Genomic DNA, 55,686 nt, shown 5'->3' on the forward strand with positions numbered 1-55,686 from the left:
CCTGATGGCCGAGCAGTACCACAGCGAGCTCGACCGGGACGGCTGACCGGGCACAGGGGACGACCGGCGGCCGACCGGGCTGACCCGAAAGGCGGGACCCTAGGACTGGGGGCGGCCGGTGGCGAGCGCGTAGAAGGCGACCGCGGCCGCCGCGCCCACGTTGAGGGAGTCGACGCCGTGAGCCATGGGGATGCGGACCCATTCGTCCGCGGCGACCAGCGCCCGGGTGGACAGTCCGTCGCCCTCCGCGCCGAGCATCAGCGCGACCCGGTCCAGCTTGTGGGGAGCCGTCTCGTCGAGGGTCTTGCCCTTCTCGTCGGGGGTGAGCGCGAGGAGCGTGAAGCCGGCCTCGCGGACCGACTCCAGGCCCCTCGGCCAGGTGTCGAGGCGTGCGTACGGCACCGAGAAGACCGCGCCCATGGACACCTTCACGCTGCGCCGGTACAGCGGGTCGGCGCAGTCGGGTGACAGCAGGACCGCGTCCATGCCGAGGGCGGCGGCGGAGCGGAAGATCGCGCCGATGTTGGTGTGGTCGTTCACGGATTCCATGATCACGACCCGGCGGGCGGAGGCGAGGAGTTCGTCCGCCGTCGGCAGCGGCTTGCGCTGCATGGAGGCGAGCGCGCCGCGGTGCACGTGGTAGCCGGTGACCTGTTCGGCCAGTTCCGGGCTGACCGCGTACACCGGGGCCGGGAGCTCGTCGACGACGTCCCGCATGACGTCGACCCACTTCGAGGACAGCAGCATGGAACGCATCTCGTAGCCGGCCGCCTTGGCCCGTCTGATGACCTTCTCGCCCTCGGCGATGAACAGTCCCTCGGCGGGTTCGCGCTTGCGGCGCAGCTCCACGTCGGTCAGACCCGTGTAGTCGGTGAGGCGCGGGTCGTCGGGGTCCTCAACGGTGATGAGATCGGCCACAGAGTGATACTGCCTTGTCCAAGGAGCGGTGCCAACGGCTGGAACGGGACGTGTTACCCCCGGTTACTCGACCGGCCGCGGCCCCACCGTCACGACCTCGCCGATGACGATGACCGCCGGCGGCTTCACGTCCTTCTCCCGGACGGTCTCCGCGACCGTCGCCAGCGTCGCGTCGACCCGGCGCTGGGCGGCCGTCGTGCCCTCCTGGACCAGGGCGACGGGGGTGTCGGGCGCCTTGCCGTGGGCGACGAGCGTCTCGGCGATCTTCCCGATCTTGTCGACACCCATGAGGATCACGAGCGTGCCCGTCAGCCGCGCCAGGGACGGCCAGTCGACCAGAGAACGCTCGTCGTCAGGGGCGACATGCCCGCTGACCACCGTGAACTCGTGTGCGACACCGCGGTGGGTGACGGGGATGCCGGCCGCGCCCGGCACGGAGATCGAGCTGGAGACGCCCGGGACGACCGTGCACGGGATGCCCGCCTCGGCGAGCGCCTGCACCTCCTCCATGCCGCGGCCGAAGACGTACGGGTCGCCGCCCTTGAGGCGAACGACCGACTTGCCCTGCTTGGCGTGCTCGATCAGCGCGTTGTTGATGGCCTCCTGGGCCATGAAACGGCCGTACGGGATCTTCGCCGCGTCGATCACCTGCACGTGCGACGGGAGTTCGGCGAGCAGGTTGCGGGGACCGAGACGGTCGGCGATGACCACGTCCGCCTCGGCGAGCAGCCGCCGCCCGCGGACGGTGATCAGGTCCGGGTCGCCGGGGCCGCCGCCGACGAGCGCCACACCGGGGGTGCGGGTGCGGTGGTGCGGGGCGACCAGCGTGCCGTCGCGCAGGCCCTCCACCACGGCGTCACGGATGGCGGCGGTGTGCCGGGGGTCGCGGCCCCTGGCCTCGGTGGTGAGCACGGCGACCGTGACGCCCTCGCTGTGGCCCGTCGCGGGGGTCCACGCGGTGGCCGCGTCGGCGTCGTCGGAGCGGACGCACCACACCCGGTTGGCCTCTGCCTCCGCCGAGGCCCGGGAGTTCGCCTCGGGGTCGCTGGTGGCGATCAGGGCGTACCAGGCGTCCACGAGGTCGCCGTCCTCGTACGGGCGCTGCTCCCAGGTGATCTCGCCCGCGTCCGCCATGGCTTCGACCGAGGGGGTCGCTTCCGGGGAGACGAGGACGATGTCCGCGCCTGCCGCGATGAGCGCCGGAAGGCGGCGCTGGGCGACCTGGCCGCCGCCGAGGACGACGACGCGGCGTCCGGTCAGGCGGAGCCCTACGGGGTACGGGGGGTGTTCGGCCATGGAGGTGCGGCTCCTCGTGCGGCGGTGGGGACGGCGGCCTCTGCGGCTTTGGAGGGGCCTGACGTGCGGATTCTATGGTGCGGACGTCAGGGCGGCTCACCTGGTCGAAGGCTGAGCCGCCCCTGCACGCGGACGTGAAGTGGTGCTATTTCTCAGTGACGCCTGCCGAGTCGAACGTCGCCACCTCGTGCATCGCCCTCGCCGCGCTCTGGACCAGCGGCAGGGCCAGCAGGGCGCCCGTGCCCTCGCCCAGGCGGAGGTCCAGGTCGACCAGGGGGCGAAGGCCCAGTTTGTTCAGGGCGGCCACATGGCCCGGCTCCGCGCTGCGGTGGCCTGCGATGCACGCCGCGAGGACCTCGGGGGCGATGGCGCGCGCCACCAGGGCGGCAGCGCCTGCGCTGACGCCGTCCAGGATGACCGGCGTGCGCAGGGACGCGCCGCCGAGCAGCAGGCCCACCATCGCCGCGTGCTCCAGGCCGCCGAACGCCGCCAGGACGCCGATCGGGTCGGCCGGGTCCGGCTGGTGGAGTTCGATGGCGCGGCGCACGACCTCGGTCTTGCGGGCCAGCGTCTCATCGTTGATGCCGGTGCCGCGGCCCGTCACCTCGGACGGGTCGGTGTCCGTGAAGACGGCGATCAGGGCGGCCGAGGCCGTCGTGTTCGCGATGCCCATCTCACCGGTGAGCAGAGCCCGGTTGCCGGCCGCCACCAGGTCGCGGGCCGTCTCGATGCCGACCTCGATCGCCTGCTTGACCTCCTCGCGGGTGAGCGCGGGGCCGGTCGTCATGTCGGCCGTGCCGGCGCGGACCTTGCGCGGCAGCAGGCCGGGGGTGGCGGGCAGGTCGGCGGCCACGCCCACGTCGATGACACAGACCTCGGCACCGACCTGGCCCGCGAAGGCGTTGCAGACCGCTCCCCCGCCGAGGAAGTTGGCGACCATCTGGCCCGTCACCTCCTGGGGCCACGGGGTCACGCCCTGGGCGTGCACGCCGTGGTCGCCCGCGAAGATGGCGACGGCCGCGGGCTCCGGGATCGGCGGCGGGCACTGCCGGGACAGGCCGGACAGCTGCGCGGAGATGATCTCCAGCATGCCGAGGGCACCCGCGGGCTTGGTCATCCGCTTCTGCCGCTCCCAGGCCTCGCCGAGCGCCTTGGCGTCCAGCGGGCGGATGCCGGCGACGGTCTCGGCGAGCAGGTCGTGCGGCTCCTCGCCGGGCAGCGCGCGACGGCCGTACGTCTCCTCGTGCACGACCCAGGACAGCGGGCGGCGCTTGGACCAGCCCGCCTGCATCAGTTCGGGCTCCTCCGGGAACTCGTCGACGTACCCGACGCACAGGTACGCCACGACCTCCAGGTGCTCGGGCAGCCCGAGGGCCCGGACCATCTCGCGCTCGTCGAAGAAGCTGACCCAGCCGACGCCGAGGCCCTCGGCGCGGGCCGCGAGCCACAGGTTCTCGACGGCGAGCGCGGAGGAGTACGGCGCCATCTGCGGCTGGGTGTGCCGGCCGAGGGTGTGGCGACCGCCCCGGGTGGGGTCGGCGGTGACCACGATGTTCACCGGTGTGTCGAGGATGGCCTCGATCTTCAGTTCCTTGAACTGCTTCGCCCGGCCCTTGGGCAGCGACTTGGCGTACGCCTCGCGCTGGCGCATGGCCAGTTCGTGCATCGTGCGGCGCGTCTCGGCGGAGCGGATGACGACGAAGTCCCAGGGCTGGGAGTGGCCCACGGAGGGTGCCGTGTGGGCGGCCTCCAGGACGCGCAGCAGCACGTCGTGCGGGATCGGGTCGCTGCGGAAGCCGTTGCGGATGTCGCGGCGCTCGCGCATCACGCGCAGGACGGCTTCGCGCTCGGCGTCGTCGTATCCGGGCGCCGCCGGGCCGGTGGACTGTCGTGCTTCTTCCACGGCGGCCGTGCTCTCTTCCTGGTCGGCGGCCCGGGTGTCGAGGTCGTCCGCCTGCTGTGCGACTACCGGCTCCTGGTCCTCGGCATCCGGCTCCGGGACGGGCCCCTCACCCTCGCGGGGGCCGGGAACCATCGCGAAGGGCTCCTGCACCGCCGGTTCCTCCTGCTGGGCGACGGCCGGAGCGGATTCTTCGGCGGGCGGCTGCTCCTGGACGGGCAGGGGCGGCACGGTCAGCGCGTGCGGCGGAGTGGGGGCCAGGTGCGGGGTGGTCGGCACGGTGCCCTCGACGGGCACGAACCGGCCGAACGACTGGTCCGCCTGGGGCTCCACGGGCGCGTCGGCCTGCACACCGGTGGCATCGGCCGGGACGCCGGGGGCATCGGCGGGCACACCGGGTCCGGCGGCCGGCTCGCCGCCCGCCCCCTGCTCGCCGTGCGCCTGGGTGGGTCCGCCCACCGGCACCGCCTGCGCGGGCTCGGCGACCGCGGGCTGCGCCTCCTCGGGGGCCTGCTGCGGCGCGGGCTCCGCGAACAGTGCCGGGGCGTCAGGAGTCTGGGCCTCGGCGTCCGTCAGGGGCGCGTGCTGGTCCGCTGCCGGTGCCGTGACCGGGGTCCCGCCGGTGTCGTGGACCTGCTCGGCCGGGGTCAGGCTGGTGTCGTGGACCTGCACGGCCGAGGCCTGGCCCGGATCGTGGACCTCCTGCTCGGCCGGGGCGTCGGCAATGTGTTGGTGGTCCTGGGCGGGAGCCCCAGGGTGCGCGGCAGGCGCCGGAACGTGGACCTCCGCGGCCTGCGGGGCCGGCCCCGCTTCGGCCGCGGGCGCGGGCACGCCGATGTGCGGCTCGCCGTCCACTGCCGGTACTGCCCCGAAGTCCGGGGCGGCATCCGCCACGGGCACGGCGTCCGGGACCTGCGGGGCGAGCCCGGCGGGGGTCGCGTCCTGTGCCGGTGCGGCATCCGGCGCCGGTACGGCTCCGGGATGCTGCGAGCCGTCGTGCTGCCAGGCAGCGCCCTGCGAGCCGTCGTTCAGCGTCCCGTCCGGCAGGACGTGTCCGGAGTCGTCGGCCACCTCGGCCTGGCCTTGCTCGGGCATGCCGAGCGCGCCCTCCGGGGCCGGCACGCCGTGCGCGGCCTGCGGGGCCTCCGGCGTCGGCTGCGGCATCTGCTGCGGCTCCGAGTCGACCAGCGGGCCGGAGCCCTGCGGGGCGTCGGGCGCGGCCTCGGCGGTCACGGGCGCGGCCTCCGGGGCGACGGGCGCGGCGGTCGGCTGAACCGTCGGCGCGGGCTCGGGCGCCGGTGCCGGAACGACCGTTTCTGCGGCCGTCCCCTCCGTGCTCACCGGCGGCACGGTGTGCTGCTGCGGCGGCGGCCCCCAGGGCACCGCTCCCTGCGGGGAGTTCTCCGCCGGCTGGGGCACGTCCAGGTACTCGGGGCCGGTCGTGGGCGGCCCGGAGGGGCGCATCGGGGCGTCCGCCGGACCGCGGTCGGAGAGCGTGCGCACCGGGCTCGCGGAGGTGTCCGGGATGGGCGGGCCGAGGTGCAGCGGGCGGCGCGGCGTCGGCTGCGGCGCGGGCGCCGGAGGCGGCGTACGGACCGCGCCGACGTCGATGGAGCCGCTGTCCCGGCCGGCCGCCTCGTGCGGACCGGGCTCGTGGGGATACGGCGCCGGAGCCGGGACGTGCTGCGGCATCTCGGTGCCCCACGCGCCCTGCTGGCCCGGCATCAGGAGCAGGTCGTCGTCCTCGGGAGCGCTGTCGGAAGGGTCGAGGTAGGTGTACGCGCCCGGCGCGAGGACGCCCGGCTGCTCCACCATGCCTGCGTTCTCCGGCAGCCCCTCGCCCGGGACCTGGCCGGTGTCGGTCATGCGTACCCCTCGCCCATCGGTTAGTGCTTCTACGACCAGCTGGCCCGGAACGGCACACCGACCGCCCGCAGTGAAGAACGAGCGTGCGTGCCCAGCGGCACGAACGACCCGCCCACAATGACGACAAAGCCATTGAACGGCATTGTCCCGGTCGTCCCGCCGTCGCGACAGGGTGATCCGCGACGGCCCGCTGTGGACTGCGCCACGTTGCGCGCCCTCCGGTCCGGCCGTACCGCCCCCACCCCAAAAGGGGTGCGCTTTCCGGACATTGGCTGACGAATGCCGGATCACCCGAGTACGGTACGACGGTCGGCCAGCCTACCGCGCCGGTACGACAACCGGATCACGGGGAGCGTTCGGCCAATCGGCCGCTGAGCAGGAACGCAACGCTCCGCTCCTTCTCCGTCCAGGCCCGCGTGTCGAGTTCGACGGACTGCAGCAGGGCGCACTCGACGTCGTAGCCGTGTTCCGTGAGGTCCCTGCCGACGAGTTCGGCCGCGTCGCGGGTCGCGGCGTGGGTGACGATGCGCTGCGGGCGGCGGTCGGCGACGGCGGAGACGACCGCCGCTCCCCCGCCGCCGACGCGGACGACGTCCGGTTCGGGCAGGTTCTCCAGGATGTGCGGGGCGGTGCCGTGCACGACCTGGAGCTGGACGCCGAAGTGGCGTGCGGCGGCCGTGGTACGGCCGCATGCGTCGAGGTCCTGGTCGACGGCGATGACGGCGGCCCCGCAGCGGGCGGCCTCCACGGCCAACGCGCCGCTGCCGCTGCCGATGTCCCACACCAGGTCGCCCACCCTGGGTCCGAGACGGGCGAGTTGGCTGACCCGCAGCAGATCCGTCTCCCCTTCGCCGAGTCCCCCGCCGTACGCCTCGGCGGGCAGGGCCCAGCCGCGCGGTCCCGCGCCCGGGTCGCGTCCGGCGATCCAGCCGCCGTCGGCGGCGGTGACCGGTCCTCCGATGACGATGACGACGTTGGGGTCGCGCCAGGTGTGGTCGGCGGCCTTGTCCGAGGTGACGACGGTGACCTGTTCGCGCTCGGTGCCCAGCTCCTCGCAGATGACGAACGTGCGGTGGACACCGTCGAGGAGCAGTCCGAGCTCGGCGGGTCCGGCGCCCGGTGAGGTGAGGACCGCGACCTTGGTGTGGGCGCGGCATACGTTGACCGCGCGTCGCAGGGTGCGGCGGTGTGCGACGACCACCTGTGCGTCGTCCCAGGGCATCCCGGCGCGCGCGAAGGCGGCGGCCACGGAGGAGACGGCGGGGACGACTTCGACCTCCAGGCCGTACTCGGGGACGCGCAGCGTGCGTACGACACCGAAGAAGCCGGGGTCGCCGTCGGCGAGGACGACGGCGGTGCCGCGGTGGGCGGCGATACGGCGGGCGGCGAGGGCGACACTGCCGAGGCGGATGCGCTCGGCGGCCGGAGGCACTTCGGGGAGGGCGAGGTGGTGGGCCGCGCCGGCGACGAGCGTGGCGGCCCCGAGGGCGGAGCGCGCGGCGGCGGTCAGCGGCGAGCCGTCCCAGCCGATCACCGTGACCCGGTCGGCCATCGTCGTCAGTCTCCAGGTTTTTCGCGCAGGTCGTCAGGGGGCAGCCCGTACGGCGGGCTCCGTGAGGGTATCCCGTTCGGCTGGGTGCACTCGCCCCGGGCTCGTCCCGTGGGAGCGGTCCCTCGCTGTCAGTTCCAGTTCGGGAACGACGTGAAACCCCGCGTGTCGGCCAGCTCGTCGCTGACCCCGTCGAGGTCCTCCGGCAGCAGGCTCCACACGATGAAGTCGGTCCGTACGTCCGTCCAGGTGCCGTCCTTCGCACGGACGTGCGCTATGCAGGCGTTGCGCAGGACGCCCTCGCTGATGCAGCCGATCTTCTGGGCGACCTGCTGGGAGGCGGTGTTGTCGGCCGCGGTGCGCAGTTCGATCCGCTCGAAGCCCTGGTCGCCGAAGAGCCATTGGGCGGTCGCGAGCGCGGCTTCGGAGGCGTAGCCCTCGCCGCGTGCCCAAGGCGCGATGACGTACGACAGCTCGGTGGACCGCACATGCCAGTTGGTCTTGGTGAGCTGGATGACGCCCACCAGGCGCTGGGTGAGGAACTCGGTGACGGCGAGGTCGAGGCCGCGGCCCGCGGCGCGTTCGGCGGGCGCGTACTCGGTGATCCAGGTGCGGGCGCCCTCCTCGGTGAACGGCTGGGGCACGTCGGTCCAGGCGCCGACCAGCTCGTCGTTCATCATCTCGGCCAGCGCGGGGACGTCGTCCTCGTCGAGAGGGCGCAGGACCAAACGCTCCGTGCTGATGGAGACGTTGGGGAAGGTGCTCGTCATTGCGCCGCTCCGTAACCTTCGAAAAACCGTCAGGGCCTGCTGAACTGCCCAGCATGCAGCATGGAGGCGGCGAAACGCACCACGGGGTCCACACCCGGTGGGGGAGCGGACCCCGTGCGTGGCGATACGCGGTGTACGCGGTGCCGACGGCAGTCGATCAGCGGGATCAGAAGGACGCGATGACCGATCCCTGGTACTTGTCCTCGATGAACTTCTTGACCTCGGGCGAGACGAGGAGCTTGGCCAGCTTCTTGACCCGCGGGTCGTTCTCGTTGCCCTTCTTGACCGCGAGGAAGTTGCCGTAGGGGTTGTTCTTCGCGGACTCCAGGACGAGGGCGTCCTTGGCGGGCTTGAGGCCGGAGGAGATGGCGTAGTTGCCGTTGATCACCGCGGCGTCCACGTCGTCCAGGGAGCGCGGGGTCTGGGCCGCCTCCAGCTCCTTGAACTTGAGGTTCTTCGGGTTCTTGGCGATGTCCCGCGGGGTCGCCTCGTTGCCCACGCCGCTCTTGAGCGTGATGAGACCGTTCGCGTCGAGCAGCTTGAGCGCACGCGCCTCGTTGACCGTGTCGTTCGGGATGGCGACGGTCGCACCGCTCTTCAGCTCGTCGGCCTTCCTGATCTTGTGGGAGTACAGGCCGAGCGGCTCCAGGTGCACCGTGACGACGGGCGCGATGTGGGTGCCGTTCTTCTTGTTGAAGTCGTCGAGGTACGGCTGGTTCTGGAAGTAGTTGGCACCGACCGACCCGTCCTCGGTCGCCGTGTTCGGCGTGACGTAGTCGGTGAACTCCTTGACCTGAAGGTCGAGGCCCGCCTTCTTCGCCAGGTTGTCCTTGACGAAGTTGAGGATCTCGGCGTGCGGCGTGGGGCTCGCGGCGACGATGAGCGGGCCGCCCGAGCCGGAGGAGGCGGAGCTGCTCTTGCCGGAGCCGCAGGCGCTGAGCCCGAAGGTGAGGGCTCCCGCGGCGAGGACGGCGGTGGTGATCTTGGCGGTGTTACGCACGAAAAGTGCCTTTCCTTATGGGTGGTGCCACCCCGTCATGGTTCACGGGGAGTTCAGGGGACACGCGGGGGCGGCGTGGCTCAGGCGACCTTGCTCACATCGGCCGTCGCGGGCTCCTTCGCCTTCAGCAGCCGCAGCTTCGGCGCCGGTCCGGAGCGGCCGCCGCGGCGGTGCAGGGCGCGGGCCGCGAAGTCGCCGGCGATCTGGATGAGCGAGATGACGACGGCCAGGACCGCCACGGTGATCCACATCAGCTGGGTGTCGAAGCGCTGGTAGCCGTAGCGGATGGCGATGTCGCCGAGGCCGCCGGCGCCGACCGTGCCGGCCATCGCGGAGTAGCCGATGAGGGCGACGACGGTGGTGGTCGCGGAGGAGATCAGGGAGGGCAGGGCCTCCGGTACGAGGACCTTGCGCACGACGGTCCAGGTGTTGCCGCCCATCGCCTGCACGGCCTCGACGAGGCCGCCGTCCACTTCGCGGACAGCCGTCTCGACGAGGCGCGCGAAGAACGGGATGGCGCCGATGGCGAGCGGCACGATGGCGGCCTCGCGGCCGATCGTCGTCCCCGTGACCCAGCGTGTGAAGCTCATCAGCGCGACCATCAGGATGATGAACGGCATCGAGCGGGCGATGTTCACGACCTGCCCGAGGATCTTGTTGGCCAGGATGTTCTGGAGCAGTCCGCCGCGGTCGGTCAGCACCAGCAGCACGCCGAGCGGCAGTCCGCCGACGACGGCGATGAGGGTGGACCAGCCGACCATGTAGAGGGTGTCCCAGGAGGCCTGGGACAGCAGCGGCTGCATCGCCGAGAAATCAGTCCAGGTCACTTGGCACCTTCCTTCACCAGCGGGGCCGCCTGGCGGCCCACCACGTCGATCTGCAGTCCCTGCTCGCGCAGGAAGCCGATCGGCACGACGTTGTCCTCGTAGCGGCCGGGCAGTTCGATGCGCATCCGGCCGACCTGGAGGCCGCCGACGGTGTCGATGGCGGCGCCCAGGATCGAGATGTCGATGTTGTAGGTGCGGGACAGCTGGGAGATGACGGGCTGGGTGGCGGCCTCGCCCTGGAAGGTGACGTCGACGACGGTCCGGTCGTCGCCGGATGCCTGGCCGCCGACCGGGAAGAGGGCGGAGGCCAGGTGGGAGCCGGGGGTGGCGAGCAGTTCGCCGACCGTGCCGGACTCGACGATGCGGCCCTTCTCCATGAGGGCGGCCGAGTCGCAGACGCTCTTGACGACGTCCATCTCGTGCGTGATGAGCAGGACGGTCAGGCCGAGCTGCCGGTTGAGGTCGCGCAGCAGCTGGAGGATGGAACGGGTGGTCTCCGGGTCGAGGGCGCTGGTCGCCTCGTCGGAGAGCAGCACTTTGGGGTCGCCGGCGAGGGCGCGGGCGATGCCGACGCGCTGCTTCTGGCCGCCGGAGAGCTGGGCCGGGTAGGCCTTGGCCTTGTCGGCGAGACCGACGAGGTCGAGGAGCTCGAGGGCCTTGCGGGAACGTTCCTTCCCGGACTTGCCGAGGATCTCCAGGGGCAGCTCGACGTTGTCCTGGACGGTGCGCGAGGACAGCAGGTTGAAGTGCTGGAAGACCATGCCGATCCGGCTGCGTGCCGAGCGGAGTTCCTTGCCGGCGCGTGGTCCGCGGCCGGCGAGCGCGGTCAGGTCCTGGCCGGCCACGGTGACCGTGCCGGAGGTGGGGCGCTCCAGGAGGTTGACGCAGCGGATGAGCGAGGACTTGCCGGCGCCGGACTGGCCGATGACGCCGAACACCTCGCCCTCGCGTACGTGCAGGTCGACGCCGTCGAGGGCGGTGATCTCGCGGCCGCGCGAACGGTAGACCTTGGTCAGGCCCGATGTGGTGATCACTGGGTTTCCGTCACTGTCGAGTGCAGGGCGTGGATGTGCGCCGGGCACGGGTGCGTGCATGGCAACGCGGCACGGTTCTCGCAAGGGCGATGGAACCGGGGAGAACCTGTGCGCGGGAGGTCAGTCGCATACGACGCGTGCGTACGGACGTTCCACGGCGGTCTCGCTTCGGGGCGCGAGGCTCTGGGTGGTGCGGGGGCCCTCTAGCAGGCGCACATTCGACACATACAACGAGCACCGGGCGTCATGGTCGCCTCGGTCGCAACAGTGCGGCAGCTCGTCGTGGTCATGGATGCAAGTAAAGCAGACGCCGGACCGGGACCTGACACGACTGTCCGAATAGCGGACGGATGGCGCCGGTTGTGGTCAACGCCACGGCCGGCGGGGCGGCGCCGCGGTCGGCCACGGGGGCGGGGACATCAGTGCTTTTGGCCCGTAATAGGGTCGCGGCATGCTTGATGCCCTGACGCTGGCGACCGGTGTCGCCGCGCTGCTGCTCGCCGCCTGGTGCGGCTGGGCCGCGTACCGTGATCAGCCCACGAAGGACTGGCACTTCATCGGCATGGCCGTGGTGACGCTGCTGGCCCTCATCCAGCTGGTCGTCGGCATCGTCCAGCTGGCGCGGGGCGAGAAGCCGGCGCAGGGCACGACGATCTTCGTGGCGTATCTGCTGGGCGCCTTCGCGTGCATCCCGGCGGCGGGCTTCATGTCGCTGGCCGAGCGCACACGGTGGGGTTCGGTGACGGTCGCGGCCGGCGGTGTGGTCCTCGCCGTGCTGGAGGTGCGGCTCTATGACATCTGGGGAGGCTGAGATGACGGCCACGCGGGAGAAGCCGGCCAGGACGCGGCTCATCGGCGGGCCCGGCATGCTGCTGGTGTGGCTGTACGGGGTGATGGTGGTCGGGGCGGTGTCGCGGTCGGTCGTGCAGATCTCGACGCAGTTCGACAAGGCTCCGCTCGCGTACTCCCTGTCCGCGGTCGCCGGCGTCGTCTACGGATTCATCACGTACTCGCTGGTGCGTGGCGGCGAGACGGCCCGCCGGGCGGCGTTGGTGTGCTGTGCGGCCGAGCTGGTCGGTGTGCTCACCGTGGGGACGTGGACCCTGGTCGAGCCGTCCGCGTTTCCCGACGCGACCGTGTGGTCGGACTACGGCATGGGGTACGTCTTCATTCCGGTGCTGCTGCCGCTGTCGGCCATGTACTGGTTGCGGAAGGGGGCCGCGCGTCAGGCCGAGGCGGCCTGAGCCCGGCGGGACGCGCCCCTTTCGGGGCGCTCTTCCCCTACGCCGTCGTGGCGTACGTACTCGCCGGCTTCTCCAGGACGATCATCGGTACGCCGTCCGCTCCCTGAGCCGTGCCCACCGTCTCGTAGCCGACCCGGCGGTACAGGCGCAGGTTGCCCTCGCTGCGGTGGCCGGCGCTGAGACGGAACTTCTTCGCGCCGTGCCGCTCCACCAGTGCCGCCTCGGCCGCGCGCAGCAGCCGGGCGCCGATGCCGTGGCCCTGCAGCCGCGGGTGGACGCAGAGCCTGCCGATCAAGGCGGCCCCGTCCTCCGTCAGGCGGCCGCGTACCGAGCCGACCACCTCCTCGCCCAGCCGGGCCACGAAAACGCAGTCCGAGGCGACCTCCTCGCGCACCGAGTCCAGGGTCTGGACGAGCGGGGCGATGCGGTAGTTGCCGTACAGCGCGGCTTCGCTCTGGAAGCACAGGTACTGCAGCCTGAAGATCTGCTCGGCGTCCTGCTCGGTCGCCACAGAGATGGTCACGCTCATGCCCATGTGCGCACGCCTCCCGCTCACCTGATCACCGGTCGTCCCTCACTCCTATCCCCGCGGTTCGAGCGCCGCAACCTCCGCCGCAAGCAATCGACGCAGACATCCCAGGCATTTGGAGCGTTCCGGACCAAGACTCCCTTGTGAGATACCCAACTCCCCTGCGATTTCCCGGTAGGTCGGGTCCTGCGGGGAGAGCAGCGCCGCCATGAGGCGGGGACAGCGGCCGGGCAGGCGGCGTACGGCGGCGTGCAGTGCCCGGCGGCGGGCCGCGAGGAGGGCCTGCTGCTCAGGGCCGGGTCGGGTGTCGTCGGCCGGGTCACCGCGGTACGGCAGTTCGAGGCGGGCGGCGCGTCGGCCGCGGCGTGCCTCCAGACGCACCGCGCGGCGCAGCCATTCCTGCGGGTCGAGGGGCGGCCGGTCGGCCTCGAGCCGCTCCAGGAGCCGTAGCCACACGGCCTGTTCCAGATCGCTCGGCTCCATCCCGGCCGCGTGCGCCTCCGCCGAGGCCTCGGCGGCGAGCAGCGGACGCAGGGTGCTGACCATCTCGTGCCTCATACGCGACGGGACGCGTCCGCCCCGGCGGCGGGTTGCCGGAGCGGACGCGAGTCACCCCGACGGGGTACTCGTGGCACGTGTCGACCGCTCAGCCGCGCAGGAAGTCCTCGCGGGCGAGCACGCCGGTGTCGGCGTTGTCGGTGAAGACGCCGTCGATGCCGGTCGCGAAGTAGGTCCGGAAGGCACCGAAGACATCGCCGTAGGCCGTCGGGTCTGTGCCCTTCTGGAAGTTCGTGGGCAGGAAGGTGTTCTCGTCGCGCATCGTGTACGGGTGCAGGATCAGGCCCGCGGCGTGCGCGTCGGCGACCAGAGTGGAGGGCTTGGTGAGGTTGCCCTTCGCGTCCTTAGGGACGACCAGGTCGAGGGTGGGGCCGACGCCCTGGGCGTAGGAGGCGATCTCCTTCAGGCCCTTCGGGGTGATGAGGTCGGCGACCGTGCGCGGGTCGCCCGACTCGACGAAGTCGAAGGGGCGGGTGTTCGCGGCGGACAGGAGCACCACGAGCGGGTTGTCGACGAGCTTGTTCAGGCGCTGGATGCTGCTCGGCTCGAAGGACTGGATGATGACCGGTGAGTTCTTCCGGTCCTTGCCGTGCTTGCGCAGGGCCCTGGAGAGCAACTGCTCCATGTCGAGGCCCTGCTTGCGGAAGTAGGTGGGGTGCTTGGTCTCGGGGTAGATCCACACCTGCTTGCCGCGCTTGCGGGTCTGCTCGTCCTGCCACTTCAGGACCTCTTCGAAGGTGGGGATCTCCCAGCGGCCGTTGTAGAGGGTGTTGTGCTGGCGGGTGGCGGGGATGCGCTCGATCGCGCGCAGCGTCTTCAGCTCGGCGAGCGTGAAGTCCTCGGTGAACCAGCCGGTGGTGGAGACACCGTCCAGGACCTTGGTCTTCCTGCGGTCGGCGAACTCGGGGTGGTCGGCGACGTCGGTGGTCCCGCCGATCTCCGGCTCGTGCCGGCACACCAGGTGGCCGTCCTTGGTGGGCACCAGGTCACCGGCCTCCACGATGTCGGCGCCCAGGTCGAGCGCCAGGTTGTAGGAGGCGAACGTGTGCTCGGGACGGTAGCCGCTGGCTCCGCGGTGACCGATGATCGTCGGCACGGGCAGGCCCTTCAGCCCGCCGGTGTGCCGCGCGTCCGCCCTCGCGACGCCGGGCAGTCCGAGGACCGCTCCGCCGGCGCCGAGCACCGCGGCCCCGAGCAGCGCTCGCCGACCCGTCCCCTGCCCCTGCCCCTGCCCCTGCCCCTGCCCCTGCCCCTGCCCCTGCCCCTGCCCGTAAGACTCCTGCGCGCCCATGTGTTCCTCTCGCCACACCTACTCGAAGGGCTCGATCGTAGGTGCGGACGGGTGACGGCCGGGAGACGTCTGCGGGAACGCGCGACGGACGGGGAACGTCCTCGTGGGTGCATGGCGACGGAGTTGGCGAATACCCGGACTGACGGCCCGTCAACCGTCGTCGCGGCGTTCGCCACACCCGTCCGGCGGATGACGAACGTGCAACAAAACCGCCATCGCAGGTAAACACTCGTCAATGACGCGTATCCACTCGGTGAACCCGGTGTGCGACACCCCGGGCATCACGAGTATCGTCCTCACCTGCACAGACTCATACCGCATCCCTTGACACCGGAGGGCCCGTTGTCCCGCTTCGTGCTCATCAAGGCAGTGCTCGGACCGATCATGCGCCTGATGTTCCGCCCACAGGTGGAGGGCGCGGAGCACATCCCGGCCGACGGTCCGGTCATCATGGCCGGCAACCACCTGACGTTCATCGACTCGGTCGTGCTGCCGCTGGTGACCAAGCGGCAGGTGTTCTTCATCGGCAAGGACGAGTACGTCACGGGCAAGGGCCTCAAGGGCCGGCTGATGGCCTGGTTCTTCACGGGCGTCGGCATGATCCCGGTCGACCGGGACGGCGCGAGCGGCGGTGTGGCCGCGCTGATGACCGGGCGCCGCGTGCTGGAGGAGGGCAAGGTCTTCGGCATCTACCCGGAGGGCACGCGCTCGCCCGACGGGCGGCTGTACCGGGGGCGCACCGGTATCGCGCGGCTGACGCTGATGACCGGCGCGCCGGTGGTGCCGTTCGCGATGATCGGCACGGACAAGTTGCAGCCCGGCGGACGGGGGATCCCCCGTCCGGGGCGGGTCACCGTGAGGTTCGGTGAGCCGATGGAGTTCTCTCGGTACGAGGGGATGGACCGGGATCGCTATGTGCTGCGGGCCGTCACCGATTCCGTGATGACGGAGGTCATGCGGCTCTCGGGGCAGGAGTACGTGGACATGTACGCCACGAAGGCGAAGGCGGCGTAGCCGGAACCAGGGGCGCCCACTCGCCATTGGGCTCCCCCGGAACCAGGGGCGCCCACTCGCCATTGGGCTCCCTGCTGTTCAGCAGGTGCGGGTGTTCTGTGGCTGGTCGCGCGGTTCCCCGCGCCCCTGAGGGGTCGCGTCCCCTCCCTCCAGTCTCTGGCCCCGCAGCAGGAACCACGCCGCCACCGCCGTCACCAGCAGAACCGCCGCGCCCGCTGCCATTGCCAGCCTGAGGCCCTCCACGAACGCGTCGCGGGCCGACGTGAGCAATGTCTCGGCGGTGGCCGGTGGGAGGTGAGCTGCCGTCTCCACCGCCCCGCCCAGTGATGCGTGGGCCGTGGCCGGGGTGCCCGGTGGCGCCGGGAAGTCCCGGTAGATCCCGGTCACGATCGAGCCGAGCAGGGCGATGCCCAGGGCCGCGCCGAGTTCGTACGCCGTCTCCGAGACCGCGGAGGCGGCGCCCGCCTGGTCCTTGGGCACGCCGGCGAGGATCACGTCCGCGGTGACGGTGAACGACAGGCCCGCGCCGACGCCCACGACCAGCAGCGCGGTCCCGATCAGCGAGTAGCCCGTGGTCCGGTCGAGCAGGGTGAGGGCGGCCAGCGCCAGGCCCACCGCGGCGAGGCCGCCCGAGACCACCGCCCGTACCGAGAAGCGCCGGGCCGCCGCGCCCGCGACCAGGCCCGCCGCCACCGCGCCGACTGCGGCGGGCAGTTCGGCGAGACCGGCCTCGAACGGACGCCTGCCCTGGACGAGTTGCAGGTATTGGGAGAGGAAGAAGACCAGTCCGGACATGCCGAGCACGGTCAGCAGGTCCGCGAGCACCGCACCGCTGAAGCCCCGACCCCGGAACAGCCGCATGTCCAGCAGCGGGACCGGCAGCGTCAGTTGACGGCGCACGAAGCCGAGGAGCGCGGCGGCACCGAGGAGTCCGGTGCCGAAGGCCGGCCAGGTGAATCCGTGGGCGGCCGCCTCCTTCACGGCGTACACCGCGCCGATCATGCCGACGAGCGACAAGGCGACGCTCGGCAGGTCCCAGGGGCCCGGGTCCGGGTCGTGGGACTCGGGCAGGGTCCTGATGCCGACCAGGACCAGGACCGCCGTCACCGGCAGGTTGATGAGGAAGACCGAGCCCCACCAGAAGTGCTCGAGCAGCAGACCGCCGACGACCGGGCCGACCGCCGTACCCGCCGAGGCGGTGGCGCCCCAGATGCCGACGGCGAGGCTGCGCTCGCGCGGGTCGTGGAAGATGTTGCGGATCAGGGCGAGCGTGGCGGGCATCAGGGTAGCGCCCGCGACACCGAGGAGCGCCCGGGCCAGGATCATGGTCTCCGGCGACTGGGCGTAGGCGTTCAGGACGGATATCGCGCCGAAGGCCGTGGCGCCGCCGAGCAGGATGCGCTTGCGGCCGACGCGGTCGCCGAGGCTGCCCATGGAGACGAGCAGACCGGCGATGACGAAGGAGTAGACGTCGCCGATCCACAGGAGCTGGGTGCCGGAGGGCTTCAGGTCCTCGCTGATGTAGGGGGTCGCGAGGCCGAGGACGGTCGCGTCCACGGCCACCAGCAGCACGGCGAGCACGAGGACGCAGAGCGCGAGCCACCGGCCCGGGCGCTTCTCCGCCTGCGGCGTCGTCTCCCCCGAGCTCTCGGCTGCGATCGAGCAGGGGGCACCCCCACGCTGCAGGGTGCTGGTCATGGTTCCTCTCTCCGTAGGGCGCCGCCGAGCAACAGCTCGGCGATCATGATGGGGAAGTCCCTGGCGGCCACACGGCCGTCCAGTACGGCCCAGGCGCACGAGGCGATCAGCCCGTAGAGCGCCTCGGTGAGCCAGGCCGGGGGGAGGTCGACGCGGAATTCGCCGCTGTGCCGACCGCGCAGGAAGACCGCGGTGATCCGGGTGTCGATCCGCAACCAGCCCTCGTTCTGGCCCTCGCCCTCCCACAGCTGGTTCTCGCCGTAGAGGAAGGCGAGCAGCCCGGCCGCGGGCTGGATCTCGCGCACGAGCCTGCGTACCGCGTCGGTCGCCGAGCCCTCGTCCAGCCGGGCCGCGTCCAGCGCCGCCTCGCACTCCTCGATACCGAGCACTTCCAGGGCCCGTACGAGCGCGTCGCGCCCGGCGAAGTGGCGGTGCAGCGTTGCCCGGCTGATCCCGGCCGCCTTGGCGACCTCGTCCATGGTCGCGGTGGATTTGCGGGTCAGCAGGGCGGCTGCGCTGCGCAGTACGTGGTCACGGTCGACGGCCATGAGACAACCATAGGCCATGTGAGACATTTTCGTCTCACACGGGGCATGTTCGTCTCACCAGGACAGACCTCGGCGTGATCTCAGTGCCAGGGCAGCTCCCCGCGCCGCTCCCAGTACGCGCGCGGGTCCTCGGCGAGCGTCTCGAGGCGGACCAGTTGGTCCTCGTCGAGGTCGACGGCGGCGGCGCGCAGGTTCGAGGCGAGCTGGCCTGTGGTGGCCGCGCCGGAGAGGACGACGCCCACCCACGGCCGCCGCAGGATCATGGCGAGGGCGACCGCGTCGCAGCCGAGGGACATCTCCACCGCCACGGCCTTCAAGGCGTCCGGCGCCTGCGGGTCCGCCAGCCGTCCGTTGGCCATGCCCTCCTTGACGATCACCGTGAGCCCGGCGTCGTGAGCCTCGGCGAGGGCGGGCCCGGCAGAGGTCTCCAGCAGGTTGTACGTGGACTGGACGGCACGGAAGAGGGGCTCGCCGTCGACCGTCACGGCGAGCGCGGCGCGGATCACGTCGGCCTGCGCCGGGCCGCTGGTGGAGAAGCCGATGGTGAGCCCCTGCGCGGCGGCCTCGGCCAGCCGGGCGTGCAGTTCCTTGTCGGTCAGGGCCGGACTGTCAGGGGTGACGGAGTGGATCTGGTAGAGGTCGAGCCGGTCGCCGAGTAGAGCGGCGGTCTCGGCGCGCTGCCGCTCGTAGGTGGCGACACTGTGGTCCTTGACCTCGTGCTGCTCGGCGTCGGTGCTCCACTGCGCGGTGTAGGTGTAGCCCCACTTGCTGCCGACCACCACGTCATCGATGCCGGGGCGGGCGGACAGCCAATCGGCGAGGAACTCCTCCGAACGGCCGTAGGAGCGGGCCACGTCGAAGTAGCGGACGCCCTGCGCGTAGGCGGCGTCCAAGAGTTCATGCGTGCGCTCGCGCAGGGCGTCGACCGTGCGGTCGGCGGGAAGGTCCCGGTCACGGCCGAGGTTGATGTAGCCCGGGCGGCCGACGGCGGCCAGTCCGAGTCCGATGTGCGCGGTGGCCGTGGTGGCGGCGGCCATAGGGGCATCCCCTGCTCGAGCGAAGCCGAGAGCTCGGGGAAGGCTGAACGGCATGGCGGGCTCCTTGCACTCTCGGCGGACCCGGGAACCCGCCCCAATCTACCGGCGCTAACTTCTTCCACTTGGTCCGCGCATGATGTCCCTTTCGTGCTCGGTACCGGCCGACCACCGTTCGACATTGCCGACCGCAACCGGAAACGACGAACTCAAGCGATGTCCGGGCCCTTCGGAGGGAGGTCCTGCTACGCCTGTTTGGCCGTGACCCACTTCCGCTGCCCGGCGAGGTCCGCCTTCACCTCGGCGAGCTGCACGGCGACCGCCTCGGGGGCCGTACCGCCGCGGCCGTTGCGGGAGGCGAGGGCGCCGGGGACGTTGAGGACGGAGCGCACCTCGGGGGTGAGGTGGGCGCTGATCTTCGCGAACTGCTCGTCCGTGAGTTCGTCCAGTTCCTTGCCCTCGGCCTCGGCGACCTTCACGCACTCACCGGCCACCTCGTGCGCCACCCGGAACGGCACGCCCTGCTTGACCAGCCACTCGGCGATGTCGGTGGCGAGCGAGAACCCGGCCGGGGCCAGCTCCTCCATGCGCTCGCGGTGCACGGTCAGCGTGGCCATCATGCCGGTGAATGCCGGGAGCAGGACCTCCAGCTGGTCGATGGAGTCGAAGACCGGCTCCTTGTCCTCCTGGAGATCGCGGTTGTACGCGAGCGGGAGGGCCTTGAGGGTCGCCAGCAGGCCCGTCAGGTTGCCGATCAGGCGGCCGGACTTGCCGCGGGCCAGCTCGGCGATGTCCGGGTTCTTCTTCTGCGGCATGATCGACGAGCCGGTGGAGAAGGCGTCGTGGAGCGTGACGAAGGAGAACTCCTTCGTGTTCCAGATGATGACCTCCTCGGCGATCCGGGAGAGGTTCACGCCGATCATCGCGGCGATGAAGGTGAACTCGGCGACGAAGTCACGGGAGGCCGTGCCGTCGATGGAGTTGGCCACACTGCCGTGCTCGAAGCCCAGGTCCTCGGCGACCGCCTCCGGGTCCAGGCCGAGGGAGGATCCGGCCAGGGCACCGGATCCGTACGGCGACACCGCCGTCCGCTCGTCCCACTGGCGCAGCCGTTCGGCGTCCCGGGACAGCGACTGGACGTGGGCGAGCACGTGGTGCGCGAAGAGCACCGGCTGGGCGTGCTGGAGGTGGGTGCGGCCGGGCATCGCCACGTCCGGGTGGGCTTCCGCCAGGCCGATCAGGGCGTCCTGGAGGTCGGCGATCAGACCGCCGATGATCCGGCCGTGGTCGCGCAGGTACATACGGAAGAGCGTGGCGACCTGGTCGTTGCGGGAGCGGCCCGCGCGCAGCTTGCCGCCCAGCTCGGGGCCGAGGCGCTCCAGCAGACCCCGCTCCAGGGCCGTGTGGACGTCCTCGTCGGCGATCGTGCCGGTGAAGGAGCCGTCGGCGACGTCCGCCTCGAGCCGGTCGAGCCCCGCCAGCATCCGCGTCAGCTCGTCGTCCGTGAGGAGCCCCGCCTTGTGCAGCACGCGCGCGTGGGCCCGGGAGCCGGCGATGTCGTACGGCGCCAGCCGCCAGTCGAAGTGGACGGACGCGGACAGCTTCGCCAGGGCCTCGGCGGGGCCGTCGGCGAAACGGCCGCCCCAGAGCCGTACGTCACCGGTGTTGCTGCTCACTTGGGTCGCTCCTAGAGAGGGTGTCGGTGTGCCACCGCCTCCCCACGGCCAGTGAGGAGGCGGTCGTCGGGCCAGTGGGCCGGTCGGGCCGGATCCGCGTCAGGCTTCGCCTCCAGGATCACGCCGTGCCGCGATCTTCGACGACAGGCTGTAGATGTCGATGAAGCCCTTGGCCGCGGACTGGTCGAACGTGTCGCCCGTGTCGTAGGTCGCGAGGTTGAAGTCGTACAGCGACTCCTGCGACCGGCGGCCGGTGACGACCGCGCGGCCGCCGTGCAGGGTCATCCGGATGTCGCCGGAGACATGCCGGCTGGCCTCGTCGATGAAGCCGTCCAGTGCGCGCTTGAGCGGGGAGAACCACTGGCCGTCGTAGACCAGTTCTCCCCAGCGCTGCTCGACCTGCCGCTTGTAGCGGGCGAGTTCACGCTCGACGGTGACGTTCTCCAGCTCCTGGTGGGCGGTGATGAGCGCGATCGCGCCCGGAGCCTCGTAGACCTCGCGGGACTTGATGCCCACGAGGCGGTCCTCGACCATGTCGATCCTGCCGATGCCCTGGGCGCCGGCGCGCTCGTTGAGTTGCTGGATGGCCTGCAGGACGGTGACGGGCTTGCCGTCGACGGCGACCGGGACACCCTCCTTGAAGGTGATGATCACCTCGTCGGCCTCACGCGGGGTGGCCGGGTTGGAGGTGTACTCGTAGATGTCCTCGATCGGGGCGTTCCAGATGTCCTCGAGGAAGCCCGTCTCGACGGCGCGGCCGAAGACGTTCTGGTCGATGGAGTACGGGGACTTCTTGGTGGTCGCGATGGGGAGGTTCTTCTCCTCGCAGAACGCGATGGCCTTGTCGCGGGTCATCGCGTAGTCCCGGACCGGGGCGATGCACTTCAGGTCCGGTGCGAGGGCGACGATGCCGGCCTCGAAGCGGACCTGGTCGTTGCCCTTGCCGGTGCAGCCGTGGGCGACCGTGGTGGCACCGTGCTTCTTGGCGGCGGCGACGAGGTGCTTGACGATCGTCGGCCGGGACAGCGCGGAGACCAGCGGGTAGCGGTCCATGTAGAGGGCGTTGGCCTTGATCGCCGGGAGGCAGTACTCCTCGGCGAACTCGTCCTTGGCGTCCGCGACCTCGGCCTCCACGGCACCGCAGGCGAGCGCGCGCTTGCGGATGACGTCCAGGTCCTCGCCGCCCTGGCCGACGTCCACCGCGACGGCGACGACCTCGGCGCCCGTCTCCTCGGCGATCCAGCCGATGGCGACGGAGGTGTCCAGACCGCCCGAGTAGGCGAGTACGACGCGCTCGGTCACGGGGTTCTCCTCACACTGCGCTCACTGACATGCATGAGTATGCAGAACTCTGCATGATTCGTCAATGCGACGCGCTCGCGACCTGCTGTGCGACCCGCTCTCTTTGCGAACCCGTTGAACGGGAGCAATCGTTTTCCCGTATCTCTCGCCGAACGAAGGCGCCGCGTTTTCACGGCAGTCACGCCCGTGACTGCCGTGTTCGTCACAGCAGTCACCCCACCCGAGTGAGGCGTCTTCATGTCCAGGGCTCTTCCGAAGTACGACAAGCGCCGCGTGGCGATCATCGGCGGCGCCGCGGCAGTGGTGCTCTCCGGCGCGGGTGGCGACGATCAACCGCATCGCGACGGCGATCGGCCGCACCGCCGCCAAGCCGCAGGGCCTGGACTCCCTGGCCGCCTGCACGCTCACCAAGTGACGTGACAGGCGTCGTGGCCGCCCCGCGCGCCAGCCGGGGCGGCCACGAGCGACCGAACACCGCCGTTCGAGGGCAATCCCCGGTCATTCCCCAGAATTCCTTAGACAGTCGAACGATATAGCCCGATACTCGGTGGACATGGGAAAGACCTATGAGCGCATAGACGGCAGACTGCGCACGTTCATCGAGGCACAACACCTGTTCTTCACCGCGACCGCTCCCCTGTCGGCCGACGGCACGGTCAACCTCTCCCCCAAGGGCCACAAGGGCTCGTTCGCCGTGCTCGACGAACGCACCGTGGCATATCTGGACTTCGCCGGAAGCAACGCCGAGACGATCGCGCACCTGCGCGAGAACGGCCGGATCACCCTCATGTGGTGCGCCTTCCAGGGCCCGCCGAACATCGTGCGCGTGCACGGCCGCGGTGAGCCGGTCTTCCGCGACGACCCCCGCTTCAAGGAGCTGCTCACGCGTTTCCCGGACATCGACCCCACCCTGCACGGTCTGCGCGCCGTCGTCGTCGTGACGGCCGAGCTCATCCGGGACACCTGTGGCTACGCGGTGCCCTTCATGGCCTATGAAGAGGACCGCGACCTGCACGCCAAGCGCTTCGCGCGCGAGGACGACGCCTCCCTCGATGAATACTTCCGGAGGAAAGAACACGTCCGAACGAGTCTGGACGGCCTGCCGGGACTGCCTTTGCCCCTGCCTCCGTCTACGTTCTGAGGCATGCGCCCCGGTGTCGTCGCCGCTCTCGCCTCCGCCTCCCTCCTCCTGCTCGGTGCCGCGCCGGACCCCGCCGAGGACGCCCCGCTGCCCGAGCGGATGGCGGACACCGGCGGCGGCACCCAGCTGATCACCGCGGAGGCCGCCACGACCGGCGCGACCTCGGGCACGGTCAGCTGGTGGGAGCGCACCGGCGGGCGGTGGGTGAAGGCGGGCTCGGCACCCGCGCGTTTTGGGGCGAAGGGGCTCGTGGAGGGCGGCTCACGCCGGCAGGGCACGAGCACGACACCGACGGGCCTGTACGACCTGCCGTTCGCGTTCGGCATCAAGGCCGCGCCCTCGGGTGCGAGGGCGCCCTACCGGCGGGTGCGTCAGGACACCTGGTGGTGCCAGGACAACGACTCGCTCTCCTACAACCGCTGGACGGAGCCCCTCCCGGCCGACTGCCGCGCCTCCGAGTCGGAACACCTGATCGCGTACGACCCGCAGTACGACTACGCCCTCGTCATCGGGTTCAACTACCGCCTGCCGGTGCGGGGCCGTGGCGCCGGCATCTTCCTGCACGTCAACGGCAAGGGGGCGACGGAGGGTTGTGTGTCGGTGCCGGAGGACGCGATGGAACGGATCCTGACGTGGGCGAATCCCGGGCGCCGGCCGCACATCGCGATCGGGACGCCGAGCGGGGAGACCGCGATCACTCGTTACTAGGGCGGCCGGGGCCGCCGACAGGCAGGCGTACCGTGAACGTCGTCGCCCCCGGGCGGCTCTCCAGGGCCACGCTCCCCCCGTGCGCCTCCGTCACCGCCGCCACGATGGACAGGCCCAGCCCCGCTCCGCTGCCCTGGTGCTCCGGGCGGCGGCGGTGTTCGGCCCGGGTGAAGCGTTCGAAGACCCCCGGCTGGATCTCGGCGGGGACTCCCGGTCCGTCGTCGTGGACCGTGAGGACGGCTGCCGTGCCGTCCGTCTCCAGGGACACGGTCACCCTGGTGCCCACAGGTGTGTGCAAACGCGCGTTGGCCAACAGGTTCGCCAGCACCTGATGGAGGCGGTACGCGTCCCCCGTCACCGTCACCGGCTCCTCCGGCAGCTCCATCGTCCAGCCGTGGCCGGGACCCGCGGCCCGCGCGTCCGTGACCGCGTCGAGGACCAGGCGGGTGAGGTCGACAGGACGCCGTTCCAGGGGGCGGCCCGCGTCCAGGCGGGCCAGCAGCAGCAGATCGTCGACCATCTCGCCCATGCGCCCCGACTCCGCGGCGATCCGCTCCAGGGCGCGGGTCACCTCCGGCGGCACCGGACCCGGATGCAGCAGCGCCAGCTCGGCGTGCCCCCGGACCGAGGCGACCGGCGTGCGCAGCTCGTGGCTGGCGTCGGCGGCGAAGCTGCGCAGCCGCTCCTCGCTGGCGTGCCGCTTGGTGAGCGCGTCCTCGACATGGCCGAGCATGCGGTTGAAGGCGCCGGCGACCCGGCCCACCTCGCTGCGCGGGTCGCTCTCGGGGGCGCGCGGTGGCAAGGCCACCTCGCCGCTGGCGAGGGGGAGTTCGCTGACCCGGGTGGCGGTCGCGGCGACCCGGCTGAGCGGAAGCAGGGACCATCGCACCCAGAGGGCGCCCGCGACGCCGGTGACCGCGAGGCCGGCCCCGAGGACGACCGCGGCGACCAGTTCCAGGCGGTGCACCGCGGCATCCACCGGCTCGAGCGGCAGTCCGGTGATCAGTACGTCACCGTCCATGCCGCTGCTCGCCACCAGGCGGTACTCGCCGAGGGAGGACAGGCAGACGCTGTGGCCCCTGCCGTCCACGGGCACCGCGGCGAGCCTACGCTTGTCCCCTGCGTTCAGCGGGGCGCTGAGATCGGTGCTGTCGCTGCCGGGGTGCACCAGCCCCACGTTGGTGACCCTGCCCCCGACCAGCCGGGCGCCGAAGGTCCCGGAGGACTGTTTGCGGGTGTCGGCGTGCTCGTCGCCGTCGTGGTCCGGCGGTTTGACGCCGTGCTCCAGGCTCGCCGCGAACCGCGGGCCGACGTCGTGCAGCTGCTGGTCCAGCCGGCCGGTGAGGAAGCCGTTCAGCTCGACCACGGCGGCCACCCCGACGGCGGCGCAGCTGAGCGCCAGCAGCAGGACGAGCCCGGCGGTGAGCCGGGCCCGCAGGGTGCGCGGCCGGGGCAGGCGCCGTACCGCTTCGCGCAGCCGGACCCTCACCGGGCCACCGGCTTCAGCACGTACCCGGCGCCGCGCACCGTGTGGATCATGGGCTCGCGGCCCACGTCCACCTTCTTGCGCAGGTAGGAGATGTACAGCTCGACGACATGGGCCTGGCCGCCGAAGTCGTAGGACCAGACCCGGTCGAGGATCTGGGCCTTGCTGAGGACGCGCCGCGGGTTGCGCATCAGGAAGCGCAGCAGCTCGAACTCGGTCGGTGACAGCTCGATCAGCTCGCCGGCCCGGGTGACCTCGCGGGCCTCCTCGTCCATGGCCAGGTCGCCGACGGTCAGCCGGGGCCCGTCCTCCAGCTGCCGGGCCATGCCGGCACGGCGCAGCAGGCCACGCAGTCGCGCGACGACCTCCTCCAGGCTGAACGGCTTGGTCACGTAGTCGTCGCCGCCCGCCGTGATGCCGGCGATGCGGTCCTCGACGGCGTCGCGGGCGGTGAGGAAGAGCACACAGACGTCCGGTTTCACGTGGTGCAGCTCGCGCAGTACGGCGAAGCCGTCGGTGTCGGGGAGCATCACGTCCAGGACGACGGCGTCGGGCATCAGGTCACGGGCCTCCGCGACGGCGTCGGCGCCGTCGCCGGCGGTGCGCACCTCCCAGCCCTCGTAGCGCAGGGCCCCGGACAGCACCTCGGCGAGGTCGGGGTCGTCGTCGACGACGAGGACGCGCAGGGGCGTGCCGTCTGGGCGGGCGAGGGCGGGGCGGCCGGAGCGGGGTGTGTTCATCGCGCTTACCAGGATCCACTCTGCCGGCGGCGGCCGAGGACGCGGGCCGCTCTGAGTTCCCTATGAGTGACGGGTCACGACCGCCAAGAGTTCCCTGACGAGGGCGCTTGTCCCCCGCAGCCCTCAGGACAGGCTCAGATTCCTCAGAGCCGCTTCAGAAGTTACGCCTGCACAGTTGCCGGGTCGATACGCCCGAAAGGAACAGATCATGACCACGGTCTACCAGCAGCAGGCGCCACCTTTGCCGCCGGTCGTCCGGCGCTCTCCGGCGGCCCCCCTGCTGGCCCTGCTGTGGGCCGGGGCCGCCGCCGTGGTCGCCCTGTGGTGGCAGAGCACCGGCTCGGTGGTGGGCACCGCGGGCTGGCTGACCGGGGCCGGGCGGATCGCGGGGCTGCTGTGCGGGTACTCCTGCGCGGTGCTCGTGGGCCTGATGGCCCGGGTGCCGCTTCTCGAGCGGCGGATCGGCTCGGACCGGGTGGCGCGCTGGCACGCCATGGCCGGGCGGTACACGGTCTGTCTGCTCGTCGCGCACATCGTGCTGATCCTGACCGGGTACGCCGCCCAGGACCGGGCCTCGCTCGTGCACGAGACGGTCACGGTGGTCCTGGACTACCCGGAGATGCTGAAGGCCACCATCGGCACGATCATCCTGTTCGCCGTCGGGATCACCTCGGCGCGGGCCGTGCGCCGCAAGGTCAGCCATGAGTTCTGGTACTACGTGCACCTGCTGACCTATGCGGCGGTGTTCCTCGCCTTCGGTCATCAGCTGGCGCTGGGCGCCGAATTCACCGGGAACTCGGTGGCGCAGGCCGCCTGGTACGCGCTCTACCTGGGCGTCGCGGCCCTGGTGGTCTGGTTCCGGCTCCTCACCCCGGTGCGGCTGAACCTGCGCCACCGGCTGCGCGTGGAGTCGGTGCACCAGGAGACGCCGGGTGTCTGGTCCGTCGTCATGCGCGGCCGGCGCCTGGACGAACTGAGCGCCGAGCCGGGGCAGTTCTTCCGCTGGCGGTTCCTCACGGACGGACTGCGCTGGACGTCCACGCCGTACTCGCTGTCGGCGCCGCCCCGCCGCACCCAGTTGCGCATCACCGTCAAGGCGCTCGGGGACCACAGCACCTCGGTGACCCTGCTGCGGCCGGGCACCCGGGTGTGGGCGGAGGGCCCGTACGGGTCGCTGACCGCCGACCGGCAGACCACCGGCAGGTCCCTGCTGATAGCGGGCGGCGTCGGTGTCACCCCGCTGCGCGCCCTGTTCGAGACGCTGCCGGGCGAGGTGACGCTCCTGTACCGGGCGCGTTCGGCGGAGGACCTGGCGCTCGGCGGTGAGCTGGAGTCCATAGCCAGGTGGCGCGGCGCCAAGGTGCTGTACGCCCTCAACGGCGCGGACGGCTCGCGGCCCCGCCTCACCCCCGGCGCGCTGCACGGCGCGGTGCCCGAGCTCGCCGACCACGACGTGTATCTGTGCGGTCCGCCCGGGTTCGCGGAGGAGATGTACGAGGCGCTGCGGGCGGCCGGGGTCCCCGACCGCCGTATCCACCACGAGTCGTTCGAGCTGTGAGGCCGTCATGCACGCGTTGAAGAGGAAGAGCCCGCTGCGCCGGATCGTGCTGGCGAGCGCCGCGACCGTCTCCGGGATGGTGCTGCTGCTGTCGATGAAGCCGCACTCGTCGCCCGGCATCACCGTGGCCGCGCCCGCGCCGTCGAGCAGTGCGGGCGTGTCGAGCGGGTCGAGCGGGTCCGGTGGCTCGACCGGTTCCAGTGGCTCGGGCAGCACGAGCGGATCCGCCGGGTCCACCGGCACCAAGACCGTCACGGGAGAAGAGGCCCAGACCCGCTACGGCCCCGTCCAGGTGCGTATCACGGTGAAGAACGGCAAGCTCACCGACGTCACCGCCGTGGAATACCCCCAGGACAACCCGAGGGACCAGGAGATCAACAGCTACGCCGTCCCGCAGCTGAACCGGGAGGCGCTGGCGGCGCAGAGCGCGAACATCGACGTGGTCTCCGGCGCCTCTTACACGAGCCAGGGTTACCAGCAGTCACTCCAGTCGGCGCTGGACTCCGTGAAGGGTTGAACGCACGGCGGCTCCACCACGTACCTCTGGGCCAAGGGGGCCACTGGCCTCACCCGTCCCATGGAGGAACACGGAGGAGACCGTGTCCACGATCGCCGGTGGCCGCGCCGCGCGGCGCCAGACGATGCGCGCCATCCGCCCACGCCGCTCCCCCGCCGTCCCGCTGCTGCTCGCCGTCTGGGCGGGCGCGGCGGGCGTCATCTGGCTGTGGTGGATGAACACGCCGTCCATCGCCGACAACAACAGCAGAATCCTCAACGCGGGGCGGATCACCGGCCTGCTCGCCGGCTATCTCATGGCCCTCGTGGTGCTGCAGATGGCCCGGGTGCCCGCGCTGGAGCGCCGGGTCGGCTCCGACCGGGTCGCCCGCTGGCACGCCATGACCGGCCGGTACACCGTCTGCCTGGTCCTCGCCCACCTGTTCCTGACCATGTGGGGCTACGCCCTGCAGAGCGGCAAGGGGCTCGGTGGGATCGTCCAGCAGACCATCGACTCGATCGACCAACTGCCGGACGTGGGCAAGGCCACCATCGGCACGGGCCTGCTGGTCCTCATCGGCCTGCTCTCGATCGGACCGGTCCGGCGCAGGATCTCCTACGACCTCTGGTACCACGTCCATCTGCTCACCTACGCGGCCACGTACCTGTCGTTCTGGCACCAGCTGTCGACGGGCAACGAGTTCGCCGTGCAGCCGGAGGCGAAGACCGCCTGGTACGCGCTGTACGGGTCGGTGACCGCGCTGGTGATCTGGTACCGGATCCTCACGCCGATCCGGCTCAACCTGCGGCACCGGCTGCGGGTGGAGGCGGTCGTCGAGGAGACGCCCGGGGTGGTGTCGGTGCTGATGACCGGGCGGAAACTGCACCGGATGGGTGCGGAGGCCGGGCAGTTCTTCCGCTGGCGGTTCCTCGCGCCCGGGATGCGGTTCAGCTCGCACCCGTACTCGCTGTCGGCGGCGCCCCGCCCGAACATGCTCCGGATCACGGTGAAGGCGATCGGTGACCACAGCTCCGCGCTGCGGGACCTCGAGCCCGGGACGCGGGTGTGGGCGGAGGGCCCGTACGGGGCGTTGACCGCCGACCGGCGCAGCCGGGGCAAGGTGCTGCTGGTGGCCGGCGGTGTCGGCATCACGCCGATGCGGGCCCTGTTCGAGACGCTGCCGGGCGCCCCCGGCGACATCACCCTCCTCTACCGCGCCAACACGACCCACGACCTGGCCCTGTGGGACGAGTTGGCGCAGATCGCCGAGGAGCGCGGCGCCCGGCTGATGTACGCGGTCAACAGTCCGGACGGGGAGCGCCCCGACATCTCGGCGGAGACCCTGAGCCGGAAGCTGCCGGACATCGACCGCCACGACGTCTTCATGTGCGGGCCGCCCGGCTTCGCGCAGCAGGTGTACGAAGCACTGCGCGGCGCGGGGGTCCCCGCCCGCCGCATCCATCACGAGTCGTTCGAGATGTGAGCGACGGGAAACCAGGAGCCTGGAAGAAGATGAGGAAGAGCCACCCCGTACGGCGTGTCGTGCTCGCCACCGCCGCCACCGTGTCCGGGATCGTGCTGCTGCTGTCCCTGAAGCCGGCCTCGGGTCCCGCCTCGGCCCAGGCGGCGGGCGGTGCCGCACCGCAGCAGACCGCCGCCGCCCAGGAGTCGCCGCAGGGCGGCAGCGGACAGCAGACCGGCACCCGGACCGTCACCGGTGAGGTGGCCAGGACGCAGTACGGCCCGGTCCAGGTGCGCCTGACCGTGAGCGGCGGGAAGATCACCAAGGCCGAGGCGGTGCAGGCGCCCAAGGGCGGGCTCAGCGACCAGAAGACCGCCATGGCCGTCCCCAAGCTCAACCAGGAGGCGGTCGCCGCGCAGAGCGCGCAGATCGACGCGGTCTCCGGCGCCACGTACACGAGCGGCGGCTACAAGCAGTCCCTGCAGTCGGCGCTCGACAAGGCGAAGGCCACCTCCGGCGGCGGGGTCCCGTCCGGGTCCGCGGGCGGTTCCGGGGCGTCGGGGTCGGCGGCCCGGGCGCGCACGGTCACCGGTAACGTGGCGCAGACGCGGTACGGCCCCGTCCAGGTCCGCGTGACGGTGAGCGGCGGAAAGATCACCAAGGCCGAGGCGGTGCAGGCACCCAAGGGCGGGCTCAGCGGCCGGAAGACCGCCATGGCCGTCCCCGAACTCAACCAGGAGGCGGTGAGCGCACAGAGTGCGAGCATCGACGCGGTCTCCGGCGCGACCTACACCAGCACCGGATACAAGCAGTCCCTGCAGTCGGCCCTGGACAAGGCCGGTGGCTGAGTGGCGGACCAGGTGACCGACCCCGAGGCACCGCCCGTGCTGCGCCACGCGGAGGAGGTGATGGGCACCGTCTTCTCCTTCGACGTGCGCGGCGGCGCACCCGAGGCCGTACGGGCCGCGCTGGAGGGGGCGATCGCCCATCTCCACCGGGTGGACGAGGTGTTCAGCCCCTACCGCGAGGAGAGCCAGCTATCGCGGCTCGCCCGCGGTGAAGTGGGTGTGGAGGACTGCGACCCCGAGGTCGCCGAGGTGCTCGCTCTGGGGGCGGAGGCGGAGCAGGTCAGCGACGGCTGGTTCAGCACCCGATTCGCGGGCCGGATCGATCCGACCGGGATCGTGAAGGGCTGGGCGGTGGAACGGTCGGCCCGGCGTCTGGCGGCGGCCGGGGCGAGCGGGGTGAGCGTCAACGGCGGCGGGGACGTGCAGATGTACGGCACGCCGGAACCGCACCGGCCCTGGCGGGTCGGCGTGTCGGATCCGCTGCGGCCCGGCGGGCTGGCGGCGGTCGTGTCCGCGGCCGGCGCGGAGGAGCTTGCCGTGGCCACCTCGGGTACCGCGGAGCGCGGCGCGCACATCGTGGACCCGCGCACGGGGCGCTCCGCGGTGACCGACCTGGTGGCGGTGACGGTGGTGGGCCCCAGCCTGATCTGGGCGGACGCCTGGGCCACGGCGGCGTTCGCGATGGGGTCACGGGCGGGGCTGGCGTGGCTGGAGTCACTGCCGGACGTGGAGGCGCTGCTGATCACCGCCGGGGACGAGGTGCGGTGCACGGGGGGTCTCGCCGCGCGGCTGGGGTGAGCATCGGGCCTGGCGCGCCCGGCGGCGGGGTGGGTTTCGCTTGCCCGCGCTTGCGGGACCTCCCCAAGCTCTTCGAGCAGGGGACCCCAGCGCCCACCCGTGCCACCCCTGGGGGTCCCCCCACAGGCCGTTAAGGCACTGGGCGAGGCACGCATGCCCGCAGCTGGGTCAGTGCCCGTTCTGAGCCAGCCGCAGCAAGTGGTCCGCCAGCGCCTGGCCCCCTGTAGCCTCCCGGCTGATCAACAGCACCGTGTCGTCCCCCGCGATCGTCCCCAGGATGTCGTGCAGTTCGGCCTGGTCGATCGCCGACGCCAGGAACTGTGCCGCCCCCGGAGGGGTGCGCAGGACCACGAGGTTCGCGGAGGCCTCCGCCGAGATCAGCAGCTCCTGCGACAGCCGCCGCATCCGCTCCTCCTTGGCCGACTCCCCCAGCGGCGCGCGAGGCGTGCGGAAGCCGCCCTCGCTCGGCACCGCGTAGATCAGGTCGCCGTCGGTGTTGCGGATCTTCACCGCGTTCAGCTCGTCCAGGTCCCGGGACAGCGTCGCCTGCGTGACGCTCAGCCCGTCGTCTGCGAGGAGCTTCGCCAACTGGCTCTGGGAGCGCACCGGTTGCCGGTTGAGGATGTCCACGATCCGGCGGTGGCGTGCGGTGCGGGTCTGCGGCACGGCGGGCCCCGTGTGCTCGTGGTCCTGGGCCTGACTCATCGTCGTCTCATTCTCCGGATCGTCCGTCCCCATTCACTGGGTGCACTGCCTCGAGGACACCGGGAAGCGCCTGGAGCAACGCCTGCACCTCGTCGTCGCCGAGGTTCAGCGGCGGCATCAGCCGTACGACGTTCGGGGCGGGCGCGTTCACCAGGAAGCCGGCGTCCTGAGCCGCCTGCTGCACCTGCGGGGCGAGCGGCTCGGTGAGCACGATACCCAGCAGAAGGCCCGCGCCCCGGACATGTTCGATCAACGGGTGGCCCAGCGACTCGGTTCCGTTCCGCAGCTTCTCGCTCTGCCGCTTGACGTTCTCCAGCAGGCCCTCGGCCGCGATGGTGTCGAGCACGGCGAGCCCGGCGGCGCACGCGACGGGGTTGCCGCCGAAGGTCGTGCCGTGCTGGCCCGGCTGGAGCAGCTCGGCGGCGCGGCCGAAGGCGACGGTGGCGCCGAGCGGCAGCCCTCCGCCGAGGCCCTTGGCGAGGGTGACGACGTCCGGCAGGACGCCCTCGTGGGCCTGGTACTCGAACCAGTGCCCGGTACGGCCGACGCCGGTCTGCACCTCGTCGAGCACGAGGAGCGCCCCGGTGGCGGCGGTGATCGCGCGGGCCGCCTTCAGGTATCCGGCGGGCGGGACCACGACCCCGTTCTCGCCCTGGATCGGCTCGATGATGACGAGTGCCGTCTCCTCGGTGACCGCGGCGGCCAGGCCCTGCGCGTCGCCGTAGGGGACGTGGGTGACGTCGCCGGGCAGCGGCAGGAACGGCTCCTGTTTGCCGGGCTGGCCGGTCAGCGCGAGGGAGCCCATGGTGCGGCCGTGGAAGCCGCCGTGGGTGGCGACCATGTGCCGGCGGCCCGTCAGCCGGCCGATCTTGAAGGCGCCCTCGTTGGCCTCGGCGCCCGAGTTGCAGAAGAAGACCTTGCCGTCGCGGCCGAAGAGCTGCAGGAGCCGTTCGGCGAGAGCGACGGGCGGTTCGGCGATGAACAGGTTGGAGACATGGCCGAGGGAGGCGATCTGCTTGCTCACCGCCTCGACGACCGCGGGGTGGGCGTGGCCGAGGGCGTTGACCGCGATGCCGCCGACGAAGTCGAGGTACCGCTTGCCGTCGGCGTCCCACAGCTGGGTGCCCTCACCGCGGACGAGCGGCAGCCGCGGGGTGCCGTAGTTGTTCATGAGCGCGCCCTGCCACCGCGCCGTCAGTTCCTCGTTGCTCACGACTCCCCCTGTTCGTCCGGCTTCTCGTCGGGCACGACCATCGTGCCGATGCCTTCGTCGGTGAAGATCTCCAGCAGGATCGAGTGCTGGACCCGGCCGTCGATGACGCGGGCGGTGTTGACGCCGCCCCGCACGGCGTGCAGACAGCCCTCCATCTTCGGCACCATGCCGGAGGACAACTCCGGCAGCAGCTTCTCCAGTTGGGAGGCGGTCAGGCGGCTGATCACCTCGTCGGAGTTCGGCCAGTCCTCGTAGAGGCCCTCGACGTCGGTGAGGACCATGAGGGTTTCGGCGCCCAGTGCCGCAGCGAGTGCCGCAGCCGCCGTATCAGCATTGACGTTGTAGACATGTCCGTCGTCCTGACTGCGGGCGATGGAGGAGACGACCGGGATACGGCCGTCGGCGAGCAGGGCCTCGATCGCGCCCGTGTCGATCTGGGTGATCTCGCCGACCCGTCCGATGTCGACGGGCTCGCCGTCGATCTCGGGCGTGTGCTTGGTGGCGGTGATGGTGTGCGCGTCCTCGCCGGTGAGGCCGACGGCGAACGGGCCGTGCTGGTTGAGCAGCCCGACCAGTTCGCGCTGCACCTGCCCGGCGAGCACCATCCGTACGACGTCCATGGCGTCCTCGGTGGTGACCCTCAGGCCCGCCTTGAACTCGCTGGCGATGCCGTGCCGGTCGAGGGCGGCGCTGATCTGGGGGCCGCCCCCGTGCACGACGACCGGCTTGAGGCCGGCGTGCCGCAGGAAGACGACGTCCTGCGCGAACGCGGCCTTCAGCTCCTCGTTCACCATCGCGTTGCCGCCGAACTTGATGACGACGATCTTGCCGTGGTGACGGGTCAGCCAGGGCAGCGCCTCGATGAGGATCTTGGCCTTGGGCAGCGCGGTGTGTTTGCGCGTCGTGCCGGACTTGGGAGAAGTGTCGCTCATGAGGAATACGCGCTGTTCTCGTGGACGTAGTCGGCGGTGAGGTCGTTGGTCCAGATGGTGGCGGTCTCGGCGCCGGCGGCGAGGTCCGCCACGATGTGGACCTCGCGGTAGCGCATGTCGACCAGTTCGCGGTCCTCGCCGACCGAGCCGTTCTTGCACACCCACACGCCGTTGATGGCGACGTTGAGCTGGTCCGGCTCGAAGGCGGCCTTCGTAGTGCCGATGGCGGACAGGACGCGGCCCCAGTTGGGGTCCTCGCCGTGGATCGCGCACTTCAGGAGGTTGTTGCGGGCGATGGAACGGCCGACTTCAACGGCGTCCTCCTCGCTCGCGGCGTTGATCACCTCGACCTTGATGTCCTTGCTGGCGCCCTCGGCGTCGCCGATGAGCTGCCGGCCGAGGTCGGCGCAGACCTCGCGCACGGCCTCGGCGAACTCGTCGTACTCGGGGGCGATCCCGGACGCGCCCGAGGCGAGCAGTAGCACGGTGTCGTTGGTGGACATGCAGCCGTCGGAGTCGACGCGGTCGAAGGTGACCTTGGTGGCGGCGCGCAGGGCCTTGTCCAGGGTCTCGCTGTCGAGGTCGGCGTCGGTGGTGAGGACGACCAGCATGGTGGCGAGGCCCGGGGCGAGCATGCCGGCGCCCTTGGCCATGCCGCCGACGGTCCAGCCGTCCTTCGTCACGACGGAGGTCTTGTGGACGGTGTCGGTGGTCTTGATGGCGATGGCCGCCTTCTCGCCGCCGTGCTCGGAGAGCTGGGCGGCGGCGGTCTCCACGCCCGGGAGCAGCTTGTCCATGGGCAGCAGCACACCGATGAGGCCGGTGGAGCAGACGGCGACCTCGATGGCGCCCCGGCCGAGCACCTCGGCGACCTTCTCGGCGGTGGCGTGGGTGTCCTGGAAGCCCTTGGGGCCGGTGCAGGCGTTGGCGCCGCCGGAGTTGAGGACGACCGCCGAGACCTGGCCGCTCTTGAGGACCTGCTCGGACCACAGCACGGGCGCGGCCTTCACACGGTTGGAGGTGAAGACCCCCGCGGCGGCGCGGCGCGGCCCGGTGTTGACCACGAGGGCCAGGTCCGGGTTGCCGTTCTCCTTGATTCCGGCGGCGATGCCCGCAGCCTGGAATCCCTTGGCTGCCGTGACGCTCACTGCATCTCCTTGTTCGCCCCGCCGCGGTAGCGGCTGATGTCACTGCCGCCCGTGCAGCGCAGCGGTGCGGTCATCTCCCCCAGTGCCTTGACGGCCTGGGAGGTGCCCCCAGTCGTCTGAGGCCCGGTGGCTGCACGTGCGTCGCTCACGGTGCGACTCCGATCGTCGAAAGCCCGGTGGTCTCGTCGAGGCCGAGCGCGATGTTCATGCTCTGCACGGCACCGCCCGCGGTGCCCTTGGTCAGATTGTCGATGGCGCTGATCGCGATGATGCGGTGCGCGGCGGCGTCGTACGCGACCTGCACCTGAACGGCGTTGGAACCGTGGACGGACGCGGTGGCCGGCCACTGCCCCTCGGGGAGCAGGTGCATGAAGGGCTCGTCGGCGAAGGCCTTTTCGTAGGCGGCGCGCAGCGACTCGCCGGTGACGCCGGGCCGGGCCTTGGCGCTGCAGGTGGCGAGGATGCCTCGGGGCATCGGCGCGAGGGTCGGCGTGAAGGAGACGGTGACCGGCTCCCCGGCGGCCGCGCTGAGGTTCTGGATCATCTCGGGGGTGTGCCGGTGGACGCCGCCGACGCCGTACGGGGACATGGACCCCATGACCTCGCTGCCCAGCAGGTGCGGCTTGGGCGCCTTGCCCGCGCCGGAGGTGCCGGAGGCGGCGACGATCACGGCCTCGTTCTCGGCGAGCCCGGCGGCGTACGCGGGGAACAGCGCGATGGAGGCGGCCGTGGGGTAGCAACCGGGTACCGCGATGCGCTTGGACCCCTCCAGCGCAGCGCGGGCACCCGGCAGTTCGGGAAGGCCGTAGGGCCAGGTCCCGGCGTGCGGGGAGCCGTAGAACCTCTCCCAGTCGGCCGGGGCCTTCAGGCGGAAGTCGGCACCCATGTCGATGACGAGGACGTCCGGACCGAGCTGCTCGGCGACGGCGGCGGACTGTCCGTGCGGCAGTGCGAGGAAGACGACGTCGTGTCCGGCGAGGGCCTCGGGGGTGGTCTCGGCGAGCACCCGGTCGGCGAGGGGCAGCAGATGCGGCTGCAGCGCACCGAGCCGCTGTCCGGCGTTGGAGTTGCCGGTCAGGGCGCCGATCTCCACCTCGGGGTGCGCGAGGAGCAGACGCAGCGCCTCTCCGCCCGCGTATCCGCTCGCTCCGGCGACTGCGGCACGTACCGTCATGGAACCTCCTCCTGGATGGCATGACTATACGTATCGCCGCACGTTTATGCAATCCTGGAGATCGGGTCCCATGACGGCCCGTGTGCCGGATGCGATCAGGCGGTGCCTTGCTCCTTGGGCAGCATGATCGTGCGGGAGACGACGAAGGTCACCGGAATCGCCGCGGCGGAGGCGAGCAGCGGCGCGAACCGGCTCCCGGCGTGCAGGACGTCGACGATCACATAGACCCCCACCGTCGTGATCACGAAATTGGTGGCGTTCGTCAGCGGGAACAGCAGGAATTTCCTCCACGTCGGCCGCGTCCTATAGGTGAAACGCGCATTCAGGAAAAAGCTTCCGATCATGCTCAGAATGAACGCGAGAATATGCGCGGCAAGGTACGGCAAACGGGTGAGGAACAACAGGTAAAGACCGTAATACGTCATGGTGTTGATGACGCCGACCACGGCGAAGGTGACGACCTGCCCCATGATGGGGCGCGTAGTGGTGGTGGACATCAGGGAATGAGGTCCTTCGCGGTGCCGCGGGGCGCGCCGGCTTCCGTCCGCTCCACATTGGTGGCCTTCACCAGGAAGTGCGGGCGGCCCTTCACCTCGTAGTAGATGCGGCCGGTGTACTCACCGATGACCCCGAGCATGACCATCTGCACGCCCGCGAGCGCGGTGACGACGGTGATCGTCGTGACGTAGCCGGGTGTCTGCACACCGTGGATGAGCGCGGCGCCCACGATCCACGCGGTGTACAGACCCGCGCACAGCAGCAGGCCCATGCCGAGGTAGAGCGCGGCGCGCAGCGGCCTGTTGTTGAAGGAGAGCAGTCCGTCGAGGCCGTAGTTGAGCAGGCTCCGGAAGTTCCATGAGCTGCGGCCGTGCTCACGTACGGCGTTCTCGTACTCGAAGGTGGTGCTGGGGAAGCCCACCCAGGCGAACAGGCCCTTGGAGAAGCGGTTGTACTCGGTGAGGGCGAGGATCGCGTCCACCACGCGCCGGGACAGCAGACGGAAGTCGCCGACGCCGTCAACGAGCTCCACGTCGACGAGACGGTTGATGAGCCGGTAGTACAGGCGGGCGGTGACGGTGCGGGTGATCCGGTCACCGCTTCTGGTGCGCTTGGCGATGACCTGGTCGTAGCCCTGTTCGCTCAGCTCCACCATCCGCTTGATGAGCTCCGGCGGGTGCTGCAGGTCCGAGTCCATGACGACCACGCAGTCCCCCGAGGCGTGGCGCAGGCCGGCGAGCAGGGCCGCCTCCTTGCCGAAGTTGCGGCTGAAGGAGACGTACCGCACCCGCGCATCGAGCTCGCCGAGCCGCCTCAGGACCTCGAGGGTGCGGTCCCGGCTGCCGTCGTCCACGTACACGAACTCCATGTCGTGACCGAGCGGAAGGAGCTCGTCCGCGACCTTCTGGACCACCTCGTGGAAGCGTCCGATGACTTCTTCTTCGTTGTAGCAGGGTGCGACGATCGAAATGAGCATGGCTGTTCCCTTGGGGACGCGGTCAGAGAGCGTGGGTCGTGCGCTCGAGCGGTGGGGTGGTCGTGGGCGGTGCCGGTCGGCCCGTGGCGCGCCGCCGGCGGACGGCGGTGAGGACGGCGAGGAGGATCAGGGCCAGCAGCGAGGTGGCCCCGACGGCCGTGCCCAGCCGCAGCCCGGGCGGATGGAACGTGCAGGTGAGGCTGGTCGAGGAGCCGTCGAGGGGCACGGCGATCAGTCCGTGGTAGTCGCCCGCGGGTGTGGCCGGAGCATCCCCCGCCGCGCAGCGCCAGCCGGCGATGCGGGGTGCCGCGACGACCGCGGTCCCCTTGCTGCCGGCGGGGATCGTGGCCCGGATCGTGCCGTCGGAGACGGTCACCTCGGTGGCACCGGTGGCCTTGAGCCCTTCCACCGTGGTGCGCAGCCGGGCGGTGTCCAGGCAGCCGACCGCACCGTCGGGGACGACGCTCGTCCAGTCGGGCGACAGCTCGATCCGCACCCGGCCGGAGGCCGGCGCCTCGCCGAGCGGCTGCATGGCGGCGATCTTGTTGACGGGGTGGTCGGACGTGAACCGCCCGATCGTGCCCTGCGGGGCGCCGGCGAGCCGTGCGGTGCCCGAGTAGTACGGCGCCCACAGGTACACCTCACTGCGCGCCGGGCACTGGGCCATGATGGTGGGCTTCCGCGCGGCGCTCCCGGCCGCCGGACGGTCGATGACCAGGCCCGGCCGGTCGTCGTGGCTGCGGGCCGACGGCTTTCCGTCGCCCGTGCGCACGGTGAGCGGGGGAACGGTGTAGACGCGGGTGCCCAGCAGCATCTCCTGGTTGCGGTACGGCGACGGGCCGAAGGCGGAGACGCCCGTCCGCGCGGGATCGAGGGTGACTGACGGCCGCACCGTGACCAGCGGCGGTACGTCCTGGCGGGACACGGTCACCGGGCCGGCGTTCGGCGGGTTCCACCACTGGTGCGGGTCCGGCGGGGAGTGCACCCGCGCGCCGACGGAGAAGACGACGTCCGTGACGGCGTTGTCCAGGCTCTGCAGGCTCCGGCCGCGTGAGGTCCAGCCGCCGCCGATGGCGGTGAGCATGCGGTTGAGGACGTCGGAGGTGAGGCTGCTGTAGTACTGGGCGCCCTGGCCGCCCACCAGCATCGGGTCGTTGGCGACGGTCTGCTCCCGGCCGGGGTCGGTGCGGTACCGGGGCCAGCCGTCGGCCTGGGCGATCGCCTCCGCCTGCTGCTGCTGGCGCGTGCCCCAGGGCGCGTAGTCGTCCAGGTGCTCGAGCCGCTGCCGGGTGGCCTCGGCGGAGGTGGCGGCGGCCTCGCCGAACTGCCCGCCGAGGAGCAGCACCACGGCCAACCCGGCCAGCGCGGTGGGGCGCTTGCTGCCCGCTCGGCGCCCGTCGTCCGTGCGGCCGAGCAGGGCCAGCCCGCCCAACGCGCCCACGACGGCCAACAGCAGCACCCACCAGGTCGTGGACTTCACGAGAGTGCTTCGGCTCGCGACGGCAGTGACCAGTGCGAGCAGCACACCCGCCGGAGCCAGCGCTCGCCAGTCGGGCGCGCCGTACGAGAGCGAGTGCCACGCGGCGATCACCAGCAGCGCGCACAGGACGAAGGCCTGGCGGTACGAACTGCCCTGAGGCTCGGTGAAGGCGTGCCAGGCCAGCTGGGTCGGCGCCCACTGCATCGACAGCACCATCGCGGCCACCAGGAGTGTCCAGCCCACGCGCACCCGCCAGGGAACCGCCCGGTGGAACGGCAGGGCGAGGGCGAGCAGCAGGGCAGTGACGCCCACATAGACGGCCGGCGTACTGAAGCTGTACGTCGTCGGCAGCAGACGGGCCAGCAGGTCCCGCGCCGCCACCGGCACGAAATGCCCGTAGGTGCCCGGGGAGGCGTGCTTGGTGCCGAAGTACACGACCATCACCAGTGGTGCGGCCAGGCCCATGCCGAGTGCCACGGTCAGGACGGCGCGGCCCGCCGCCCCCAGCGCCCGGCGGCGCGGAAGTCCGGCGAGCAGCAGCCGGAGCAGCAGCACCAGACCGGCGCCGAGGGTGGCCATGTACGCGGTGTAGAAGTTGGCGGTCCATGCGAGCGCCACGATCAGCACACCGAGGACCCGGTGCCGTCCGTTCAGCGCCCATTCGCCGACCAGGCACAGCAGCGGCAGGGCGATGAGCCCGTCGAGCCACATCAGGTTGTACACGGCGGACGCCACGCTCCAGCCGCACAGGGCGTAGGAGGTGCCCAGCAGCCCCGCGGCCCACCAGCGGCCGGGACGCAGGGTGAGCAGCAGCCAGGCCATGGCGGCGCCCGCGCACGCCGTCTTCAGCACCGTGATCACATAGACCGCGAGGTCGATCTCGTCGCGCGGGAACAGCGCCACGAGCAGGGCGAACGGGCTGCTGAGATACGTACCGAGGTCGGGCAGGAAGCTGGAGCCGTACCCGGACTGCCAGTTGACGAGGAGTCCCCCGTCGCCCCTTCCGTGCAGCAGGTCCCACAGGTGCGCGTGGAACGGGACGTACTGGTTGCCCAGGTCGTTGACGCTCCGGGTGCGGGGTCCGAACGGGTAGCTGCGGGCGACGGCGTCGGCCGCGCAGAACGCGGCGGTGGTGAGGACCGCAGCGAGCAGGGCGCCGGCCTGCCGGGGTCCGATCGGGCGCGGCAGCCGGAGCCACGCACCGCGGTCGTGCTGAATGGTGAGGTTCACACCCTGTTCCTGTTCGGTCGACGCCGTATGTTCCCGTGAGCGGTGTCACGTGCGCGAAGAGAGCCGACTGAGGGAAATTCAGCGACTACCCCGAATACCGGAGAAACGTCCGGTGAACGGGCAATGAACAGGGTTGGACACATCATTCTCGGCAAGCTCCGGAGAATTCAGGACGCATGGCGTCCGACCTGGGAATTCACTCCCAGGGCCGTCATGGATTCGCCGGTTAGACGGGCAGTGATTCCGAATGGTTGCGGCACCGCCGGAGGAATAGAGAATGAATTCCGAATTTCACTCAGGTGTCGTGCGGGCGTTCACCCGGCGCCGCGCTCGGGCCGCGGCGATGCCCGTCAGGCGCGTCCGGGCATGCTCACCGGGCATCGCTTGCCTGGAGCGCGCTCCAGGTCCTACGGTCTTGTCATGACCAGCGGACAACCCCTCCCGCGGGATCGGCAACCGACCCTGACCATCGCCCAGGTCGCCGAGCGCACCGGCCTCTCGCACGACACCCTGCGCTACTACGAGAGGGCGGGCCTGATCGAGCGGGTCGGCCGGACCACCGGCAACCAGCGGCGCTACGACACGGCCGACCTGGCCTGGCTGCAGTTCCTGCTGCGGCTGCGCGAGACGGGCATGTCGATCGCCGACATGCAGCGCTTCGCACAGCTGCGGGCCCGGGGGGATGCCACGGTCGCGGACCGGCTGGCGATGCTGCGGGAGCACCGCGCGGAGCTGGCGGAACGGATTCGCGCACTGCGCCGCGACGCGGCCGCGCTGGACGACAAGATCCACCACTACGAACGGCTGCTCGGCGACATGCCCACGCAGCCGGGAACGGATGAGCGGGCATGAGCGAGAGCACCACACGTGACGAGCGTTTCGCCCACGGCCTCGAGGTCCTGAGGAAGGTCGACGGCGAGGCCGGGCAGCGGGTCGTCGACTCGCTCGCCGACATCAGTCCCGAGCTCGGCCACCAGATCGTCTCCTGGGCCTTCGGCGAGATCTACGACCGGCCCGGGCTCGCCCCGCGCGACCGCCAGCTGGTGACGCTGGGCATGCTCACCGCGCTCGGCGGCTGCGAGGCCCAGCTCGATGTGCACGTGAACGCGGCACTGAACGTGGGCCTCACTCCCGAGCAGATCGTCGAGGTCCTGCTGCACTCGGCAGTGTACTGCGGCATACCGAAGGCGCTGAACGCGACCTTCGCCGCGAAGAAGGTCTTCGCCGAGCGCGGGCTGCTGCCGCTGGGGCAGCAGCCCGCGCAGGCCGCGGCTACCTCTGCTTGATCCGCTTGAGCAGCGTGTCGTCGTCGACGGCCTTGTTCTGGCCGCAGCCGGTGACCAGGGCCGGGACGACGGGCAGCGGCATGGCGCCGATGTCCTCCGCGAAGCGGAAGTACTCGTAGTAGCCGAGGCCGTAGGACTGGTTGTAGCCCCAGAAGTTGGCGTTCGTGGCCCGCTGCTCGACCGGGCCGATGGTGTCCTTCCACTGGTAGGAGCGCTTGCGCTGCCAGCCGGAGGCCTCGCTGTAGTCCTGCATGGAACCCGTGTTGACCAGGCAGCCGCCGGGGAAGCGGACGAATCCCGGGTGCAGGGCGGCGATCTTCTCGGCGAGGTCCTTGCGCAGGCCGTTCGGCTCGTTCCTGTAGGTGTCGCGCGGGAACAGCGAGACCATGTCGAGCGCCACGGCGCCGGAGGACGCGACCGTGAGGCGTCCGGTGTTGCTGGCGCGGGTCGCGGTGAAGGTGGCGGTGTACTTGGCCCAGCGGCCCCTGACGGCCACCTGGCGGACGGTGGCCAGGGCACCGGGAGCGTCGTGCAGGCTGATCGTGAGGGTGGTGCCGCTCTCGGCGCGGGCCCAGACCGAGAAGTCGTACGTCTTGCCCTTCTCGACGTGGACGCCGGTGTTGTAGCCGGAGTTGGTCGCCGACGAACCGGCGCCGAGGGAGAGGTAGTTGCGGTTGCGGTCGTTGAGGCGGCCGGCGTCGTTCAGGACCTGTGCCGTGCCGTCGACGGACCAGGCGGTCAGCGGGGTGTAGGACCGGTTGTCGTCGGTGGAGTTGTCGAAGGAACGGTTCTGGACGAGTTCGGCGTACAGGCCTCCGTCGGCGGCGCGGTTGATGTCCTCGAAGAAGACGCCGTACATCGTCTTCTCGATCGCCGGTCCCTCGGCGGTCGGATCGACGGCGATGGCGTAGTCGGTGACGTTCTCGGCGTGCGCGGACACGGGGACGACGGCCGAGGCCACCAGAACGGCGGTGGCGGTGGCGGTGAGGCCCAGTCTCCAGCGGGTGCGGGTGCGTGACATGGATACTCCGCGGCTCTCTATCAGGGGAGTTGTTCGAAATATCGAATCTTGGTCAGCACTTCGAACGGCAAGATAGAGAGGCGGCATGATCGCGTCAATGGGGCGCGCAAGGACAGGAGGCGGAGAGCTATGGCGGTGGACACCTTCTGGCCGGTCGAGGACGTGCTGGCCCATCTGGCCGGGCGTTGGCACCTGGAGCGCGCCGTGCGGGATGTCGCGAGCGGCGAGGAGGGCCGGTTCAGCGGGACGACGGTGTTCTCGCCACGGGAGGGCGGCGGGCTGCTGCACCACGAGTCCGGCACGTTCCTCTGGCAGGGTGCGTCCCGCCCCGCCGAGCGGACGCTGCTGTTCCTGCCCGGGGCCTCGCCGGGCACCTCGGAGGTGCGGTTCGCGGACGGCCGCCCGTTCCACGACCTCGACCTCACGACCGGCCGCCACGTCGCCGAGCATCCGTGCGCGGCGGACCTCTACCGAGGCGAGTTCACCGTGTACGACGAGGACCGCTGGCGCACGGTGTGGCGGGTCGGCGGGCCCGCGAAGGACCTGCTCCTGACCACCGACTACACACGCGAGCGCCGGCCTCCGGAACGTCAGACGCGCTGATGTGACGCGGCCTCGAGGCGCAGGTTCCAGCGGCCTCCGTGCCCGGCCAGCGTCACCGTCGACAGGGGGCGGACGTCGATGTTCCAGTACGACGACGGCTGCGCCCTCAGCGCGTACACCAGGGCCGCCCGCACCACCGACGGCTCCGCCACGGCGACGATACGGCTGCCGTCCTCCACGGGGCGCGTGTCCAGCCAGCCGCCGACGCGGGAGATGAACGCCAGCAGCGACTCACCGCCGTGCGGTGCGGAACGCGGGTCCGCGAGCCAGGCGTCCACCGCCGAGGGCTCCCGGGCCATCGCCTCGCCCAGCGTGAACCCGCGCCAGCGGCCCATGTCGCAGTCCCGCAGCGCCGGCTGGACCAGCGGCGCGTACCCGAGCGCGTCCCCGGTCGCCCGGCTGCGCGGCGTGGGCGAGCAGTAGCGCAGCTCGGCCGCGGCCAGAGGCACCAGGTCGGGGGCGACACGCTGCACCTCGTCCCAGCCGGCCTGGTCCAGCGGCCGGTCGTCCTCGAACCGCTCCGCGAGCAGCGAGGAACTGCGCGCGGCGGCGACGAACGTGACCCGAAGATGCATGCGGCGATCGTCGGGGGCGCAACTGCGCAGGTCAAGAGGGATTACTCATGAGTTACCAAGGGTGTCGCCGGGATCACGTACGGACCTGGTTCGACGGGTCGAACCGGTGCACCATCCACTGGTCCGGCCGGTCGAGCGGCTCGAACCCGAGCTTGGCGTACACGCCGTGCGCGTCGCTCGTCGCCAGCAGGACACGGCGCAGCCCGAGCGGAGCGAGGTGGTCGCGGACGGCACCGACCATGGCGGTGCCGATGCCCTTGCCGCGTACCGAACGGTCGACGTAGACATCGCAGAGCCACGCGAAGGACGCCTCGTCGGTCACCACGCGCGCGTACGCCACCTGCTCGCCCGAAGCGGTGTCGTACACACCGAAGTTGACGGAGTTCGCGACGGCGCGCTCGTGTTTGTCCCGGGGCCGGTCGATCGCCCAGTACGCGTCGGTCGCGAGCCAGTGGTGGGTGCGGTCGATGTCGATCCGGGCGAGGTCGGCGGAGAACTCGTAACCCTCGGGGAGGCGGGATGTGTCGGTCCTGGCTGTCATGGCGGGAGACTCGCAGGCCGGGGCGGCGCTGTCGAACCATTTCGAGCGGGTGGATTGCGCCAGTGCCGCAACAGGCGACGTTCGCCCCGTCGCGACGCCCGGCACTCCCCCAAGCTCTCGGCTTCGCTCGAGCAGGGGGGACCCCCACCCCAAAGCTCTTCGAGCAGGGGGTACCCCCAGAGCACGCACCGGACGCCGCTCCTTGACGGGCAAACGTTGCCTGCCGCGGCACTAGCGGGGCCCGAGCACCTCGTCGCAGGCGAGGCGCAGGCGGCGTACGCCCTCGGTTATCTCCCCCTCCCCCGCGGCGGCCGCGAAGCTCAACCGCAGGTGCGGGGCCGGGGGTTCGGCGCTGAAGTAGGGGCGGCCGGGGGTGACCGCGACGCCCGCGCGCAGGGCGCCCGCGGTGAGGGCCGACTCGTCGGTGCCCTCGGGCAGGCGCGCCCAGAGGTGGTAGCCGCCGGACGGGATGTACGGCAGGGCGAGTTCGGGCAGGTGCAGGCGCAGGGCGGCGGTCATCGTGTCGCGGCGGTGCTTCAACTCGGCGGCGACGGCGCGCAGGTGCCGGGGCCAGGCGGGCGAGCCGACGAGTTCCAGCGCGGCCTCCTGGAGGGGGCGTGACACGAAGAAGGTGTCGACGATCTGGATGGCGCGCAGCCGTTCCAGGACAGGGCCGCGGGCGGCCAGGGCGCCGACCCGGAAGCTGGGCGAGGTCGCCTTGGTCAGTGAGTTGACGTGCACGACGACACCGTCGAGGTCCTCGGCGGCCAGCGGGGGCGGCAGGGGGCCGGCGTCCTCGTGCACCAGCCGGCGCACGAAGTCGTCCTCGATCACGAACGCTCCGGCGTCGCGGGCGATGCGCAGCACCTCGCCTCGGCGTTCGGGGGCGAGGACCGCACCGGTCGGGTTCTGGAACAGGGGCTGACAGACGACGACACGGGCGCCGGTCGCGCGGAACGCGTCGGCGAGCAGGGCGGGCTTGACCCCGTCCGCGTCGACCGGCACGGGTACGGGCCTCAGGCCGGCCGCGCGAGCGATGGCGAGCATGCCGGGATAGGTGGGCGACTCGACCAGGACGGGGGCGCCGGGCGGCGCGAGGGCCCGCAGCGCGGTGGTCAGCGCGGACTGGCCGCCCGCGGTGATCAGCACGTCGGCGGCGGTGGTCGCGCCGCCGATGCCCCGCGCGAACCACTCGCGCAGTTCGGCGACGCCCTCGACGGGCGGCCGGGCCCAGACGCCGGGGCGGCGGCCGGCGCGCGACAGGGCCGCGGCCATGGCCCGCTCGGGCTGCAGTGAGGTGTGCAGGTAGCCGCCGGTGAACTCGATGACACCGGCGGGCGGGGCGGCCAGCGAGACGACCACTCCGGACGCGTCGACGCTGCGCGGCACGAGCTCGGCGGAGGCATCGGCGCTGAGCGCGACCTCCTGCCAGGCGGTGTCCCCCACGGCCGGGGCCGCCGCCCGCGACTCCGCCCGGAAGGCCCCGGCTCCGGGGCGCGTGACCGCCAGCCCCTCGGCGGCCAGCTGGGCGAGCGCGCGCGACACGGTCACCGGACTCACCCGGAACCGCTCGACGAGCGCACGGCTGGACGGCAGCTTCTCTCCGGGCGAGTAGCGCTTCAGCTCACGCCGGAGGTGATTGGCCAGCTCGGCGACACTGCTACTCTCTTGCATGAGGACCCAGGATAGCGCTACCGCTCCCACATCGATAGCAGTGACCGCGGCCGTCACGGAGACCGACACGGCCCGCCGCCGCACCGGCACCCTCCAGGCCGCCCTCGGCGTCGTCGCCTTCTCGCTCACCTTTCCCGCCACCGCCTGGGGGCTCGAGGGATTCGGCGCCTGGTCGCTCGTGGCCGCGCGCAGTGTGCTCGCCGCCCTCATCGCCGGCGGGTGCCTGCTCGCACTCCGCGTTCGGGTCCCCGCCCGGTCCCACTGGGCGGGGCTCGCCGTGGTAGCGGCCGGCGTGGTGCTCGGCTTCCCGCTGCTGACCACCCTCGCCCTGAAGACCTCGACCACCGCGCACGCCGCCGTGGTCGTCGGGCTGCTCCCCCTGACCACCGCCCTCCTCTCCGCGCTGCGCGTGCGCACCCGACCCTCCGGCACCTTCTGGCTCGCCGCCCTCGCCGGCGCCGCCGCCGCCATCGCGTTCACCGTGCAGCAGAGCGGCGGAGCGCTGACCGGCGCGGACGCCTACCTCTTCGGCGCCCTGCTGGTCTGCGCCGCCGGCTACACCGAGGGCGGCCGGCTGGCCCGGGTCATGCCCGGCTGGCAGGTCATCGGCTGGGCCCTGGTGCTGTGCCTGCCGCTCACCGTGCCCGCCGCGGCCGTGGCGCTGTCGTACGAGCCGGTCCACCTCACCGCGCACGGCGTGGCGGGGCTGCTGTGGGTGGCGGCCGGATCGCAGTTCCTCGGTCTGGTCGTCTGGTACCGGGGCATGGCGACGATCGGCATCCCCAAGGCCAGTCAGTTGCAGTTGGCCCAGCCCCTGCTCACACTGGTGTGGTCGGTACTGCTCCTCGGTGAGCACCTCACCCCGGCCGCACCGCTCACGGCCGCCGCGGTCCTCGTGTGCATCGCGGTCACCCAGCGGGCGCGGGGCTAACCGGGGCGGGGGACGGACCGGGACGTCCGGCGCCACCGGCCGCGGCTCGCGGTCGCAGCGAGTGAGCCGAAGGGGCTGCAGCGTCCCGGAGGCGAGCCGCCTGAAGATGGGACCGATACTCCCGCAACGTGACGAGGAGGGCCCAACAGATGCGCGCAACTGTGGGCGACAAGCTGGTGCAGCACGGCAGGATCGTCGGGCAGCACGACAAGGTCGGCGAGATCGTCGAAGTGATGGGCGCGGACGGCACCCCGCCGTACCGGGTCCGCTTCCAGGACGGGCACGAAGGGGTGTGCTCACCCGGCCCGGACACCGAGATCCGTCACAAGGAGGACGCCGGCCGGCCGATCGGACAGTAGGGGTTCAGCGCGGGGGCTTCGCCGGCTGCCGGTAGTGATCGGCGACCACCCGCGTCATCGCGCCGATCGGGTCCTTGGCCACGTCCTGGGCAGCGAAGAAGACGTGCCCGCGGACCTGCGGGTAACGCCTGGCCAGAGTGAGGTGCAGGGAGAGTTCGGCCGGGTCCTGCCAGGCTCCGGGCTCGGCCGCGGCAGCGGCCTTGTACAGCGCCTCACCCACGTACAGCTGGGCGTCCGTGCCCTGGACGACACCTGCCCACCAGGGCACGAGGCGCGCGTAGTCGGCGGCGGCGTAGCCGACGTTCCAGTAGATCTGCGGGCAGACGTAGTCCAGCCATCCCGACCTCACCCAGGTCCTGGTGTCCGCGTACAGGTCGTCGTACGTCTGCACCCCGGCCCGGGTGTCCGAGCCGCGGGGGTCGGTGTCGGCGTTGCGCCACACCCCGAAGGGGCTGATCCCGAAGCGCGCGGCCGGTCTGGTCTGCCGCACACGGCTCGCGGTCTCGCGCACCAGCTGGTCGATGTTGTCCCGGCGCCAGGCGGCCCGGCTCGGGAAGTCGTCGCCGTACTCCTCGTACGCGTCGTCGTCGTCGAAGTCCTCCCCGGCGACCGGGTACGGGTAGAAGTAGTCGTCGAAGTGGACGCCGTCGACCGGGTAGCGGCGTACGGCGTCCAGGATCGCGTCCTCGACGAAGGCGCGGACCTCGGGCAGTCCGGGGTTGTAGTAGAGCTTGCCGCCGTAGGCCACGACCCAGTCGGGGTGCTCCCGGGCGGGGTGCCCGGCGGCGAGCCGGGACGGGTCGGTGTGCTGTGCGATCCGGTACGGGTTGAACCAGGCGTGCAGCTGCAGGCCCCGCGCGTGCGCCTCGGTGACAGCCGTGCCGAGGGGGTCCCAGCCGGGGTCCTGCCCCTGGACGCCGGTCAGGTACTGGGACCACGGTTCGTACGGGGAGGGCCACAGGGCGTCGGCCGTCGGGCGCACCTGGAGGAACACCGTGTTCAGCCGGCGCCGTACGGCCACGTCGAGCAGGGCGCACAGCTCGGCGCGCTGCGCCGACGCCGTCAGACCGGGACGGGAGGGCCAGTCGCGGTTGGCCACGCAGGCCAGCCACATGCCCCGCATCTCCCCGGCCGCCGCGCCCCGCGGTGCGGCCGCGGCGTCGCCCGCCGTCACCAGGCTCGCCAGCGCGGCCACCGTGAACGCCCGGCGTGACAACCGGCCCATCGGCGTACCCCCGTACTCTGCGGACCCGCCTCGTCACGGATCGTCCCGGTGCCCCAGCATGCACCCACCCGGACGATCGATCATCGATACTTGGGAGTAACGTGCACGATCGGAGCAGGCGACCGGAACCCGATCGGACCTGCCACAGCCGGAGATCAGCGAAAGGGACGATGTGACGGACAACCCGGGAGACATCGCGCGCGTCGGGGTGGTGGGCTGCGGCCAGATGGGCGCGGGCATCGCCGAGGTGTGCGCCCGCGCCGGACTCGACGTAAAGGTCGCCGAGACCACCGGCGAGGCCCTGGAGATCGGCCGGACCCGCCTGTTCAACTCCCTGTCCAAGGCGGCCGAGCGCGGCAAGATCTCCGAGGAGGAGCGGGAGGCGACGCAGGCGCGCCTGACCTTCACCACCGACCTCGGCGAGTTCGCGGACCGCGACCTGGTGATCGAGGCCGTCGTCGAGAACGAGCAGGTGAAGACCGAGATCTTCCAGGTGCTCGACCAGGTGGTGACCCGCCCGGACGCCATCCTCGCCTCCAACACCTCCTCGATCCCGCTGGTGAAGCTGGCCGTGGCGACCTCGCGGCCCGACCATGTGATCGGCATCCATTTCTTCAACCCGGCCCCGGTGCAGAAGCTCGTCGAGCTGATCCCGGCGCTCACCACCTCCGAGGGCACCCTGAGCCGGGCGCAGCTGTTCACGGAGAAGCTCCTCGGCAAGCACGCCATCCGCGCCCAGGACCGCTCGGGCTTCGTCGTCAACGCGCTGCTGGTGCCGTACCTGCTGTCCGCGATCCGGATGTTCGAGTCGGGCATCGCCGGGCGCGAGGACATCGACAACGGCATGGAGATGGGCTGCGCCCACCCGATGGGCCCGCTGAAGCTCGCCGATCTGATCGGGCTGGACACCGTCGTCTCGATCGCCAACTCGATGTACCACGAGTACAAGGAGCCCCTGTACGCCGCTCCGCCGCTGCTGCAGCGGATGGTCGAGGCGGGCCGGCTCGGGCGCAAGACCGGATCGGGCTTCTACACCTACTCCTGACTACGCAGCGTCAGGACCCGGCTCGCGTGGGCCCGGCACCGTCGGACGGTGCCGAGCCCACGCGAAATTCACACGGCGTGTGCGCGCCGGACCCGCATATGCCGCTCGCACACTCTCCACACGCGCCCACCAGGCGGGTTGACTCAGCATGCGCATGCAAGGGATGTGAGACGACTACGGAAAGGAGCGGACTTGTGACCGCCGATCCCGAGCATCCCGTCATCCATGGAGAACTCGCAGAGTTACGCCGCCGACTCGACGTGGCCTACGCACGCGTCGAGGGTGGGCTGGCGCTGCTCAGCCATCGCACCGAGGAGACGGCCAAGGAGCTGGACGAACTGCACACCCGCCTCATCACGCTGGAACACGCACGCTGGCCGCTGCCCGCCGTCGCCGCCCTCACCGCGGTGGGCGCGCTCGTCGTGGCGGTCTGGCAGGCACTGGGTCACTAGAGCGGGACCCACGGGGCTCAGGGCATCGCGTCCTGCCCCAGCCTGAGGTGATGCAGAAGCAGTAACGCGGCCGCCATGTTGGCGGCCGGGACCTCCCCACGGGCGACCATGTCGGGGACGAGTTTGAGGGGAACCCATTCCCGGCGGTCCGACTCGAAGTCGTCCACAGGGTGCCCGACGTACTCGCCCTCGTCCGCCCAGTAGACATGGTGCCGGGCGTCGGTGAGTCCGTTGGAGGGCTCCACGCTCATGAGATGGCGCAGGGGTCCCGGCCGCCAGCCGGTCTCCTCCTCCAGTTCACGGGCCGCCGCGTCGGCGATGTCCTCGCCGTCCTCGACGACGCCCGCCGCGAGTTCCCACCCCCAGCTGTCGGTGATGAAGCGGTGCCGCCACAGCAGCAGCACCTCGTTGGCCTCGTTGACGACGGTGGCCACAGCGACGGGCCGCAGCCGTATCAGGAAGTGGTCGAGGTGCCGGCCGTCCGGCAGCTCGACATCCGCCAGTTTGACGCTGAACCAGCGGTTTTCATACACAGTTTGTTCGTTCTGTTTCATCCACTGCATGGTTCTGCCACCTTCCGCCGAGTAAGGGGCAATATGGCAGCAGGAGCGGCGACTCAGCAGGCTCACAGCGGCGCACGCCCGGCGCAGCGGCGGGCGCAGTCGTCCGTGCCAGCGGACATCGCGCGGCTCTCATGCAGTGGGCGGGGCGGTGACTAGTGCCCCGACAGGCAACGTTCGCCCCGTCGCGACGCCCGGCACTCCCCCAAGCTCTCGGCTTCGCTCGAGCAGGGGGGACCCCCACCCCCAAGCTCTTCGAGCAGGGGGCACCCCCACTCGCCGCACCGGCCGAAAGCCCAAGTACATCCAGTACGAGGACTTCCGGCCGGCACTCCCCCAAGCTCTTCGAGCAGAGGGTACCCCCAGAGCACGCACCGGACACCGCTCCTTGACGGGCAAACGTTGCCTGCCGCGGCACTAGAGCGGTACGCGCAGGGCCCCGTCGATGAGTTCGGCCGCATCGGCCGTTCCGGCGCAGCCGCTGCGGACGAGGTGTTCGCGCACCGCCCGGAGTCTGTCGCGCAGGCGCATGGACTCCATTCCACGCGCCCGCTCCGCCATCTCCACCGCCGTGGCCACCGCCTTGTCGGCGTTGCCCTGGCGCAGTTCGATCTGGCTGAGCATGGCGAGCCGGTGCACCCGGCCCCGGTCGTGCGCGGGCGTGCCCACCGCAGCCGCGGCGTGCTCCCCGGCCGCCGTCAGGTCGCCGAGGCTGAGCAGCGCCTCGGCGACCTGGACGTTGACGAGGCCGGGCTGGACGTAGCCGGTCTCGTCCGGTTCGTGGCCGCGCCGGATCCGCTCGGCGGCCGACTCGGCCCGCCGGATGCAGGACAACGCGCCCGACGCGTCCCCGAGGTGCGCGTACGCCTTCGCCTGCATCGCGTACAGGTCCGAGGCGAGCGCCGGGGTGATCTGCTTGCCCGCGGCGCGCAGCGCGGCCTCGGCGAAGGCCACGGCCTGCCGGTACTCCCGCATGAACAGCGACTGGTTGACCAGCAGGGCTATGACGTACGCGCCGAGCCCCCGGTCCCCGCTGGCCTTGGCAAGGCGCAGGGCCTGGTGGAAGTAGCGCTGGGCGAGACCGTGGGCGTCGGAGTCGTACGCGCAGATGCCGGCGATCGCCACAAGCCCCCCGGTGGCACGGTGCAGTTGGCGGCCCATGGCATCTGTGTAGCCGCCGCGCAGCAGCGGTGCCGTCTCGGCGTTGAGGAAGCCGACGATACGGGACCGGGTGGCTATGCCGCCGGCCTTGCGGTACATCTGCTCGTAGTGGGCGCGGGCGGCGCGCAGCATGTCGACGTCGGCCGGGGTGACCCGGTGGCGGCCGCCACGGGAGACGTCCACGTCCTCGGGCGGGTTCTCCCACTCCCACACGGGCATCACGGCGGGCGTGCCCGTCACGGCCGGAGCGCCCAGGATGTGGGGGCGCTGCTGTTCGTCGGAGCGCCACAGGGCGGTGGCGCGCTCGACGAACCCGGAGAGGCTGGAGCCGTGCGGGGCGGCCGGTTCGCCCGGCACGCCGAGGCCGATGTCGTCGAGGGTCACCGGGCGGTGCAGCCGGGCCGCGAGCACCTCGCAGATCAGGTCGGGCACCTGGCCGCGCGGGCGCTGGCCCTTCAACCACCGTGCCACGGCAGTGTGTTCGTATCTGAGCGCGAGGCCGCGTGCCCGCCCCGCCTGGTTGACGTGCGCGGCCAGTCCCGCGTGCGAGATTCCGGCCTCGTCGAGGATCGCGTCGAGCAGAGTGTTGGGCTGCATGGGTGCACTCCGGTGGCTCGGTTTCGCCAGGGTAGTGCGAGCCGCTTCGCACGGGGTGTGAACGGAGTGCCCGAATCCGGGCTGTGCGTGCGCTGTCGCGGAGAGTTTCCGGCCGCTTGACTTGAAACCCCTCGCAAGAGGCCGGCAGGGCCGCCAGCTCCCCCTCGTACAGTGCGGCGGCCCCTCCACGCCGTCCGACCGGCTGCCTGCCCGACACTCCGTGGCCGGCGGACGGCGTGGCCGTGCCAGGCGCTTCGCTGGAAGCGCCGGGTACTGCAGTTCGTTCGTCGGGGGCGGGCTCGTCGTGGTCTCTCGCGCACACGCGGCGGAGCCGCATAATGTCGCAGCCCAGCGCCCCTGAAGGGGCACGTTTCCGCGAGCGCGACGCGGACGCGCCCCGACAGGCGCGCGGGGAACTGCGCGACCGGCCACGGACGGCCCGCGGCCTGCGAACAACCCGCAGTTCCCCGACACTCCCCGGCGGAGCTAGCTCCGCAGCGCTGCTCCCGTTCGCTCAGCGGCCAGCGCAACGGCGGCGTCGCGCGCAGCGGACGCCTCGTCCACCGTGAGCGTCCGGTCAGCCGCGCGGAAGCGCAGCGCGTAGGCCAGCGACTTGCGCTCCTCCCCCAGCTGCTCCTCGTTCTCGTAGACGTCGAACAGCCGGATGGACTCGAGGAGTTCACCGGCGCCCTCGCGCAGCGCGGCCTCGACCTCCGCCTGCGGCACCGGCTTGTCCACGACGAGCGCGACGTCCTGCGTGGCGACCGGGAAGGTGGAGATGCCCGGTGCCTGCGGGGTGCCGTCGCCGACCGCCTCCAGCGCGTCCAGGTTCAGCTCCATCGCGCAGGTGCGCTCGGGCAGCCCCAGCGCCTTCAGGACGCGCGGGTGCAGCTCGCCCGCGTGGCCCACGACCCGCTCGGCGCCGTCCGTGACGACCGCGAGCTCGGCGCAGCGGCCCGGGTGCCACGGTCCGTACTGGCCCTTGCGGACGATCAGCTCGGCCCCGGCCTCGCGGGCCACGGTCCGGGCGGCCTCGACCGCGTCGGCCCAGTCGGCCGGGCGGCCCTTGCCCCACCAGCCGGCCTGCTCGCGGGCTCCCGCGAGGACGACGGCCACGTGGCGCGGCTGCTCGGGCAGCACGGCGGTCAGCGCGGCGATCTCCTCATCGGTGGGACGCCGGTCCACGGGCAGGTGGGCGGCCACACGCCGCTCCTCGCGCGGGTGGAAGACCAGCCCGGTCTCGAACAGCGCCAGGTCGTGCGAGCCGCGGCCGTCGTTGCGGCGCAGCGCGCCGAGCAGGCCCGGCAGCAGCGTCGTACGCAGCGCGGGCTCCTCGTCGCTGAGCGGGTTGACCAGCTTGACGACGCGGCGGGCCGGGTCGTCGGCCTCCAGACCGAACTGGTCGAAGACCTGCTCGCTGACGAACGGGTAGGTCGGCGCCTCGACGTAGCCGGCCCCGCCCAGGGCCCGGCCGACGCGGCGGTGCAGCCGCTGCCGGTGGGTCAGACCGCGCCCGGACGGGGGCTTGGGCAGCGTGGAGGGCAGGTTCTCGTAGCCCTCCAGCCGGATGACCTCCTCGGCCAGGTCGTTCGGCTCCGCCAGGTCCGGCCGCCAGGACGGCACGGTGACGATCAGCTCGTCCTGACCGTAGACGTCGCAGCCGACCTCCTGCAGGCGGCGTACGACGGTCTCACGGCCGTAGTGCACGCCCGCGACCTTGTCCGGGTGGTCGGCCGGCATGGCGATGGTGTGCGGCGCGGACGGCGCGATGATCTCGGTGACGCCCGCGTCGGCGGTACCGCCCGCGAGCAGCACCAGCAGGTCGACCGTGCGCTGGGCGGCGGCGGGCGCGGCCAGCGGGTCCACGCCGCGCTCGAAGCGGCGGGACGCCTCGGAGGACAGCTTGTGACGGCGCGCGGTCCGGGCGATGGAGACCTGGTTGAAGTGCGCGGCCTCGATGACGATGTCGGTGGTGGCGTTCTCCGTGTCATCGTGGTCGGCGATCTCGGTGTTGGCGCCGCCCATGACGCCCGCGAGGCCGATCGGGCCGCGGTCGTCGGTGATGACGAGGTCCTCGGTGTGCAGCGTGCGCGTCACGCCGTCGAGGGTGGTGAACTTCTCGCCCTCCTCGGCGCGACGCACGCCGATGGTGCCCTGGATCAGCTTGCGGTCGTAGGCGTGCAGCGGCTGGCCGATCTCCATCATCACGTAGTTGGTGATGTCGACGGCGAGCGAGATCGGGCGCATGCCGACCTTCTGCAGCCGGCGCTGCAGCCAGATCGGGGAACGGGCCTCGGGGTCGACGCCGGTCACCGTACGGGCGGTGAAGCGGTCGCAGCCGAGGGGCTCGGAGATCTTCACCGGGTGGCCGAACGCGTTCGGCGCCGGGACGTCGAGCAGCGCGGGGTCGCGCAGCGGCAGGCCGTAGGCGATGGCGGTCTCGCGGGCGACACCGCGAATCGACAGGCAGTCGCCGCGGTTGGCGGTGACGGCGATGTCCAGCACCTCGTCGACCAGCTCGAGCAGCTCGATCGCGTCCTTGCCGACCTCGGTGCCGGGCGGCAGCACGATGATGCCCTTGGTGCCGTCGTCGCCCATGTTCAGCTCCTCGCTGGAGCAGATCATGCCGCGCGACATCCGGCCGTACGTCTTGCGCTCGGCGATCGCGAAGTCGCCGGGCAGGACCGCGCCGGGAAGGGCCACCACGACCTTGTCGCCGACGGCGAAGTTACGGGCGCCGCAGATGATCTCCTGAGGCTCGCCGGTGCCGTTGGCCTGGCCGACGTCGACGGTGCAGTGGCGGATCGGCTTCTTGAAGCCCTCCAGCTCCTCGATGGTCAGCACCTGGCCCACGACCAGCGGACCCGTGAGGTCGGCGCCGAGCTGCTCGACGGTCTCCACCTCGAGGCCGGCCGAAATGAGTTTGGCCTGGACGTCACGCCCGGTCTCAGTCGCCGGCAGGTCGACGTACTCCCGCAGCCAAGAAAGCGGGACCCGCATCAGATCTCC

Annotated in this window: 53 protein-coding genes and 1 pseudogene (2 of these 54 only partly in view); 18 read left to right on the forward strand and 36 right to left on the reverse strand. The window is 71.5% G+C overall.

The genetic code is table 11. The features are described 5' to 3' along the window. Positions 1–46 carry the end of a serine/threonine-protein kinase gene (locus tag AB0N14_RS11535; RefSeq protein WP_366025647.1) on the forward strand. Its footprint begins 1,265 nt before the window's first position, so the window shows 46 of its 1,311 coding nt (coding positions 1,266–1,311); its start codon lies off the left edge, out of view; it ends in the stop codon at positions 44–46. A 53-nt stretch (positions 47–99) separates the two neighbouring features. Here AB0N14_RS11535 and AB0N14_RS11540 read toward each other — a convergent pair whose 3' ends face one another. The 8 genes from AB0N14_RS11540 to AB0N14_RS11575 form a co-directional block, all read right to left on the reverse strand. Continuing rightward, positions 100–918: an RNA methyltransferase gene (locus AB0N14_RS11540; RefSeq protein WP_366025448.1), complete on the reverse strand. Its 819-nt coding sequence runs from the start codon at positions 916–918 to the stop codon at positions 100–102. A 63-nt stretch (positions 919–981) separates the two neighbouring features. Continuing rightward, on the reverse strand, positions 982–2,214 hold the full coding sequence (cobA, locus tag AB0N14_RS11545) for a uroporphyrinogen-III C-methyltransferase (RefSeq protein ID WP_366025449.1): 1,233 nt from the start codon (positions 2,212–2,214) through the stop codon (positions 982–984). 145 nt (positions 2,215–2,359) lie between these two features. Then, a complete protein-coding gene (gene cobT / locus AB0N14_RS11550) occupies positions 2,360–5,980 on the reverse strand; it encodes a nicotinate-nucleotide--dimethylbenzimidazole phosphoribosyltransferase (RefSeq protein ID WP_366025450.1) in 3,621 nt (1,206 codons plus the stop codon). 343 nt (positions 5,981–6,323) lie between these two features. After that, entirely contained in the window at positions 6,324–7,532 is a 1,209-nt protein-coding gene (gene cbiE, locus AB0N14_RS11555; protein WP_366025451.1) for a precorrin-6y C5,15-methyltransferase (decarboxylating) subunit CbiE, read from the reverse strand. 128 nt (positions 7,533–7,660) lie between these two features. Beyond that, the gene (locus AB0N14_RS11560; RefSeq protein WP_366025452.1) at positions 7,661–8,299 is read right to left on the reverse strand and encodes a GNAT family N-acetyltransferase; all 639 of its coding nucleotides are present in this window, start codon (positions 8,297–8,299) and stop codon (positions 7,661–7,663) included. Positions 8,300–8,465: 166 nt separating this feature from the next. Further along, positions 8,466–9,299: a MetQ/NlpA family ABC transporter substrate-binding protein gene (locus AB0N14_RS11565; protein WP_366025453.1), complete on the reverse strand. Its 834-nt coding sequence runs from the start codon at positions 9,297–9,299 to the stop codon at positions 8,466–8,468. An 80-nt stretch (positions 9,300–9,379) separates the two neighbouring features. Next, positions 9,380–10,126 (reverse strand): methionine ABC transporter permease, encoded by a 747-nt coding sequence (locus AB0N14_RS11570; protein WP_366025454.1) that lies wholly within the window; start codon positions 10,124–10,126, stop codon positions 9,380–9,382. Beyond that, positions 10,123–11,160 (reverse strand): ATP-binding cassette domain-containing protein, encoded by a 1,038-nt coding sequence (locus AB0N14_RS11575; RefSeq protein ID WP_366025455.1) that lies wholly within the window; start codon positions 11,158–11,160, stop codon positions 10,123–10,125. The genes AB0N14_RS11570 and AB0N14_RS11575 overlap by 4 nt, the downstream gene beginning before the upstream one ends. A gap of 451 nt (positions 11,161–11,611) precedes the next feature. On the opposite strand from AB0N14_RS11575, the gene AB0N14_RS11580 reads away from it, so the two are divergent. Together AB0N14_RS11580 and AB0N14_RS11585 are read left to right on the forward strand one after the other, a co-directional pair. Further along, positions 11,612–11,971, forward strand: a complete 360-nt coding sequence (locus tag AB0N14_RS11580; protein ID WP_366025456.1) for a hypothetical protein — start codon at positions 11,612–11,614, stop codon at positions 11,969–11,971. Between the two features lies 1 nt (position 11,972). After that, the gene (locus AB0N14_RS11585) at positions 11,973–12,404 is read left to right on the forward strand and encodes a hypothetical protein (RefSeq protein ID WP_366025457.1); all 432 of its coding nucleotides are present in this window, start codon (positions 11,973–11,975) and stop codon (positions 12,402–12,404) included. Positions 12,405–12,441: 37 nt separating this feature from the next. Here the strand turns inward: AB0N14_RS11585 and AB0N14_RS11590 are convergent, their stop codons facing one another. The 3 genes from AB0N14_RS11590 to AB0N14_RS11600 all read right to left on the reverse strand — a co-directional run bounded on the left by AB0N14_RS11590 (position 12,442) and on the right by AB0N14_RS11600 (position 14,782). Then, complete coding sequence (locus AB0N14_RS11590; protein ID WP_366025458.1) at positions 12,442–12,939, reverse strand: GNAT family N-acetyltransferase; 498 nt, start codon at positions 12,937–12,939, stop codon at positions 12,442–12,444. Between the two features lie 45 nt (positions 12,940–12,984). After that, a complete protein-coding gene (locus tag AB0N14_RS11595) occupies positions 12,985–13,491 on the reverse strand; it encodes a sigma-70 family RNA polymerase sigma factor (RefSeq protein ID WP_366025459.1) in 507 nt (168 codons plus the stop codon). Positions 13,492–13,579: 88 nt separating this feature from the next. Next, positions 13,580–14,782: a glycerophosphodiester phosphodiesterase gene (locus AB0N14_RS11600; protein ID WP_366025460.1), complete on the reverse strand. Its 1,203-nt coding sequence runs from the start codon at positions 14,780–14,782 to the stop codon at positions 13,580–13,582. A gap of 324 nt (positions 14,783–15,106) precedes the next feature. On the opposite strand from AB0N14_RS11600, the gene AB0N14_RS11605 reads away from it, so the two are divergent. Beyond that, positions 15,107–15,796, forward strand: a complete 690-nt coding sequence (locus AB0N14_RS11605; protein WP_366025461.1) for a lysophospholipid acyltransferase family protein — start codon at positions 15,107–15,109, stop codon at positions 15,794–15,796. A 78-nt stretch (positions 15,797–15,874) separates the two neighbouring features. Here the strand turns inward: AB0N14_RS11605 and AB0N14_RS11610 are convergent, their stop codons facing one another. From AB0N14_RS11610 to AB0N14_RS11630, 5 genes are all read right to left on the reverse strand, one after another. After that, positions 15,875–17,494: an MFS transporter gene (locus tag AB0N14_RS11610; RefSeq protein WP_366025463.1), complete on the reverse strand. Its 1,620-nt coding sequence runs from the start codon at positions 17,492–17,494 to the stop codon at positions 15,875–15,877. Further along, the gene (locus tag AB0N14_RS11615; protein ID WP_263228977.1) at positions 17,491–18,042 is read right to left on the reverse strand and encodes a TetR/AcrR family transcriptional regulator; all 552 of its coding nucleotides are present in this window, start codon (positions 18,040–18,042) and stop codon (positions 17,491–17,493) included. Before AB0N14_RS11615 ends, AB0N14_RS11610 begins: the two co-directional genes overlap by 4 nt. 80 nt (positions 18,043–18,122) lie before the next feature. Then, positions 18,123–19,079, reverse strand: a complete 957-nt coding sequence (locus AB0N14_RS11620) for an aldo/keto reductase (protein ID WP_366025465.1) — start codon at positions 19,077–19,079, stop codon at positions 18,123–18,125. A gap of 242 nt (positions 19,080–19,321) precedes the next feature. Beyond that, on the reverse strand, positions 19,322–20,752 hold the full coding sequence (gene argH / locus AB0N14_RS11625; protein WP_366025466.1) for an argininosuccinate lyase: 1,431 nt from the start codon (positions 20,750–20,752) through the stop codon (positions 19,322–19,324). Positions 20,753–20,851: 99 nt separating this feature from the next. After that, on the reverse strand, positions 20,852–22,054 hold the full coding sequence (locus AB0N14_RS11630; protein ID WP_366025467.1) for an argininosuccinate synthase: 1,203 nt from the start codon (positions 22,052–22,054) through the stop codon (positions 20,852–20,854). Positions 22,055–22,607: 553 nt separating this feature from the next. Here AB0N14_RS11630 and AB0N14_RS11635 point away from each other — a divergent pair. Together AB0N14_RS11635 and AB0N14_RS11640 are read left to right on the forward strand one after the other, a co-directional pair. Then, positions 22,608–23,195, forward strand: coding sequence for a pyridoxamine 5'-phosphate oxidase family protein (locus AB0N14_RS11635; RefSeq protein ID WP_366025468.1), 588 nt, complete (start codon positions 22,608–22,610; stop codon positions 23,193–23,195). Between the two features lie 3 nt (positions 23,196–23,198). Beyond that, positions 23,199–23,903, forward strand: a complete 705-nt coding sequence (locus tag AB0N14_RS11640) for a L,D-transpeptidase family protein (RefSeq protein ID WP_366025469.1) — start codon at positions 23,199–23,201, stop codon at positions 23,901–23,903. Here AB0N14_RS11640 and AB0N14_RS11645 read toward each other — a convergent pair. Next, on the reverse strand, positions 23,890–25,392 hold the full coding sequence (locus AB0N14_RS11645; protein WP_366025470.1) for a HAMP domain-containing sensor histidine kinase: 1,503 nt from the start codon (positions 25,390–25,392) through the stop codon (positions 23,890–23,892). The genes AB0N14_RS11640 and AB0N14_RS11645 overlap by 14 nt on opposite strands. Continuing rightward, the gene (locus AB0N14_RS11650; protein WP_366025471.1) at positions 25,389–26,129 is read right to left on the reverse strand and encodes a response regulator transcription factor; all 741 of its coding nucleotides are present in this window, start codon (positions 26,127–26,129) and stop codon (positions 25,389–25,391) included. Before AB0N14_RS11650 ends, AB0N14_RS11645 begins: the two co-directional genes overlap by 4 nt. Before the next feature lie 208 nt (positions 26,130–26,337). On the opposite strand from AB0N14_RS11650, the gene AB0N14_RS11655 reads away from it, so the two are divergent. The 5 genes from AB0N14_RS11655 to AB0N14_RS11675 all read left to right on the forward strand — a co-directional run bounded on the left by AB0N14_RS11655 (position 26,338) and on the right by AB0N14_RS11675 (position 31,291). Next, positions 26,338–27,687, forward strand: coding sequence for a ferredoxin reductase family protein (locus AB0N14_RS11655; protein WP_366025472.1), 1,350 nt, complete (start codon positions 26,338–26,340; stop codon positions 27,685–27,687). A 7-nt stretch (positions 27,688–27,694) separates the two neighbouring features. Then, entirely contained in the window at positions 27,695–28,204 is a 510-nt protein-coding gene (locus AB0N14_RS11660; protein ID WP_366025473.1) for an FMN-binding protein, read from the forward strand. A gap of 124 nt (positions 28,205–28,328) precedes the next feature. Beyond that, positions 28,329–29,666 carry a ferredoxin reductase family protein gene (locus AB0N14_RS11665; RefSeq protein ID WP_366025648.1) on the forward strand — a complete coding sequence of 446 codons (1,338 nt, stop codon included), beginning with the start codon at positions 28,329–28,331 and terminating at the stop codon, positions 29,664–29,666. A gap of 29 nt (positions 29,667–29,695) precedes the next feature. Continuing rightward, positions 29,696–30,493 carry an FMN-binding protein gene (locus tag AB0N14_RS11670; RefSeq protein ID WP_366025474.1) on the forward strand — a complete coding sequence of 266 codons (798 nt, stop codon included), beginning with the start codon at positions 29,696–29,698 and terminating at the stop codon, positions 30,491–30,493. A gap of 60 nt (positions 30,494–30,553) precedes the next feature. Continuing rightward, on the forward strand, positions 30,554–31,291 hold the full coding sequence (locus tag AB0N14_RS11675) for an FAD:protein FMN transferase (RefSeq protein ID WP_366025649.1): 738 nt from the start codon (positions 30,554–30,556) through the stop codon (positions 31,289–31,291). A gap of 168 nt (positions 31,292–31,459) precedes the next feature. Here the strand turns inward: AB0N14_RS11675 and AB0N14_RS11680 are convergent, their stop codons facing one another. From AB0N14_RS11680 to AB0N14_RS11720, 9 genes are all read right to left on the reverse strand, one after another. Next, entirely contained in the window at positions 31,460–31,996 is a 537-nt protein-coding gene (locus tag AB0N14_RS11680; RefSeq protein ID WP_366025475.1) for an arginine repressor, read from the reverse strand. Positions 31,997–32,003: 7 nt separating this feature from the next. Then, complete coding sequence (locus AB0N14_RS11685) at positions 32,004–33,209, reverse strand: acetylornithine transaminase (protein ID WP_366025476.1); 1,206 nt, start codon at positions 33,207–33,209, stop codon at positions 32,004–32,006. Further along, entirely contained in the window at positions 33,206–34,141 is a 936-nt protein-coding gene (gene argB, locus AB0N14_RS11690) for an acetylglutamate kinase (protein WP_366025477.1), read from the reverse strand. Before argB ends, AB0N14_RS11685 begins: the two co-directional genes overlap by 4 nt. After that, entirely contained in the window at positions 34,138–35,289 is a 1,152-nt protein-coding gene (gene argJ, locus AB0N14_RS11695) for a bifunctional glutamate N-acetyltransferase/amino-acid acetyltransferase ArgJ (RefSeq protein ID WP_366025478.1), read from the reverse strand. Before argJ ends, argB begins: the two co-directional genes overlap by 4 nt. Further along, the gene (locus AB0N14_RS11700; RefSeq protein ID WP_366025479.1) at positions 35,286–35,438 is read right to left on the reverse strand and encodes a hypothetical protein; all 153 of its coding nucleotides are present in this window, start codon (positions 35,436–35,438) and stop codon (positions 35,286–35,288) included. The genes argJ and AB0N14_RS11700 overlap by 4 nt, the downstream gene beginning before the upstream one ends. Further along, on the reverse strand, positions 35,435–36,463 hold the full coding sequence (gene argC / locus AB0N14_RS11705) for an N-acetyl-gamma-glutamyl-phosphate reductase (RefSeq protein ID WP_366025480.1): 1,029 nt from the start codon (positions 36,461–36,463) through the stop codon (positions 35,435–35,437). The genes AB0N14_RS11700 and argC overlap by 4 nt, the downstream gene beginning before the upstream one ends. A 95-nt stretch (positions 36,464–36,558) precedes the next feature. Continuing rightward, complete coding sequence (locus tag AB0N14_RS11710) at positions 36,559–36,960, reverse strand: GtrA family protein (protein WP_366025481.1); 402 nt, start codon at positions 36,958–36,960, stop codon at positions 36,559–36,561. Continuing rightward, the gene (locus AB0N14_RS11715; protein WP_366025482.1) at positions 36,960–37,937 is read right to left on the reverse strand and encodes a glycosyltransferase family 2 protein; all 978 of its coding nucleotides are present in this window, start codon (positions 37,935–37,937) and stop codon (positions 36,960–36,962) included. Before AB0N14_RS11715 ends, AB0N14_RS11710 begins: the two co-directional genes overlap by 1 nt. A 22-nt stretch (positions 37,938–37,959) precedes the next feature. Further along, a complete protein-coding gene (locus AB0N14_RS11720) occupies positions 37,960–40,647 on the reverse strand; it encodes a YfhO family protein (RefSeq protein ID WP_366025483.1) in 2,688 nt (895 codons plus the stop codon). A gap of 420 nt (positions 40,648–41,067) precedes the next feature. Between AB0N14_RS11720 and AB0N14_RS11725 the strand changes: the two genes are divergently transcribed. After that, on the forward strand, positions 41,068–41,499 hold the full coding sequence (locus AB0N14_RS11725) for a MerR family transcriptional regulator (protein ID WP_366025484.1): 432 nt from the start codon (positions 41,068–41,070) through the stop codon (positions 41,497–41,499). Continuing rightward, positions 41,496–41,933: a carboxymuconolactone decarboxylase family protein gene (locus tag AB0N14_RS11730; protein ID WP_366025485.1), complete on the forward strand. Its 438-nt coding sequence runs from the start codon at positions 41,496–41,498 to the stop codon at positions 41,931–41,933. The genes AB0N14_RS11725 and AB0N14_RS11730 overlap by 4 nt, the downstream gene beginning before the upstream one ends. Before the next feature lies 1 nt (position 41,934). Here AB0N14_RS11730 and AB0N14_RS11735 read toward each other — a convergent pair. After that, a pseudogene (locus AB0N14_RS11735) lies at positions 41,935–42,954 on the reverse strand (carbohydrate binding domain-containing protein); the annotation flags it as partial. A 135-nt stretch (positions 42,955–43,089) separates the two neighbouring features. Between AB0N14_RS11735 and AB0N14_RS11740 the strand changes: the two are divergent. Beyond that, positions 43,090–43,557 carry a DUF6314 family protein gene (locus tag AB0N14_RS11740; protein WP_366025650.1) on the forward strand — a complete coding sequence of 156 codons (468 nt, stop codon included), beginning with the start codon at positions 43,090–43,092 and terminating at the stop codon, positions 43,555–43,557. On the opposite strand, the gene AB0N14_RS11745 is transcribed toward AB0N14_RS11740, so the two are convergent. The 3 genes from AB0N14_RS11745 to AB0N14_RS11755 form a co-directional block, all read right to left on the reverse strand. Beyond that, positions 43,545–44,132, reverse strand: a complete 588-nt coding sequence (locus AB0N14_RS11745; RefSeq protein ID WP_366025486.1) for a histidine phosphatase family protein — start codon at positions 44,130–44,132, stop codon at positions 43,545–43,547. The two genes, AB0N14_RS11740 and AB0N14_RS11745, sit on opposite strands and share 13 nt — an antisense overlap. Before the next feature lie 73 nt (positions 44,133–44,205). Beyond that, a complete protein-coding gene (locus tag AB0N14_RS11750) occupies positions 44,206–44,673 on the reverse strand; it encodes a GNAT family N-acetyltransferase (RefSeq protein ID WP_366025487.1) in 468 nt (155 codons plus the stop codon). 231 nt (positions 44,674–44,904) lie between these two features. Next, a complete protein-coding gene (locus tag AB0N14_RS11755) occupies positions 44,905–46,347 on the reverse strand; it encodes a PLP-dependent aminotransferase family protein (protein WP_366025488.1) in 1,443 nt (480 codons plus the stop codon). On the opposite strand from AB0N14_RS11755, the gene AB0N14_RS11760 reads away from it, so the two are divergent. Further along, positions 46,346–47,278: a DMT family transporter gene (locus tag AB0N14_RS11760; protein WP_366025489.1), complete on the forward strand. Its 933-nt coding sequence runs from the start codon at positions 46,346–46,348 to the stop codon at positions 47,276–47,278. The two genes, AB0N14_RS11755 and AB0N14_RS11760, sit on opposite strands and share 2 nt — an antisense overlap. A 149-nt stretch (positions 47,279–47,427) precedes the next feature. After that, positions 47,428–47,637, forward strand: coding sequence for a DUF1918 domain-containing protein (locus AB0N14_RS11765; RefSeq protein ID WP_366025490.1), 210 nt, complete (start codon positions 47,428–47,430; stop codon positions 47,635–47,637). A gap of 4 nt (positions 47,638–47,641) precedes the next feature. Here the strand turns inward: AB0N14_RS11765 and AB0N14_RS11770 are convergent, their stop codons facing one another. Next, a complete protein-coding gene (locus AB0N14_RS11770; RefSeq protein ID WP_366025491.1) occupies positions 47,642–48,862 on the reverse strand; it encodes a family 10 glycosylhydrolase in 1,221 nt (406 codons plus the stop codon). A gap of 172 nt (positions 48,863–49,034) precedes the next feature. Between AB0N14_RS11770 and AB0N14_RS11775 the strand changes: the two genes are divergently transcribed. After that, positions 49,035–49,907, forward strand: coding sequence for a 3-hydroxybutyryl-CoA dehydrogenase (locus AB0N14_RS11775; RefSeq protein ID WP_366025492.1), 873 nt, complete (start codon positions 49,035–49,037; stop codon positions 49,905–49,907). A gap of 194 nt (positions 49,908–50,101) precedes the next feature. Then, the gene (locus tag AB0N14_RS11780) at positions 50,102–50,359 is read left to right on the forward strand and encodes a hypothetical protein (protein ID WP_366025493.1); all 258 of its coding nucleotides are present in this window, start codon (positions 50,102–50,104) and stop codon (positions 50,357–50,359) included. Positions 50,360–50,376: 17 nt separating this feature from the next. On the opposite strand, the gene AB0N14_RS11785 is transcribed toward AB0N14_RS11780, so the two are convergent. From AB0N14_RS11785 to pheS, 4 genes are all read right to left on the reverse strand, one after another. Then, positions 50,377–50,922 carry an NUDIX hydrolase gene (locus AB0N14_RS11785; protein ID WP_366025494.1) on the reverse strand — a complete coding sequence of 182 codons (546 nt, stop codon included), beginning with the start codon at positions 50,920–50,922 and terminating at the stop codon, positions 50,377–50,379. Between the two features lie 414 nt (positions 50,923–51,336). After that, positions 51,337–52,677, reverse strand: a complete 1,341-nt coding sequence (locus AB0N14_RS11790; RefSeq protein ID WP_366025495.1) for a transcriptional regulator — start codon at positions 52,675–52,677, stop codon at positions 51,337–51,339. Positions 52,678–53,163: 486 nt separating this feature from the next. After that, positions 53,164–55,677, reverse strand: a complete 2,514-nt coding sequence (gene pheT, locus AB0N14_RS11795; RefSeq protein WP_366025496.1) for a phenylalanine--tRNA ligase subunit beta — start codon at positions 55,675–55,677, stop codon at positions 53,164–53,166. Further along, a protein-coding gene (pheS, locus tag AB0N14_RS11800; protein ID WP_366025497.1) for a phenylalanine--tRNA ligase subunit alpha crosses the window boundary here: on the reverse strand, positions 55,677–55,686 show its 3' end. 1,112 nt of this gene lie beyond the right edge of the window; the window shows 10 of its 1,122 coding nt (coding positions 1,113–1,122); the start codon falls outside the window, past its right edge; its stop codon occupies positions 55,677–55,679. Before pheS ends, pheT begins: the two co-directional genes overlap by 1 nt.

It is taken from the genome of Streptomyces sp. NPDC051104 (genome assembly GCF_040682835.1).
In the GTDB taxonomy this organism is placed as follows: Bacteria; Actinomycetota; Actinomycetes; order Streptomycetales; family Streptomycetaceae; genus Streptomyces; species Streptomyces cynarae.

Excerpts from the sequence above, each read along its gene's own strand:
- AB0N14_RS11675 (WP_366025649.1), top strand. The coding sequence starts at position 30,554 with ATGGGCACCGTCTTCTCCTTCGACGTGCGCGGCGGCGCACCCGAGGCC.
- AB0N14_RS11755 (WP_366025488.1), bottom strand. The coding sequence starts at position 46,347 with ATGCAAGAGAGTAGCAGTGTCGCCGAGCTGGCCAATCACCTCCGGCGT.
- AB0N14_RS11790 (WP_366025495.1), bottom strand. The coding sequence starts at position 52,677 with ATGCAGCCCAACACTCTGCTCGACGCGATCCTCGACGAGGCCGGAATC.
- AB0N14_RS11725 (WP_366025484.1), top strand. The coding sequence starts at position 41,068 with ATGACCAGCGGACAACCCCTCCCGCGGGATCGGCAACCGACCCTGACC.
- AB0N14_RS11665 (WP_366025648.1), top strand. The coding sequence starts at position 28,329 with ATGCGCGCCATCCGCCCACGCCGCTCCCCCGCCGTCCCGCTGCTGCTC.
- AB0N14_RS11640 (WP_366025469.1), top strand. The coding sequence starts at position 23,199 with ATGCGCCCCGGTGTCGTCGCCGCTCTCGCCTCCGCCTCCCTCCTCCTG.
- argB (WP_366025477.1), bottom strand. The coding sequence starts at position 34,141 with ATGAGCGACACTTCTCCCAAGTCCGGCACGACGCGCAAACACACCGCG.
- AB0N14_RS11620 (WP_366025465.1), bottom strand. The coding sequence starts at position 19,079 with ATGGCCGCCGCCACCACGGCCACCGCGCACATCGGACTCGGACTGGCC.
- AB0N14_RS11680 (WP_366025475.1), bottom strand. The coding sequence starts at position 31,996 with ATGAGTCAGGCCCAGGACCACGAGCACACGGGGCCCGCCGTGCCGCAG.
- cobT (WP_366025450.1), bottom strand. The coding sequence starts at position 5,980 with ATGACCGACACCGGCCAGGTCCCGGGCGAGGGGCTGCCGGAGAACGCA.
- AB0N14_RS11730 (WP_366025485.1), top strand. The coding sequence starts at position 41,496 with ATGAGCGAGAGCACCACACGTGACGAGCGTTTCGCCCACGGCCTCGAG.
- AB0N14_RS11770 (WP_366025491.1), bottom strand. The coding sequence starts at position 48,862 with ATGGGCCGGTTGTCACGCCGGGCGTTCACGGTGGCCGCGCTGGCGAGC.
- AB0N14_RS11715 (WP_366025482.1), bottom strand. The coding sequence starts at position 37,937 with ATGCTCATTTCGATCGTCGCACCCTGCTACAACGAAGAAGAAGTCATC.
- AB0N14_RS11660 (WP_366025473.1), top strand. The coding sequence starts at position 27,695 with ATGCACGCGTTGAAGAGGAAGAGCCCGCTGCGCCGGATCGTGCTGGCG.
- cobA (WP_366025449.1), bottom strand. The coding sequence starts at position 2,214 with ATGGCCGAACACCCCCCGTACCCCGTAGGGCTCCGCCTGACCGGACGC.
- AB0N14_RS11655 (WP_366025472.1), top strand. The coding sequence starts at position 26,338 with ATGACCACGGTCTACCAGCAGCAGGCGCCACCTTTGCCGCCGGTCGTC.
- AB0N14_RS11600 (WP_366025460.1), bottom strand. The coding sequence starts at position 14,782 with ATGGGCGCGCAGGAGTCTTACGGGCAGGGGCAGGGGCAGGGGCAGGGG.
- argC (WP_366025480.1), bottom strand. The coding sequence starts at position 36,463 with ATGACGGTACGTGCCGCAGTCGCCGGAGCGAGCGGATACGCGGGCGGA.
- AB0N14_RS11650 (WP_366025471.1), bottom strand. The coding sequence starts at position 26,129 with ATGAACACACCCCGCTCCGGCCGCCCCGCCCTCGCCCGCCCAGACGGC.
- AB0N14_RS11610 (WP_366025463.1), bottom strand. The coding sequence starts at position 17,494 with ATGACCAGCACCCTGCAGCGTGGGGGTGCCCCCTGCTCGATCGCAGCC.
- AB0N14_RS11635 (WP_366025468.1), top strand. The coding sequence starts at position 22,608 with ATGGGAAAGACCTATGAGCGCATAGACGGCAGACTGCGCACGTTCATC.
- AB0N14_RS11750 (WP_366025487.1), bottom strand. The coding sequence starts at position 44,673 with ATGACAGCCAGGACCGACACATCCCGCCTCCCCGAGGGTTACGAGTTC.
- AB0N14_RS11710 (WP_366025481.1), bottom strand. The coding sequence starts at position 36,960 with ATGTCCACCACCACTACGCGCCCCATCATGGGGCAGGTCGTCACCTTC.
- AB0N14_RS11670 (WP_366025474.1), top strand. The coding sequence starts at position 29,696 with ATGAGGAAGAGCCACCCCGTACGGCGTGTCGTGCTCGCCACCGCCGCC.
- AB0N14_RS11560 (WP_366025452.1), bottom strand. The coding sequence starts at position 8,299 with ATGACGAGCACCTTCCCCAACGTCTCCATCAGCACGGAGCGTTTGGTC.
- cbiE (WP_366025451.1), bottom strand. The coding sequence starts at position 7,532 with ATGGCCGACCGGGTCACGGTGATCGGCTGGGACGGCTCGCCGCTGACC.
- AB0N14_RS11580 (WP_366025456.1), top strand. The coding sequence starts at position 11,612 with ATGCTTGATGCCCTGACGCTGGCGACCGGTGTCGCCGCGCTGCTGCTC.
- AB0N14_RS11745 (WP_366025486.1), bottom strand. The coding sequence starts at position 44,132 with ATGCATCTTCGGGTCACGTTCGTCGCCGCCGCGCGCAGTTCCTCGCTG.
- pheT (WP_366025496.1), bottom strand. The coding sequence starts at position 55,677 with ATGCGGGTCCCGCTTTCTTGGCTGCGGGAGTACGTCGACCTGCCGGCG.
- AB0N14_RS11765 (WP_366025490.1), top strand. The coding sequence starts at position 47,428 with ATGCGCGCAACTGTGGGCGACAAGCTGGTGCAGCACGGCAGGATCGTC.
- AB0N14_RS11590 (WP_366025458.1), bottom strand. The coding sequence starts at position 12,939 with ATGGGCATGAGCGTGACCATCTCTGTGGCGACCGAGCAGGACGCCGAG.
- AB0N14_RS11760 (WP_366025489.1), top strand. The coding sequence starts at position 46,346 with ATGAGGACCCAGGATAGCGCTACCGCTCCCACATCGATAGCAGTGACC.
- AB0N14_RS11615 (WP_263228977.1), bottom strand. The coding sequence starts at position 18,042 with ATGGCCGTCGACCGTGACCACGTACTGCGCAGCGCAGCCGCCCTGCTG.
- AB0N14_RS11595 (WP_366025459.1), bottom strand. The coding sequence starts at position 13,491 with ATGAGGCACGAGATGGTCAGCACCCTGCGTCCGCTGCTCGCCGCCGAG.
- AB0N14_RS11785 (WP_366025494.1), bottom strand. The coding sequence starts at position 50,922 with ATGCAGTGGATGAAACAGAACGAACAAACTGTGTATGAAAACCGCTGG.
- AB0N14_RS11585 (WP_366025457.1), top strand. The coding sequence starts at position 11,973 with ATGACGGCCACGCGGGAGAAGCCGGCCAGGACGCGGCTCATCGGCGGG.